Source organism: Variovorax sp. 01N429, assembly GCF_056399425.1.
In genome coordinates this window covers 227663-282976 of sequence record NZ_JBFTRG010000004.1, presented here as the reverse complement: position 1 = coordinate 282976, position 55314 = coordinate 227663, and the positions used below count along the sequence as shown (strand labels likewise).

Annotated in this window: 56 protein-coding genes and 1 pseudogene (2 of these 57 only partly in view); 29 read left to right on the top strand and 28 right to left on the bottom strand. The window is 66.2% G+C overall.

Going from position 1 to position 55314, the window contains the following annotated elements; all coding sequences use genetic code 11:
• Positions 1–463: the 5' portion of a sensor histidine kinase gene (locus AC1DSF_RS09620; protein ID WP_478182745.1), read on the bottom strand. 311 nt of this gene lie to the left of the window's left edge; only the first 463 of its 774 coding nucleotides appear in the window; it begins with the start codon at positions 461–463; its stop codon lies off the left edge, out of view.
• A 560-nt stretch (positions 464–1023) separates the two neighbouring features.
• Here AC1DSF_RS09620 and AC1DSF_RS09615 point away from each other — a divergent pair.
• The 25 genes from AC1DSF_RS09615 (at position 1024) to AC1DSF_RS09495 (ending at position 25631) form a co-directional block, all read left to right on the top strand.
• Positions 1024–3894 carry an ATP-binding protein gene (locus tag AC1DSF_RS09615; RefSeq protein ID WP_478182744.1) on the top strand — a complete coding sequence of 957 codons (2871 nt, stop codon included), beginning with the start codon at positions 1024–1026 and terminating at the stop codon, positions 3892–3894.
• Positions 3895–4060: 166 nt separating this feature from the next.
• Positions 4061–5104, top strand: coding sequence for a LysR family transcriptional regulator (locus tag AC1DSF_RS09610; RefSeq protein ID WP_478143799.1), 1044 nt, complete (start codon positions 4061–4063; stop codon positions 5102–5104).
• A 119-nt stretch (positions 5105–5223) separates the two neighbouring features.
• Positions 5224–6192 carry an alpha/beta fold hydrolase gene (locus AC1DSF_RS09605; RefSeq protein ID WP_478124515.1) on the top strand — a complete coding sequence of 323 codons (969 nt, stop codon included), beginning with the start codon at positions 5224–5226 and terminating at the stop codon, positions 6190–6192.
• 32 nt (positions 6193–6224) lie between these two features.
• Positions 6225–7100: a hypothetical protein gene (locus AC1DSF_RS09600; protein WP_478143798.1), complete on the top strand. Its 876-nt coding sequence runs from the start codon at positions 6225–6227 to the stop codon at positions 7098–7100.
• Positions 7101–7110: 10 nt separating this feature from the next.
• The gene (locus tag AC1DSF_RS09595) at positions 7111–7326 is read left to right on the top strand and encodes a dienelactone hydrolase family protein (protein WP_478143797.1); all 216 of its coding nucleotides are present in this window, start codon (positions 7111–7113) and stop codon (positions 7324–7326) included.
• Positions 7327–7415: 89 nt separating this feature from the next.
• The gene (locus AC1DSF_RS09590) at positions 7416–8039 is read left to right on the top strand and encodes a glutathione S-transferase family protein (protein ID WP_478124512.1); all 624 of its coding nucleotides are present in this window, start codon (positions 7416–7418) and stop codon (positions 8037–8039) included.
• 174 nt (positions 8040–8213) lie between these two features.
• On the top strand, positions 8214–9263 hold the full coding sequence (locus AC1DSF_RS09585) for a glutathione S-transferase family protein (RefSeq protein ID WP_478182743.1): 1050 nt from the start codon (positions 8214–8216) through the stop codon (positions 9261–9263).
• Between the two features lie 111 nt (positions 9264–9374).
• Positions 9375–10781, top strand: a complete 1407-nt coding sequence (locus AC1DSF_RS09580; protein ID WP_478182742.1) for an amidase — start codon at positions 9375–9377, stop codon at positions 10779–10781.
• On the top strand, positions 10778–11665 hold the full coding sequence (locus tag AC1DSF_RS09575) for a tryptophan 2,3-dioxygenase (RefSeq protein ID WP_478182741.1): 888 nt from the start codon (positions 10778–10780) through the stop codon (positions 11663–11665). Before AC1DSF_RS09580 ends, AC1DSF_RS09575 begins: the two co-directional genes overlap by 4 nt.
• Before the next feature lie 168 nt (positions 11666–11833).
• Positions 11834–12514 (top strand): nitroreductase, encoded by a 681-nt coding sequence (locus tag AC1DSF_RS09570; RefSeq protein ID WP_478182807.1) that lies wholly within the window; start codon positions 11834–11836, stop codon positions 12512–12514.
• 30 nt (positions 12515–12544) lie between these two features.
• Entirely contained in the window at positions 12545–13495 is a 951-nt protein-coding gene (locus tag AC1DSF_RS09565) for a ring-cleaving dioxygenase (RefSeq protein WP_478143792.1), read from the top strand.
• Positions 13496–13546: 51 nt separating this feature from the next.
• The gene (gene wrbA / locus AC1DSF_RS09560) at positions 13547–14176 is read left to right on the top strand and encodes an NAD(P)H:quinone oxidoreductase (RefSeq protein ID WP_478143791.1); all 630 of its coding nucleotides are present in this window, start codon (positions 13547–13549) and stop codon (positions 14174–14176) included.
• A 99-nt stretch (positions 14177–14275) separates the two neighbouring features.
• Positions 14276–15199, top strand: a complete 924-nt coding sequence (locus AC1DSF_RS09555) for a LysR substrate-binding domain-containing protein (protein WP_478182740.1) — start codon at positions 14276–14278, stop codon at positions 15197–15199.
• Positions 15200–15322: 123 nt separating this feature from the next.
• Positions 15323–16447 (top strand): iron-containing alcohol dehydrogenase, encoded by a 1125-nt coding sequence (locus tag AC1DSF_RS09550; RefSeq protein WP_478182739.1) that lies wholly within the window; start codon positions 15323–15325, stop codon positions 16445–16447.
• Positions 16448–16580: 133 nt separating this feature from the next.
• Positions 16581–17816, top strand: coding sequence for a hypothetical protein (locus tag AC1DSF_RS09545; RefSeq protein WP_478124504.1), 1236 nt, complete (start codon positions 16581–16583; stop codon positions 17814–17816).
• 3 nt (positions 17817–17819) lie between these two features.
• Positions 17820–18773 (top strand): Ig-like domain-containing protein, encoded by a 954-nt coding sequence (locus AC1DSF_RS09540; protein WP_478182738.1) that lies wholly within the window; start codon positions 17820–17822, stop codon positions 18771–18773.
• A complete protein-coding gene (locus tag AC1DSF_RS09535; RefSeq protein ID WP_478182737.1) occupies positions 18770–19402 on the top strand; it encodes a glutathione S-transferase family protein in 633 nt (210 codons plus the stop codon). Before AC1DSF_RS09540 ends, AC1DSF_RS09535 begins: the two co-directional genes overlap by 4 nt.
• The gene (locus AC1DSF_RS09530; RefSeq protein WP_478124501.1) at positions 19399–19758 is read left to right on the top strand and encodes a hypothetical protein; all 360 of its coding nucleotides are present in this window, start codon (positions 19399–19401) and stop codon (positions 19756–19758) included. The genes AC1DSF_RS09535 and AC1DSF_RS09530 overlap by 4 nt, the downstream gene beginning before the upstream one ends.
• An 80-nt stretch (positions 19759–19838) precedes the next feature.
• The gene (locus tag AC1DSF_RS09525) at positions 19839–21074 is read left to right on the top strand and encodes a bifunctional alpha/beta hydrolase/OsmC family protein (RefSeq protein ID WP_478182736.1); all 1236 of its coding nucleotides are present in this window, start codon (positions 19839–19841) and stop codon (positions 21072–21074) included.
• 73 nt (positions 21075–21147) lie between these two features.
• Positions 21148–21567, top strand: a complete 420-nt coding sequence (locus tag AC1DSF_RS09520) for a cupin domain-containing protein (protein WP_478182735.1) — start codon at positions 21148–21150, stop codon at positions 21565–21567.
• A 223-nt stretch (positions 21568–21790) separates the two neighbouring features.
• Positions 21791–22714 carry a glutathione S-transferase family protein gene (locus tag AC1DSF_RS09515; RefSeq protein ID WP_478124498.1) on the top strand — a complete coding sequence of 308 codons (924 nt, stop codon included), beginning with the start codon at positions 21791–21793 and terminating at the stop codon, positions 22712–22714.
• Positions 22711–23346, top strand: coding sequence for a peroxiredoxin-like family protein (locus AC1DSF_RS09510; protein WP_478124497.1), 636 nt, complete (start codon positions 22711–22713; stop codon positions 23344–23346). The genes AC1DSF_RS09515 and AC1DSF_RS09510 overlap by 4 nt, the downstream gene beginning before the upstream one ends.
• 322 nt (positions 23347–23668) lie before the next feature.
• Positions 23669–24148, top strand: a complete 480-nt coding sequence (locus AC1DSF_RS09505) for a carboxymuconolactone decarboxylase family protein (RefSeq protein WP_478124496.1) — start codon at positions 23669–23671, stop codon at positions 24146–24148.
• Between the two features lie 64 nt (positions 24149–24212).
• Positions 24213–24968 (top strand): SDR family oxidoreductase, encoded by a 756-nt coding sequence (locus AC1DSF_RS09500; RefSeq protein ID WP_478124495.1) that lies wholly within the window; start codon positions 24213–24215, stop codon positions 24966–24968.
• Between the two features lie 117 nt (positions 24969–25085).
• Positions 25086–25631, top strand: a complete 546-nt coding sequence (locus AC1DSF_RS09495) for an Ohr family peroxiredoxin (RefSeq protein WP_478124494.1) — start codon at positions 25086–25088, stop codon at positions 25629–25631.
• 110 nt (positions 25632–25741) lie between these two features.
• On the opposite strand, the gene AC1DSF_RS09490 is transcribed toward AC1DSF_RS09495, so the two are convergent.
• Positions 25742–26629, bottom strand: a complete 888-nt coding sequence (locus tag AC1DSF_RS09490) for a LysR family transcriptional regulator (protein ID WP_478124493.1) — start codon at positions 26627–26629, stop codon at positions 25742–25744.
• Between the two features lie 104 nt (positions 26630–26733).
• Here AC1DSF_RS09490 and AC1DSF_RS09485 point away from each other — a divergent pair, with 104 nt between their 5' ends.
• The gene (locus AC1DSF_RS09485; protein WP_478124492.1) at positions 26734–27483 is read left to right on the top strand and encodes an SDR family NAD(P)-dependent oxidoreductase; all 750 of its coding nucleotides are present in this window, start codon (positions 26734–26736) and stop codon (positions 27481–27483) included.
• An 18-nt stretch (positions 27484–27501) separates the two neighbouring features.
• On the opposite strand, the gene AC1DSF_RS09480 is transcribed toward AC1DSF_RS09485, so the two are convergent.
• Complete coding sequence (locus AC1DSF_RS09480) at positions 27502–28503, bottom strand: acyltransferase family protein (protein WP_478124491.1); 1002 nt, start codon at positions 28501–28503, stop codon at positions 27502–27504.
• 9 nt (positions 28504–28512) lie between these two features.
• On the bottom strand, positions 28513–30396 hold the full coding sequence (locus AC1DSF_RS09475; RefSeq protein ID WP_478182734.1) for a CocE/NonD family hydrolase: 1884 nt from the start codon (positions 30394–30396) through the stop codon (positions 28513–28515).
• Between the two features lie 51 nt (positions 30397–30447).
• On the opposite strand from AC1DSF_RS09475, the pseudogene AC1DSF_RS09470 reads away from it, so the two are divergent.
• Positions 30448–30705: pseudogene (locus AC1DSF_RS09470) on the top strand (helix-turn-helix domain-containing protein); the annotation flags it as partial.
• Between the two features lie 147 nt (positions 30706–30852).
• Here the strand turns inward: AC1DSF_RS09470 and AC1DSF_RS09465 are convergent.
• The 21 genes from AC1DSF_RS09465 to AC1DSF_RS09365 form a co-directional block, all read right to left on the bottom strand.
• Entirely contained in the window at positions 30853–31044 is a 192-nt protein-coding gene (locus AC1DSF_RS09465) for a 2-hydroxymuconate tautomerase (RefSeq protein ID WP_478182733.1), read from the bottom strand.
• 41 nt (positions 31045–31085) lie between these two features.
• Positions 31086–31874, bottom strand: coding sequence for a 2-oxo-3-hexenedioate decarboxylase (gene dmpH, locus AC1DSF_RS09460; protein WP_478124488.1), 789 nt, complete (start codon positions 31872–31874; stop codon positions 31086–31088).
• Positions 31871–32935, bottom strand: coding sequence for a 4-hydroxy-2-oxovalerate aldolase (gene dmpG, locus AC1DSF_RS09455; protein WP_478182732.1), 1065 nt, complete (start codon positions 32933–32935; stop codon positions 31871–31873). Before dmpG ends, dmpH begins: the two co-directional genes overlap by 4 nt.
• A gap of 10 nt (positions 32936–32945) precedes the next feature.
• A complete protein-coding gene (locus tag AC1DSF_RS09450) occupies positions 32946–33875 on the bottom strand; it encodes an acetaldehyde dehydrogenase (acetylating) (RefSeq protein WP_478182731.1) in 930 nt (309 codons plus the stop codon).
• Positions 33876–33888: 13 nt separating this feature from the next.
• Positions 33889–34671, bottom strand: coding sequence for a 2-oxopent-4-enoate hydratase (dmpE, locus tag AC1DSF_RS09445; RefSeq protein ID WP_478182730.1), 783 nt, complete (start codon positions 34669–34671; stop codon positions 33889–33891).
• Positions 34672–34710: 39 nt separating this feature from the next.
• Positions 34711–35541, bottom strand: coding sequence for an alpha/beta fold hydrolase (locus tag AC1DSF_RS09440; RefSeq protein WP_478182806.1), 831 nt, complete (start codon positions 35539–35541; stop codon positions 34711–34713).
• Between the two features lie 4 nt (positions 35542–35545).
• The gene (locus tag AC1DSF_RS09435) at positions 35546–37000 is read right to left on the bottom strand and encodes a 2-hydroxymuconic semialdehyde dehydrogenase (RefSeq protein WP_478124484.1); all 1455 of its coding nucleotides are present in this window, start codon (positions 36998–37000) and stop codon (positions 35546–35548) included.
• 13 nt (positions 37001–37013) lie between these two features.
• A complete protein-coding gene (locus tag AC1DSF_RS09430; RefSeq protein ID WP_478182729.1) occupies positions 37014–37946 on the bottom strand; it encodes a catechol 2,3-dioxygenase in 933 nt (310 codons plus the stop codon).
• A gap of 30 nt (positions 37947–37976) precedes the next feature.
• Positions 37977–38327 (bottom strand): 2Fe-2S iron-sulfur cluster binding domain-containing protein, encoded by a 351-nt coding sequence (locus AC1DSF_RS09425; RefSeq protein WP_478182728.1) that lies wholly within the window; start codon positions 38325–38327, stop codon positions 37977–37979.
• Between the two features lie 13 nt (positions 38328–38340).
• Positions 38341–39399 (bottom strand): 2Fe-2S iron-sulfur cluster-binding protein, encoded by a 1059-nt coding sequence (locus AC1DSF_RS09420; protein ID WP_478182727.1) that lies wholly within the window; start codon positions 39397–39399, stop codon positions 38341–38343.
• Positions 39400–39417: 18 nt separating this feature from the next.
• Positions 39418–39780 (bottom strand): phenol hydroxylase subunit P4, encoded by a 363-nt coding sequence (locus tag AC1DSF_RS09415; protein WP_478124480.1) that lies wholly within the window; start codon positions 39778–39780, stop codon positions 39418–39420.
• Positions 39781–39877: 97 nt separating this feature from the next.
• A complete protein-coding gene (locus AC1DSF_RS09410) occupies positions 39878–41458 on the bottom strand; it encodes an aromatic/alkene/methane monooxygenase hydroxylase/oxygenase subunit alpha (protein ID WP_478124479.1) in 1581 nt (526 codons plus the stop codon).
• Between the two features lie 47 nt (positions 41459–41505).
• On the bottom strand, positions 41506–41802 hold the full coding sequence (locus tag AC1DSF_RS09405) for an MmoB/DmpM family protein (RefSeq protein WP_478124478.1): 297 nt from the start codon (positions 41800–41802) through the stop codon (positions 41506–41508).
• Positions 41803–41836: 34 nt separating this feature from the next.
• Positions 41837–42841: an aromatic/alkene monooxygenase hydroxylase subunit beta gene (locus AC1DSF_RS09400; protein ID WP_478124477.1), complete on the bottom strand. Its 1005-nt coding sequence runs from the start codon at positions 42839–42841 to the stop codon at positions 41837–41839.
• A gap of 42 nt (positions 42842–42883) precedes the next feature.
• Entirely contained in the window at positions 42884–43153 is a 270-nt protein-coding gene (locus AC1DSF_RS09395) for a phenol hydroxylase subunit (RefSeq protein WP_478124476.1), read from the bottom strand.
• A 224-nt stretch (positions 43154–43377) separates the two neighbouring features.
• Positions 43378–45087: a sigma 54-interacting transcriptional regulator gene (locus tag AC1DSF_RS09390; protein ID WP_478124475.1), complete on the bottom strand. Its 1710-nt coding sequence runs from the start codon at positions 45085–45087 to the stop codon at positions 43378–43380.
• 163 nt (positions 45088–45250) lie between these two features.
• Positions 45251–46153 carry a formate dehydrogenase accessory sulfurtransferase FdhD gene (gene fdhD, locus AC1DSF_RS09385; protein WP_478124474.1) on the bottom strand — a complete coding sequence of 301 codons (903 nt, stop codon included), beginning with the start codon at positions 46151–46153 and terminating at the stop codon, positions 45251–45253.
• 37 nt (positions 46154–46190) lie between these two features.
• Positions 46191–47147 carry a LysR substrate-binding domain-containing protein gene (locus tag AC1DSF_RS09380; protein ID WP_478124473.1) on the bottom strand — a complete coding sequence of 319 codons (957 nt, stop codon included), beginning with the start codon at positions 47145–47147 and terminating at the stop codon, positions 46191–46193.
• Positions 47148–47231: 84 nt separating this feature from the next.
• Entirely contained in the window at positions 47232–47789 is a 558-nt protein-coding gene (locus AC1DSF_RS09375) for a hypothetical protein (protein WP_478124472.1), read from the bottom strand.
• A gap of 30 nt (positions 47790–47819) precedes the next feature.
• A complete protein-coding gene (locus AC1DSF_RS09370) occupies positions 47820–48536 on the bottom strand; it encodes a Vgb family protein (protein WP_478124471.1) in 717 nt (238 codons plus the stop codon).
• Positions 48537–48581: 45 nt separating this feature from the next.
• Positions 48582–49802 (bottom strand): helix-turn-helix domain-containing protein, encoded by a 1221-nt coding sequence (locus AC1DSF_RS09365; protein WP_478124470.1) that lies wholly within the window; start codon positions 49800–49802, stop codon positions 48582–48584.
• Between the two features lie 63 nt (positions 49803–49865).
• Here AC1DSF_RS09365 and AC1DSF_RS09360 point away from each other — a divergent pair, with 63 nt between their 5' ends.
• Entirely contained in the window at positions 49866–50753 is an 888-nt protein-coding gene (locus AC1DSF_RS09360; RefSeq protein ID WP_478182726.1) for an ion transporter, read from the top strand.
• A gap of 112 nt (positions 50754–50865) precedes the next feature.
• The gene (locus AC1DSF_RS09355; protein ID WP_478143762.1) at positions 50866–51768 is read left to right on the top strand and encodes an aspartyl/asparaginyl beta-hydroxylase domain-containing protein; all 903 of its coding nucleotides are present in this window, start codon (positions 50866–50868) and stop codon (positions 51766–51768) included.
• On the opposite strand, the gene AC1DSF_RS09350 is transcribed toward AC1DSF_RS09355, so the two are convergent.
• The 3 genes in view from AC1DSF_RS09350 to AC1DSF_RS09340 are tightly spaced (at most 13 nt apart) and all read right to left on the bottom strand, a layout consistent with a single transcriptional unit that may run on beyond the window.
• Positions 51758–52396, bottom strand: a complete 639-nt coding sequence (locus tag AC1DSF_RS09350) for a UdgX family uracil-DNA binding protein (protein WP_478124467.1) — start codon at positions 52394–52396, stop codon at positions 51758–51760. The two genes, AC1DSF_RS09355 and AC1DSF_RS09350, sit on opposite strands and share 11 nt — an antisense overlap.
• On the bottom strand, positions 52393–54618 hold the full coding sequence (locus tag AC1DSF_RS09345; RefSeq protein WP_478124466.1) for a molybdopterin cofactor-binding domain-containing protein: 2226 nt from the start codon (positions 54616–54618) through the stop codon (positions 52393–52395). The genes AC1DSF_RS09350 and AC1DSF_RS09345 overlap by 4 nt, the downstream gene beginning before the upstream one ends.
• A gap of 13 nt (positions 54619–54631) precedes the next feature.
• Positions 54632–55314: the 3' portion of an FAD binding domain-containing protein gene (locus AC1DSF_RS09340; RefSeq protein WP_478124465.1), read on the bottom strand. The gene runs 295 nt beyond the window's last position; only the last 683 of its 978 coding nucleotides appear in the window; its start codon lies beyond the right edge, outside the window; it ends in the stop codon at positions 54632–54634.

The window sequence follows — 55314 nt, the reverse complement described above, 5'->3', positions numbered from 1 at the left end:
GCAGGTTGCCCACGACCTGCTCCAGCCGCACCGGGTCGGCATGGCAGATCAACGGATCGGCCGTCTGCATCTGTGCGCGCAAGCGCCCCGACGACCAGCGCGCACCGAAGGCGGCGACGAGGTCCAGCGCGAGTGCGCCGAAGTCGACCTCCGCGCGGCGCAGCGCCAGCTTGCCGGTTCGCAGGCGCGAGAAATCGAGCAGGTCATCGATGAGCCGCGTCTGGCTTTCGATGGCGCGCTGCATCGCCCTGGCGATGCACTGCAGTTGCGAGGGCTCCGCGGATGCGGGCAGGCGCTGCAGCAGGCTGGCGTTCATCTGAATAACGTTCAGGGGCTGCCTGAGTTCGTGCGAGATGACGGCCAGTGCCCGGTCTCGGGTCGTGCAGCGCAAGTTCGTTGCGGCTCGAACGTCGTGCGGGGTCTGAAGGGCGGATTGCGCGCCCCCGGTGTGATAAAGGTTCACGAGAAATCCGTGCTTCTTGATGCGGCCGCCCCGGATTCATCGCGGCAGGGGGCCTCGGTGATGAACGATGTTGTTCTCTGTTTTTCGCGATGACACCGATCGTAGGCAGCCGCATCTCCTCGCAGAAGGGCGCTGCGGTGGCGCACCGTGTTGCCGGCGGAACACCAATCGACCAGAGCCGGCCGCGGCACATCGTTCGTGATCTCAGGACGCTTCGTTCACCCGAACCGGATTCCTGAACCGCCCCTCATCGCATCCAATCGCTCGACAACGCCGACGGCGGTGATTGCTGCCCATGCAAGGCGCACATCGCCCCCGTCACAAAACCCCAGGCCTGGCCGTCTTGCATCTTGAAGGAGCGTGTCCCCGGCCGCCAGGCAGGCAGTTCCTCCCCCGTCGTGGGTCTGAATGGCTGCGGCCTTCATCTTCTTGACTGGATCATCGAATGAAAAAATCTGCGCTCGAGGCATTTCCCATCGCGGGCTGGCGGGTCGCCGCCGTCCGACGCCGCACGGGCCTGCCCGCAGCGCAGGCATTGCGAGGGCTCGCGAGTGGGTGACATGTACGACATCGCGGCGCGCCCCACGCCAGGGGAGGCGCATGACGGCGCGGCGCAGGGGCCGGGCGAAGTGCGCTGGCGCTTTGGCGCATTCATCCTCTGGGAGTCCCAGCGCCGGCTGGAAAGACTCGGGCATAGCGTGCGCCTGGGCTCGCGCTCGTTCGAGCTGCTGCTGCAACTGCTCAGACGTGTGGGCGAAGTCGTGCGCAAGGACGAGCTGCTCGCCACCGTCTGGGCCGGGGTGGTGGTCGAGGAGTCCAGTGTGCGGGTCCACATCTCCGCGCTTCGCAAGGCTTTGGGTGAGCCTCAAGACGGGGACAACTGCAAGGAATGGATTTCGAACATTCCCCTGCGTGGTTATCGGTTCAATGGCACGGTTTTTCGCGAACAGGTTGGCATGCCGACCGAGGATCGGCAGCGGGCGGCGGCCCTGCCCGCGCTGTCTTTCGCGAAGCTGCCTGAGCGCCTCACCCGGCTGGTGGGCCGCGACGCCGACATGGAGCGCGTGCTAGCGGCACTCGCCACGCGCCGGCTGGTCACCCTCGTCGGCACCGGCGGCATCGGGAAGACCCGTGTCGCGATCCATGCGGCCGAATGCCATGCAGAACGCACGGCCATGCAGCTGGCTTTCATCGACCTTTCGTCACTGGTCTCGCAGGCCCATCTGGCGAGCACGGTGGCCCGCGCGCTCGACGCACCGGCGGACACCCCCGACACGACGCGGGCCATCCTGCAGCGCCTGGAGGACCGCGACGTGCTCCTGCTGATCGACAACTGCGAGCACGTGCTCGACGCGCTGGCGCTTCTTGTCACCGAACTGCTCGGCGCCCTTCCCGGCTTGCGCATCCTCGCAACCAGCCGGGAGGCGATTCGCATCGAGGGAGAACACGTCGAGCGACTGTCGCCGCTCGCGGTGCCCGGCGCGCAGTGTGCCGACCTGGCCGAAGCCATGGAGTCGCCCGCGGTCGAACTGCTGGTCGAGCGTGCGAAGGCCGTGGGTGCCCGCGCGTTCGAGGATTCCGACGGCCCGTTGCTCACCGCAGTCGCCCGACAGGTCGATGGCATCCCGCTGGCCATCGAACTGGTGGCGGCACGCCTGGGCGTCCAGCCGATCGGCGACCTTGCCTTCCGGCTGAATGACCACATGCGGCTGTACTCCGCCGGCAGTCGAGCCGTTCTGCCCCGGCACAGCACGCTCGCGGCCGCGCTGGATTGGAGCATCGCACTGCTCGACGACGCGGAACTGCGACTCTTTCGGCGGCTCTCGGTCTTCCGGGGGCGCTTCGATGTCGAGTCGGCGCTGAGCGTCACCCGGGCGGACATGGATTCCGAAGTGGCGTTCGATGCATTGATCTCGCTGGCGAACAAATCGCTGGTGTCGTTCGACAACAGCGACGGCATCGCGCCCTACCGGCTGCTCGACACGACGCGCAGCTACGCCGCCGTACTTCTCGCGCAGACCGATGAAGGCCCGGCGTTGCGGCGGCGCCATGCGCTCTTCATGCGCGAGCTGATGAGCGCCGCGACGTCTGATTCGGGCGAACTCACCGTACAGGCCTGGAACGCACGCTATGCGCACCGGCTGGACGACGTGCGCAGTGCGCTGGACGCCTGCCTGGCGCAGCAGGACGACTGGGAAACCGGCGCCGCGCTCACCATCGCTTCAGCGCCCTTGTGGTTTCACGTCTCGCAGGTGGAGGAGTATCGCGACCGGGTCATCGCCGCGCTCGCATGCCTCGTGCAACCGCCGGGTGCGGGCACAGAGACAGAGGCATGGCTGCAGATCGCCCTGGGCAATGCGCTGTGGCACACCCGCGGACCGGTCCCCGAAATGAGCGCCGCCTACGATCGGGCGCTTGCTGTGGCCATGTTGGTCCGGTCGGTCGTGCTGGAGCTCCAGGCCCGCTGGGGTATCTGCGTGCTGCATGCGATTCGCGGCGAATACTCGGCCGCGCTACACCACTCGCAGGTGCTGTTCGAATTCGCGCAATCGACCCCCGATCCCGCCGCGCTCAACCTGGCACATCGCATGACCGCGTTGGCGAGTCACTTCTGCGGCAACTTTTCTGCGGCCAGCGCCGGCGCCCAGGCGGCGATCGTTGTGGGCGGCACCGTGCGCCAGACACCCGTCAATCTGTTCCAGGTCGATGCCGCCGTCGCATCGAACGCCTTTCTGGCCCGTACGCTCTGGCTCCAGGGCGATGCGGCGAAGGCCATGGCCACCGCCACCCACGCGGTGGCTCTTGCCGAGGCCGGGGGCAATGCGCTGTCGCTGTGCTTCGCGCTGTTCGGCACATGCCCGGTCGCCCTTTGGTCGGGCGAGCTGGAACTGGCGCGCAAATGGGTGCGCATGCTGCTGGACGAGGCCCAGCGCAGAGGTTTGGTGTACTGGCACCAGTGGGCGCATTGCTATGCACTGGGCCTGCAGGCGCTCACCACGCACGACCCCCACCGGCATATACGCCAGGTCGCGCAGCAACTCGACGAGTTTGACGCGCCACGCAGGGAAATGCTCGTGACCTTCTGCGCCGACTGGATCGACGACGAGACGATCGCGCGCGCCGGCGCCGGACACGGCCAATGGAGCGCGGCCGAGACCTGGCGCGCTGCGGGCCGGCGCTGCGAGCAGCGCGGCCTCGACGATGAAGCTGAGGCGTTCTACCTGCGTGCCGTCGATACCGCCAGGCAGCAAGGCGCGCTGGGATGGGAATTTCGTGCGGCGATCAGCACCGCCCGGCTGTGGGATCGCCGAGCCAAGAGGAAGGACGCCCTTGACCTTCTGGACCTGATCTGCGCGCGCGCGGCGCCTCGCGTCGAGCACCCGGGCCTTGCGCAAGCCCGCGCACTGCGCCGCGCACTCTCCCGCACCTGAGAGGCTCCGCGCCGCATCGGGCTCACGGGGACAGTGCCGGAACGCCGGGCATAACAAGGATTGACAGGGCTTAACTGGCCCCGGCACGGCTTTGCGCGCAGAGTGACCTCTTCGCTTTCATGGGGGATCCAGGACATCTGATCCCTCGAACCGAGAAGCCGTACTCATGACAACCTCTGCCCTTCCTTCGCCCTCTTCCATCCCCCTCTCGCCACGCGCGGACCCGCTGGCCTCCAGCTTCGCCACCAGCTATGCCGGGGTGGTTGCCTTCATTGCCGTTGTCACGGAAGGCAGCTTCGCACGGGCCGCCGATCGCCTGGGCATCGGCCGGTCCGCCGTGAGCCGCAGCGTCCAGAAGCTGGAAGACCAGTTGAACGTCCGGCTCTTCCTGCGCACCACGCGAAGCACCACGCTCACGCGCGAAGGCGACCTCTTCTACGCCAATTGCCACACCGGCGTCGACCGGATCGTCCAGGCAGTGGAAGAGATGCGAGACCTGCGGCAAGGCCCACCCCGCGGGCACCTGCGCATCAACGCCGCAGTCGGCTTCGGCCGCCGGGTCGTCGCACCGCTGCTGGGCGAATTTCGCGCGACCTACCCGGCGGTCACCATCGACCTGTTGCTCAACGACAAGCCGACCGATTTCACCTCCGACCGGGTGGACATCGCGTTTCGCAACGGCCGCATGGAAGATGCCCAGATCATCGCCAAGCAGATCATCCCCATGCAGCTGCTGCTGTGCGCCTCCCCCGCCTACCAGGTGGCCCACGGACTGCCCGACAGTGTGGAAGCGCTGGCCCAGCATGAGTGCATCAACTTTCGCTTTTCGTCCGGCCGCATCTTCGAGTGGGAGTTCAAGATCGGGGGCCAGCCACGCAAACTCGTGCCGCAGGCCAAGCTCACCTACAACGACGCGGACCTGGTGCTGCAGGCCGTGCTCGACGGCCACGGCATCGCCCAACTGCCGGGCTACCTGGCCTGCGAGGCGCTCAAGACCGGTGCGCTTGTCCCGTGCCTGACTCAGTACGCGCCCGACGACAGCGGCCACTACATCTGCTATCTGAGCCGCCAACATCTGCCTTCGCGCATGCGCGTGTTCATCGACTTCATGACTTCGAAGATCCGAGCCGCCGACCTGGACTGCCTCACCGACCTCAGCCCGAAGCTGCAGGCCGATGCCGGGATTGGTGCCGTCGCGACAACAGCGTGAGTCCCTGCGCAGGCCTACCCCCTCGCCCTCGGCGAACCTAGCATTTCAATCGTTCCACGGCCTCTTTCGCAGCGCTCGCGCACCGTGGTCCGACGTTTCAAATTCAACCGCAGGAAACCATGAAGACCACACAAAATCCTTCGCGCCGACACCTGATTGCGACCGGCGCTGCCGTCGCCACTGGCACCCTCGCGTTCGGCATGCAAGAAGCAGCCGGCGCAGCAAACCGCAACCGAGCGCCCCAGTCTCAAAGCCCCTCGAGAACCAGCAACACCATCACCACGCCCGACGGCACGCAGATCTACTACAAGGACTGGGGCGACGGCCCCGTCGTCACCTTCTCCCACGGCTGGCCGCTCAACGCCGACGCATGGGACGGACAGATGCTCTTCCTGGCGCGCAACGGCTTTCGCGTCATCGCGCATGACCGGCGCGGGCATGGCCGCTCGAGCCAGTCTTCGTCGGGCAATGACATGAACGGCTATGCCGACGACCTCGCGATTCTGTTCGAGGCGCTCGACCTGAAGAAGGCCACGATGGTCGGCCACTCCACCGGCGGCGGCGAGGTGGCGCGCTACATCGGACGCCATGGCAGCAAGCGCGTGGCCAAGGCCGTGCTCATCGGGGCGGTGCCGCCGGTGATGCTGAAGTCCGCAGCGAACCCCGAAGGCCTCCCGATCGAGGTGTTCGACGGCCTTCGCGCCGGGGTCGCCGGCGATCGCTCGCAGTTCTACAAGGAGTTCGCCCTCCCGTTCTTCGGTGCCAACCGACCGGGCGCGAAGGTGTCGCAAGGCATCCTGGACCAGTTCTGGATCTGGAGCATGCAATGCGGCCAGAAGAATTCCTACGAGTGCATCAAGGCCTTCTCCGAAACCGACTTCACCGAAGACCTGAAGAAGATCGATGTGCCCACCCTGATCATGCACGGCGAGGACGACCAGATCGTGCCCATCCACGACTCGGCAAAGAAGTCCGTCCAGCTCGTCAAAGGCGCCAAGGCGATCTACTACCCCGGCGCGCCGCACGGGCTCACCGCCACGATGCAAGACAAGATCAATGCAGACCTGCTTGCCTTCCTCAAGAGCTGAACCACGCACACGACCGACCTCGAACTTGCACCATGCTGAATCTTTTGCTGCAAACCACAATCGAAGGAGACCCGGACGACTGGAACATCGCGCGCTTCAGTCGCCTGGGTTCGTTTCTCTCGCAGCTGCAGGACGACAACGGTCGGCCCGCCTTCCAAGTGACCGCGCGCGACCGTTCGTCACGCACCGTTCCCGACCCCGTACTCTCTACCCTGGATGAATCAGACTTCGACCAGCTCTGGCTCTTTGCCGTGGATACCGGCGACGGCCTGACACCGGAAGATTGTGCGAGCATCAGCCGATTCCGCCGTCGCGGCGGCGGCCTCATGGTCACGCGCGACCACATGGACCTGGGCAGTTCGATCTGCAACCTCAATGGCGTCGGCGCCGCGCACCACTTCCACAGCCGCAACTGCGAGCCCGATACGAATCGCCAATGCGTCGACAACCCGTTCTCGGGCGCCATCTCGTGGCCCAACTACCACTCGGGCGCAAACGGCGACTACCAGCGCATCCGGTCGGTCGGCAGCATTCACCCGGTGATGCGCGACAGGCGCTCGGCCACGGGTGTGATCCAGTACCTTCCCGCGCATCCGCATGAAGGCACGGTCGGTGTACCGCCCGGTGATTCGAGCTGCCGCGTGGTCATGGAAGGGCAGAGCTCGCTGTCCGGCAGGCGCTTCAACATCGCGGTCGCGTTCGAGCACTCCGAGCACGGTGGTCGGGCCATCGCGCAGTCGACCTTTCATCATTTCGCCGACTACAACTGGGACCCTTCGGCCGGTTGTCCTTCCTTCGTGGCGGAACCGGCCGGCGATGGAATCATCCGCTTCTCCGAAGCGCTTCGCTCGACGAAGCAATACGTGCGCAACGTCGCCTTCTGGCTCAGCGCCGACCAGCCCGCTTGAGGAGAAAACCATGCACGCGCCCTTTCGGATCGCCACCACCGGCGGCAGCTTCACCGCGTACGTCGCCCGCCCGCAGAAACTTCCCGCGCCAGCCATCGTCGTCATCCACGAAGTCTTTGGCGTCAACGCCGACATGCGCCAGACCTGTGATGAACTCGCGGCGCAAGGTTACCTGGCCAACGGCAGGACCGCGGATTTCCTGGCGCTTCATCTGCAGCCGCACTGAAACGCCTGACGCACCCGTAGCAACAACGACTTTCTCCAGCGAAAATCGCCGCACGGCCTGTCGCGGGCCATCACTTGATGGAGTCAACCATGCTGCGTCTCTACGACAGCCGTCTGTCGGGCAACTCCTGGAAGATCCGCATCCTGCTGAGCCAGCTGGGCCTGGCGTACGAGCGCGTCACGCTGGACCTGCAGAAGGGCGAGGCGCGCGAACCCGCGTTTGGCCGGATCAGCCGGTTCTCACGCGTGCCGGTCCTGGTACTCGACGACGGGCGCCCGATCGTCGAATCGGGCGCGATCCTGCTGCATCTTGCCCAAGGAACGCCCTACCTTCCCGACGACCCGTACCTGCGAGCGGAGGTCATGAGCTGGCTCTTCTTCGAGCAGGCCGACCTCCAGAAAGCCATTGCCATCCCGCGCGTGCTTCACCTGCAAGGCCTTGCCCAGGAAAGGCAGCAGGACATCGAGCGGCTCCATGTCGACGGGTACGCAGGCCTCGAAAAACTCGACCAGTGTCTGCGCGGGCACACATGGCTCGTGGGCACGCACTACACCGTCGCCGACCTCGCACTTTCCGGCTACGTGTCACTGGCCGAGCAGGGCGGCTACGACATGGCCCGCTTTGCCGGCATCCGTGACTGGCTGGTACGCGTGCATGGCCAGCGCGGCTGGGTGCCCCTGATTCCCGAAGCCGGCCAGGCAGCCGGACGCTGAATCGCGCCTTCGATCGTTCGACATTCCGGGACCGTGCGTACAAGGTCCGACGCCTTCTCAATCACCCACCGCTTCCCTACGATTTGCCTGCGTTCATCCACCGCCGGATCGAACGAAAAGCTGCTCATTGATTGTTGGTTGGTGTGCCTGCCGCGCAGGCAGATGAGGAATGTGATGACGAGTCGTGCCTTGCTGATCGAAATGGCCGCCGCCGTGCGCGCCGCCGTTGCGGACCCTTCCCGCATCACCACCGTGGGCGGTGGCTCGGAACCCCGGTTCGAGCTCTTCCATGCGGCAAGCTCACTGTGCTCCCAGAAAGTGCGCACGGTGCTGCACGAGAAGGCGTTGCCGTATCGCTCCAACGACATGCGCATCCTGAGCACCATGGATAGCGGCGGCTTGGTTCCGGCTGAACACTACAGCCCCGCCTACATCCGCCTGCGCCTGGTCGCCGCGCGTGAATTGAACCGCGAGTACGTCAGCGGCTACAGCGGACGGACCTCGGTCGACTCGGAAGGCTTCGATCCCTGTGTTGTGCCATTGCTGGTCGACTACGACACCGGCCGCGTGATTGCCGATTCGCAACGCATCTGCATCTATCTCGACGGCGTCTCACGCACCCCGGTCCAGCTCGTTCCCGATGCACCCGATGCACGTGCGCAAGTCCTGCGACAGGTCGGCATCGTCGACCGGATCGCCAACGGCGCCCTGCTCTACGGTTTTCATCCGGATGCGGATCTGCGGCCCGACGCACTCAAGGCTTCGATGCAGACGGTCTATGACTACAAGGTCATGGCGCTGGAGCGATTGATCGCCGACAACGCGGGCGAGCCCGAGCTGGTGGCGGCTTACCGCGCCAAGATCGTGAAAGAAAGCGGCGGCAAAAAGGTATCCCGCGATCCAGTCTTCCAACGCACGGCGCGCCAGCAGACGACGCAGCTGCTCATCGACCTGGAGCGCGACCTGGCCGCTGAGTCATTCGCTTTCCTCGATGGCCACGCCTTCTCCCTGGCCGACGTGTTCTGGGGTGTCAATCTCGTGCGGCTGAACTACCTCGGCCTGGCGTGGATGTGGGATGCGTTGCCCCATGTCGCGCGCTATGTCGATGCGCTGGCCAAGCGGCCTTCCTTGTGCAAGGAGTCGATCCAGGCCTCGATCGATTCGATGCCGCACTCCCGCTGCATGGATGCCCTGGCTGACTGCCGGGTCGACGCCACGGCCTGACGTCTCCCTGCGCAGCCAAGCCGCTGCTATTTCCATCCTCGTTCCCCTCACCCGACATGTCGTGGTGGCGGGTGCGCTCGTCCCACGCCTTCTTGAACACGGAGATAAACCTTGATCGCCGATCGCCCGACGTCCCCCGTGATCCCTCGCGCACCCGGTGCGCGCTCTGCGCTCGAGGCACTGGCCGGGCGGCGCATCACAGCTGTGGCGCTGGTCGAGCAGGCACTCGAGGCCGCACAGACCAGCAAGCGCGACCTGCGCGCGTTCGCAGCCATCGACCGGGACGGCGCGCTGGCCGCCGCGGCCGAAAGTGACAGGCGCTATGCGCAAGGCCGGCAGCGGCCACTGGAAGGACTGCCCATCGGGATCAAGGACCTGATCGACACCCAGGGCGTCGAAACGAGCTATGGCTCTGCGGCTTACATGGGGCACGTTCCGACCGCGGACGCCGACATCGTGCGCACGCTGACCGAGCGCGGCGCCATTCCCATCGGCAAGACGGCCACGCACGAATTCGCATGGGGCGTCACCACCGCCAGCGCCGCCTTCGGCGACGCCTTGAATCCGTGGGACCGCACACGCATTCCCGGCGGTTCCAGCGGCGGCGCCGCGGCGGCCATCGCCTGCGGCGCCGTGGCGGCCGGCCTCGGCACGGACACCGGCGGGTCGGTGCGCATCCCGGCCGCGCTGTGCGCGGTCGTGGGGTTCAAGCCGACTTACGGCGCGCTGTCCACGCGCGGCATCTTTCCACTGGCGCCGACGCTGGACCATCCCGGCTTCCTTGGCGCGACGGTCGACGACCTCGCGATGCTGGCGGCTGCCTTCGCCATCGACATGCCGCAGCACGCCGTCCCGGCCTCCGTGCGCCTGGGCGTGGTGCGCGAGATCGCACCCGTGCCGTTGGGCTCGGACGTCGCGGACGCGTTCGACGCCGCCGTGGCGAGCCTCGGCCAGGTCTTTGCGTGCACGGCGCTCGATGCGCCCGGGTTGTTCGACGGCGTGTTCGAGGCCTTTGCGCACATCGTCCTCACCGAAGGCGGGGTCGAGCACTTCCGGCGCAACGACGTCGATCGCATCGCAGCCCACTACGGCCGCGAAACCATCGAACGGCTCGAGCGCGCCAGGACCCTCACGCTGGGCGACTATGCGCGCGCGCAGCAGACGCGGCGCAACTTCACCGCCCGGCTGCATCGCGCGATGTCGGTGCTCGACTGTCTCGTGCTGCCGACCTGCCCCTGCATCGCACCGCGAGTGGGCCAGCCATCGATCGACATCGGCCCATGGTCCGGCACGGTGCGCGAGGCGCTGATGACCTACACGGCGCCTTTCAACCTCGCAGGATTCCCCGCCCTCTCGATCCCCCTTGCCGTACGCGACGGCCGGCTGCCCGTCGGGTTGCAGATCGTGGCGAAGCCGGGCCACGACGGCGCCCTGCTGCAGATCGCACAGCAGATCGAACGCCTGTTGCACGCCGGCGCATCGATGACGTATCCCCCCACCACCAGGAGCACACCATGAGCGACACCCCCACCCCTCAGACCATCGATCGTCCTGCGGCCGGCCAGACACCCTACAGCGCATGGATGCAGACCGACACCTTGCACTCGCTGCAGCGCACGGTCAGCGACCATCCGGGCGAGCACGCCTGGATCGTGCATGTGCAGGTGTCGGAGCTCTACTGGATGCTCATCATCAAGGAGATCCAGTCGGCCCAGGCCTTCCTGCGGGCCGACGATCTGCCGCAGGCCTGGCGCACGTTGCAGCGCGTCGTTGCGCACCACGCGCCGCTGGACGCCATCTGGCGCTCGATCGACTGGATGACGCCGAATGACCTGCTCGCCATCCTTTCGCGCGCGGTCGCCACGCACGGCAAGGACACGGCGCTCCAAGGGTGGACCTACCGGCAGATGGTCTATCTGCTGGGCATCAAGCAGGCCGAGCACCTGCAGCATTTCGAGCCGCAACCCCATCGCTGGGAACAGCTCAACAAGGCGCTGGGCGAACCCAGCCTGTATGACGACGTGCTCGCGTTCCTCCAGCGTCGTGGACTGAACGTGCCGGCCGAGGTGCTCGCACGCGACCTGCGCGCGCCTTACAAGCCCAGTCGCGACGTCGAACAGGCCTGGCGCCAGGTCTACGCCGACCCGCACGCGAACATCGAGCTCCAGCAGCTCGGCGAGACCCTGGCCGACATTGCCGAAGGCTTCTGCAACTGGAAATTCCGCCACCTGATGGCGACGCGGCGAACCTTCGGTGCGCGGCCGGCGTACTTCGGCACCGAAGGCGTCGCGTGGCTCGCTCCCACGATGGACGAGATTCCGTTCCCCGAACTCTGGTCGGCGCGCACCTTCATCGGTGATCCGCCACCCGTGTGCCCTCACATGGCCCGGCAGGGGAAATGAACACCCTGATCGTTCGCGATTGTCGGACCGTGCGTGCAAGAAGCAACGTCTTCTCAGGCGCCAGCCGTCTGCCTACGATTTCCCCAGCCTTCACGAGATCGCGTGAATTCAACAACAACACCGCAAGAGACAACCATGTCAGCCAACCTACTGATGGAGATTCTGGAAATGAATTCGGCACCTTTCATCGATAACCTCATCCGGGATCGGCGCAGCAAGCGTGGCTTTCTCGACCGGCCCGTTCCCATCGACACAGTGAAGGACATCCTGTCGGCCGCGAGCCACGCACCCAGTTCGAGCAACACGCAACCGTGGCGCTGCTATGTCGTGACCGGAGAAACCCGCGACCGTGTCACCCGGGCCGCCGTGGCGGAGTTCCGTGCCAACCATGCCACGCTGGCCCCGGAGTACCCCTTCTTCCCCCAGCCGCTGCACGAACCTTACGGCACCCGCTTCAACACCTTCCGCGGCCAGCTCGGCGACGCACAGGGCGTGCATCGCAGCGACAAGACCGGGCGCCTGCGCGACGTGGAGCGCCAGTTCCTGTTCTTCGATGCGCCGGTCGGGATCATCTTCACGATGGATCGGCGTCTGGAATGGGCCAGCTTCCTGTGCTACGGCTGCTTCCTGCAGAACATCATGCTGGCCGCCAGAGGTCGGGGCCTGGACACCTGCCCGCAGCAGATCTGGTCATTGCAACACCACGTCTTGCGGCAAGAGCTGGGCATTCCGCAGAACGAGATGGTGATCGCCGGCATGTCGCTGGGCTGGGCCAACAACGGCATGCCGGAGAACCGCATGACCCTGCACAAAACACCGGTCGAGCAATTCGCCTCGTTCACCCACTAGCCACCAACCGCATTCACACAAGGTACACACATGTCGATCATCAAAGGCTTTCATCACCTGACCGCGTGCGTCAGCGGCGCACAGGAAGACGTGGATTTCTACGTGAAGCTACTGGGCCAGAGCCTGGTCAAGAAAACGGTGCTGCTGGACGGCGACGAACCGGTCTACCACCTCTATTACGGCAACGCACAGGGCGACGCCGGCACGCTGGTCACTTCGTTCCCCTTCAAGCAGAAGGGCGTGAAGGGGCGCCGCGGCTCGGGCCAGATCAAGGTCATCAACTACTCGGTGCCGGCAGGCTCGCTGGATTTCTGGCGCGACCGCTTCAGCGCCCATGGCGTGACCTTCGACAAGAACGTCGTCGAGCGCTTCGGCGAGCAGCGCCAACGCTTTCAGCATCCCTGCGGCATCGAGTTCGATCTTGTGGCCTCCAACAAGGACGCACGCCCGCCCTGCATCGCGGACGACATTCCGGCCGAGGTCGCGATCCGCGGCGTGCACAGCATCACGCTGTCGCTGCGCGAGGTCGATGAATCCATCATCTTCATGAAGGAAGCGCTGGACTTCCACTACGCCGGCCAAGCCGGCCCGCACCATCGCTTCGAGACCGCCGACGGCAAGCCCGGCACCATCGTCGAGTTCGTGCACGAACCCGACCGACTGCAAGGCTCGTCGATCTACGGCGAGGGCACGATCCATCACGTGGCCTTCGCGGTGGACAACGTCGAGCAACAGATGCAGATCAAGGAGAAGCTGATGTCGATGGGTCATATCGACACCTCCGAATCGGTCAACCGGAACTACTTCCGCTCGATGTATTTCAAGATGCCCGGCGGCGTGATGTTCGAGGCGGCGACCACCGACATCGGCTTTGCCATCGACGAAGAGCCCGGCCACTTCGGGGCGGAGTTCCAGCTGCCGCCATGGCTGCGCGAGCGCAAGGACGAGCTGCTTGCACGCCTGGAGCCCATCGCCGTCTGACGACGTGCAAGGCACCTTCTTTTTTCCCTAGCTTCCCATACAGGTCAACCCATGTCCAAACCCAAGGTTCTCATCGCTTTCTATTCCCGCAACAGTTCCACCGAGCTTCTGGCCAAGGCCCTCGCGCAAGGCGCCATGGCCGAGGGCGCGGAAGTGCGCCTTCGCCGCGCGCGGGAATTCGTTGCACCCGAGGTCATGCGCCAGGTGCCCGAATGGTCCGAGCGGGCCAGCGAGATGAACGCCAAGTACGAAGCCCCGACCGAGGCCGACGCCGAATGGGCCGATGCCATCGTCTTCGGCACACCGACGCGCTTCGGCTCCATTGCCGCCGAACTCAAGGCCTACATCGACTCGCTCGGCGGTCTCTGGTTCCAGGGCAAGCTGAACGGCAAGGCCGGCTCGGTGTTCGGCTCGACCTCTTCCAGGCACGGAGGCAACGAGTCGACGCTGCTGTCGCTGTACGGCCCCATGGCGCACCTGGGCCTGATCATCGTGCCGCTGGGCTATGCCGATCCGGCGATGTTCGCGGCAGGCACGCCCTATGGCGCGACCCACGTCTCCATCCGCGACTCGGTCATGCCCGGCGCCGAAGACCTCGCCGTCGCGACCTACCAGGGCCGGCGTGTTGCTTCGGTGGCGCGGTCGTTGCGTGTGGTGCAGCCGGTGGCCGAAGCCGCCTGAGACAGGCAATAGCGGACAGGCAGCGGCGGCGCTATCCTCGACGGCAGCGCTGTCGCTGCACATGCGGCGCGATTTGCCTGCGCTCTCACCAGGATTGCGATGCTGGATCTGAAGGATGTCTTCTATTTCGTCCAAGTCGTCGACCGCGGAGGGTTCACGGCCGCTGGGTCAGCCCTTCGCCTGCCGAAGTCGACACTGAGCCATCGCGTCCAGGAACTCGAAGGCTACCTGGGCGTGCGCCTGCTCAACCGGACGTCGCGCCAGTTCGGTATGACCGACATCGGCAAGGAGTTCTACCAGTATGCGGTCGCGATGCTGCACAGTTCCGACGTGGCCGAAGAGGCGGTGCGCCAGCGCCTGGCCGAACCCAGCGGTGTGATCCGGCTGACCACCGCCGTGGAGATTGCGCAGTTTGCGCTGCGCGAGATTCTTCCCGTTTTCCTGAACCGGTACCCGAAGGTGCGCATCGTCGAGATCGCGACCGACCGGTACGTAGACATCGTGGGCGAAGGCTTCGACCTTGCGATACGCGGGCACACGGCGCCGCTGCAGAACTCCACGCTGGTGCAGCGCGCGCTGGCCGAGGTGCCCTGGTATCTGTTCGCAAGCCCCGGGTACCTCGCGCAAAACGGCGTGCCCGAGAGCCCCGCGGACCTTGCCCAGCACGCGAGCATCGCGATGGCGCGCAACGGGCCGCTGCAATGGCAACTGAATGGGCCGAACAACGAAGAGCTCGTGATGCCCATCGACCCACGCTTTCAAAGCAACAACATGGTCGCGCTCAAAGAGGCGGCCTGCGCCAACCTGGGCATCGCGGCGCTGCCGGGCTACATCTGCAGGTCGGAATTGCGCGATGGGGTCCTGCAGCAGTTGCTGCCCGACTGGTCAGCGGCGGATGCGCGCATCTCGGCGCTGATTCCGTTTCGCACCGGGCTGCTTCCCGCGGTGCGTTCACTGGTCGATTTCCTCGCCGTCGAGATGCCGGTCGTCACGGCCTTCGACCACCCGCGCAGCTTCGAGTGAAGTGCCAGCGCGGCACGGTCGCGTCGTCCACGAACATGGACGCTGCGTCTGGCAAAGAGCGGCTTGTGAGCGATCGGTGAAGGACCTATCTTTTCGGCCCTGACTTCCACAAGGCCGATCGAGATGAATCATTTGAATTGCTTGCCGCAAGACGGCATTTTCTGGGGCCATCACATCCTGCAAGGCGCGGTGGCGCGGCTCGGCGAGCACGGCATCCATCGCCCGATGGCGTTCACCGTCGAACCATTGACGAAGCTCTACCAGGAGTGCGTGCGCCCCAACCTGAAGCAGTCCGTAGGCAGCTTCATGGAACTGCCGGCGCACGTGCCCGACGTGGCGGTGCAAGCCGGCCTCGACGCCTGCCTGCACGCCGGCGCCGAATCGATCGTGGCGCTGGGCGGCGGCTCGGTGCTCGATGCGGCCAAGGCCGTGTCCTACCTGCACCATGAAAAGACGGGACGCTACCTGCCCATCGCGGCGCTGCCGACGACGCTCTCGGGCTCCGAGTTCTCTCACTACTTCGGCATCACCGAGACCGACGGCCCCGAGAAATTCAAGCGCAGCTATGCGGTGCGCGAGACGGTGCCTAAGGCGGTCGTGATCGACCCCGTGCTCGTGTTCGACACGCCGCGCGCGCTGCTGCTGTCATCCGCCATCAAGGGCATGGATCATGCGGTGGAAGGCATGCGCAAGGTGACGAAGGAGCACCCCCACGCGATCATGGCGGCAAGCGGACTGGAGCGGTTCCTGAAGGTGCTGCAGAAGTGGCCGCAGGCCATGACGACGCGCGAGGCGCTGGACAAGGGGCTGGTGACCCCCGACGACCTGCTGCAGCTGCAGCTGGCGGCCTGGCAGTGCTACTTCTCGCCCGCCTCGGTCATCTACGGCCTGAGCCATCGCATCGGCCACATCCTGGGCGGCACCTTCGGCCTGCCGCACAGTGCGACGTCCTGCATCACGCTGGCACCGGTGATTCGCGCCTGCGCGGATTTCTACGGCGACAAGCTCGGCATCTTCATCAATGCCGGCGCTTCGCGCGATGTGGATGCCGCCGCTCACTTGGCCGACAGCATCTCGCAAGTGGTGAGGTCGCTCGGCTTGCCCGATCGCATCGGCGCCTTCGATCTCGACCGGGCCAAACTCCCCGAGGTCGCGCGGCTGCTGAAGAAGAACTACCCCAATGAAGTCGCCGACCTGGGCAACAACGCGAGCGTCAAGCTCGACGCGCTGCTCGATAGCCTCTGGTAAGTCCTTGGTGAGCGCCTGGCCGCAAACGCATTGGTGCCTTGCAGACAACGCCGTGCTCCCTCTCGCATACCTACCGCCGAGGGCCGGCCGTTCCTAGGATCGATGGGTCCATCCAACCTTCAAGGAGCTCCCCATGCGTCTGCGCACCATCGTCACCGCCCTCGCCTGCTGCCTCGGTGCCTCTCTCAACGCCGTCGCGGCGGATGTGAAGTCCATCTCCCGCCTTGCCGCGGGCCCCGGCAATATCCTGTTCATCGCCGACTGGAAAGCCGCCCGCGTCCACGCGATCTCGCTACCTGCGGCACAGCAGCGGCCGGCAGGCACGGCGTTCAACATCCTTGACCTGGAGAGCCTGCTCTCCGCCCAGGTCGGCGGCGCCAAGGTCACTGTCGAGGACATGGTCGTGCGGCCTGGCACCGCGCAGGTGTACGTGGCTGTGAGCTACGGCGCCGCGAAGACGCCAGCGCTCATCATGGTCACCAGCGACAAGAAGGCGCGCCGCGTCGACTTGAAGGCGGCGGCCTCTACGTCGGTCGCACTGCGCGACGCGCCCACCTCGGACTACAGCTTCTGGAAGGAAACGCCGGAGCGCAGCTTCACGGTCACCGACATGAAGTGGCGCGAAGGCGAACTCTTCGTTGCCGGCCTCTCCAACCAGGACTTCGCCTCGACGCTGCGCCGGGTGAAGTACCCCTTCGACACGAAGCAGTCGATCACCTCGGTGGAGATCTACCACGCGGGCCACAACCTGATCGAGACGCGCGCGCCGATCCGCGCGATGAGCTTCGCGAGCTGGGGCGGCAAGCCCTACCTGGTGGCCGCCTACACCTGCACGCCGCTGGTGACGATCCCACTGGATGACCTGAAGGATGGCGCGCATATCCGCGGCAAGACCGTCGCCGAACTCGGCTACGGCAACACGCCGGCTGACATGATTGCCTATTCGCGCACCGAGCAAGGCAAGACCGAAGACTTCCTGCTGCTGGCGAACTTCGACCGCGTGTCGAACGTCATTCCCGTGTCGCAGCTGGAGGCGACGGGTTCGCGTCCTGGCATCGAGAAGCAGGTGCCTTTCGGGCAGCTCGCGGGTGTCGAAGTCATGCAGGCCCCGCTGGCCGGCACACTGCGGCTGGACAATCTCGACGAGAAATCGTTCGTCGTCGTGCGTCGCCGGCTCGAGAAGGACGCGCTGCAGCTCGTTTCCATCGGCAAGGAACTGAGCTTCCGGCTGACCGACCACGTCTCGGAGTACGCCTTCGCAGAGTACAGCTTCAAGGGCGACAACTTCCAGCTGCAGAACATCAAACCCCGGCAGGACATCCTGCTGAAGGACGAAGGCTTCCCGGACCTGATCAAGGCATCGGAGTAAGCCGTGCGTCTTCGCCGACTATGCGGTGCCGTGGCGCTCGTCGTGATGCTGGGCGCGTCGCACGCCGGACCTGCCGCGCCATCCCCCGCAGCTGCGCAAATGGTGCGCGTCCAGCCGTCCGCTGGCCAGGTGCCGGCCAACCTGCTGCGCCTGTCCATCGAGTTCGCGACACCGATCGAAGGCCCGGTGCTGCCGAGGCTCGCACTGCTGCGCCCCGACGGAAAGCCGCTCACGCAACCGTTTCTCGAGCAGGAACTCTGGTCGCCCAGCGGCCGAGTCCTGACCGTGCTGATGCATCCAGGCCGCGTCAAGACCGGCTTGAAAGCGCGTGATGTGCTGGGGTCGATCCTGCTCGAGGGAGACGATGTGACCTTGACGCTTGACGGCCATCCCATCCATCACTGGCGCGTCGGCTCCCCGGACACGAGCGGTCCCGCCGTGGCGGCATGGCGCCTGTCGTCCGTGCGCGCCGCATCGAAGCAAGCGCTCGTCGTGACGCTGGACGACGCCATCGATGGCCGGCAAGCCGACTACATCGCGATCGCAGACCCACACGGCCGGCGCGTGAGTGGCCAAGCCCTGCTGAAAGACGGCGAGCGCACCTGGTCGTTTACGCCACACACCGCATGGCGCGCCGGCGAATACCGACTGATCGTCCGCGGGACCCTCGAAGACCCGGCCGGCAATCGCCTTGGCGGACGCTTCGAAACGCCCGCAGACGCGCCGGAGACTGTACCCGCCGATGCCGCACTTGCATTCACCGTGGACTCGACCTCGTCATTGGCCAACGCCACGATTGGTGCGCCGGCGACAACACAGTGCAGCCCCACACAGGCCTACCGCCACTGTGCACGCCTGCCTAGCATCGAATCGTTCGCCAGCCTCTCCTTCACGACGCGAGGCCGACTGCCCCGCCGAAAGCGAAGGACTCACTTCAACCCAACGGATACATCATGAAGCTCTATCACATGCCCGGCGCATGCTCCCTCGCCGACCTGATCGTCCTCCAGTGGATCGGCGCAGACCACGAGCCGGTGCGCATGAGCCTGGAAAGCATCAAGTCGCCCGACTACCTTGCCATCAACGCGGGCGGCACGGTGCCGCTGCTGGTACATGGCGACCTTTCGCTCACCGAGAACGTCGCCATCCTCGGCTACCTGGCAGACCTGTACCCCGAAGCGCGCCTGCTCGGCGACGGCTCACCGCGCGCCCGCGCCGAGGTCATGCGCTGGCTGGGCTTTCTCAACTCGGATGTGCACAAGGCGTTCAAGCCGATCTTCGTGCCGCAGCGTTTCCTGAAGGACGCGGCGATGGCGCCCGCGCTGGCCGATAACGCGCGCGGCCACGTGCGCGACTATCTCGCGCGACTCGATGACCAACTCGAAGGGCGCGACTGGCTCACCGGCGAACGCTCCATTGCCGACCCGTACCTTTTCGTGCTCTCGCGCTGGTCGGCGGTCAAAAAGGTCGACATGCAGGGCCTGGACAACCTCGCACGCTTCGTCCGGATGATGGACGGCGACGCCGGCGTGCAAGCCGCGCTGGACGCAGAGCGCGATATGGCGCAGCAAGCCGGAACGCCATGAGACTTTCGCTGGCGGCTTCCCCCGAAGCCTCCGAGCCGCGTTGCGCCACCTCGGGCGCGCTCGCCCACTGGTACGCCGAACAGCCCGCCGTGCGGCGGCTGTGGGCCGTCCAGGCGACCGACGAGCCCATGCTGCGCGTCATCGTCATGCTGGAACCCTCGCTGGACGGCGACGAGATCAGCCCCGCCTGGATGGCTCACGGTAGCCGTTGGGCACGCGATCTGCGGGAACGGCTGGCCGGCGCCGTGCAACTGGAACGAATCGACGGGCCGCTGCCCGACGAATTCGAGATCGACGGCGAAGGTGCTGTGCTTGCGGCGCTGTGCTGGCGCGACTCGACCGCGCCCGACGCCTGAGCCCCCTTGGCCCAAGGCGCAGCGCGCATCGGACGCATCCCCATCCGAACGCATCTGCTCCAGACACAGGAACTCGCCCCGTGCCCACACGCCCCTTCGAAGTGACCAATGCCCAGGGACACCGCCTCTCAGGCAGCCTCGAAATGCCCGAGGGCATTCAGCGGGGTTGGGCGCTTTTCGCGCACTGCTTCACCTGCGGCAAGAACAACCTCGCGGCCGTGCGCATCGCTCGCGCGCTGGCCAGCGTGGGTATCGGTGTGCTGCGCTTCGACTTCACCGGGCTGGGCGACAGCGAGGGCAACTTCGCCGACGCGAGCTTTTCGCTGAACGTGCAGGACCTCGTGTCTGCCGCCGACGCCATGGAGGCCGCCGGCATGCCGGCGCGCCTGCTCATCGGTCACAGCCTGGGCGGCTCCGCCGTGCTCGCCGCGGCAGGCCGCATCGCGGGCGCGCGAGCGGTTGCGACCATTGCCGCGCCGTTCGACGTAGCCCAGGTGCTGCACCTGCTGGATCCGGCGGGTCTTGCGCGCCTGGAGACCGAGGGCCATGCGCTGGTCCAGGTGGTCGGACGGCCCATGGCGGTGGGCAAGGCCTTCGTGGACGACTTGCGCGCACACGACCCGGGTGCGCGCATCGCGGCACTTCACCGGCCGCTGCTGCTGCTGCACGCGCCGCAGGACCGGACGGTCGACATCGAGAACGCCACGCGCATCTTTCTGGCGGCAAGGCATCCGAAGAGTTTCGTCTCGCTCGATGATGCGGACCATCTGTTGTCCAAGCGCGAAGACGCCGAACAGGTCGCGCGCCTCATCGCGACCTGGGCGACCCCCTACCTGCCCGAGCCGCCCGCCGGGCACCCCATCGCGGCGGATGCCGAGGCCGAAGAAACGGGGTTGGGCAAATTCCAGCTCGCGCTGCGCTCGGGCGGCTCGCGCTGGCTCGCCGACGAACCCGCAACGGTGGGAGGGCTCGGTTCGGGACCGACACCCTACAACCTCCTGTCATCCGCGCTCGCCGCCTGCACGACCATGACGCTGCGCCACTACGCCGACAGCAAGGGCTGGCAGGTCGCGCGCATCCGCACCGCGGTGAGTCACCGAAAGGACAAGTCGGCCTCCCCGCCCGATGTCTTCAGCCGCCGGGTGTCCATCGAGGGCACCCTCACGCAGGCGCAACGCGAGGAGCTTCTGGAAATGGCGCAGCGATGCCCCGTTCACCGAACGCTCGAAGCGGGTACGCGCTTCGAGCCTGTGGAAGGGGAGCCCCCGGAGCGCAGCGGCCTTTGCGCGATTGGTGCCTTGCAGACAACACCGTGATCCATCGCGCAGGCCTACCGCACCCGGAAACCCGATCCTACGATTCATCCATCGCACCAACAAAGGCAAGACCATGATCAAGATCGCAAGAAGCCTCGGGCTCACATTTGTGCTCGCCGCAGGCGCCGCCATGGCACAGCACGCCACCGCGCACGGCACGCCCAAAGACGCGAAGGTGACGCCGCTGCTGACCCAGGAGATGAAGGACATCCCCGGCAAGGAGGTGCTGATGATCACGGTGGACTACCCGCCCGGCGCCGTTGACCCCGTGCATCGCCATGACGCCCACAGCTACGTGTACGTGCTCGAGGGCTCGATCGTGATGGGCGTCAAAGGCGGCAAGGAAGTCACGCTCAAGGCCGGAGACACCTTCTACGAAGGCCCCGACGACATCCACACCGTCGGGCGCAACGCGAGCAAGACCAAGCCCGCGAAGTTCGTCGTCATGCTCGTGAAGAACAAGGGTGCCGAGTTCTTCATTCCAGTGAAATAACCCACCGGTTGCATTCCACCCGCCGCAACGAAGATGACGGGTGTCAGATCGCCGAGGCGGCTGTAATGAGGCGTGCACTTTCCACCCGTTCGTGCACGGGACAGACTCACGTCGGCGCGGTGTCCCCGCGTAAATCCGACCAGCAACACGGCGACGCGGCGGGTGGAAGGCATCCCTTGCTTCCTGCAACAGGAAGCCGGCACACGCACACAGGACCCCCGCCATGAAACTCTTCTACATGCCCGGCGCCAGCGCGCTGGCCGATCACATCGTGCTCGAGTGGTCCGGCCAGCCGTACGAAACGGTGCGCATGGACCGCCGCAGCATCAAGACGCCGGAGTACCTGGCACTCAACCCGACAGGCGCAGTGCCGCTGCTTGTGGATGGCGACTTCACGCTGACCGAAAACGTCGCCATCCTTGGCTACCTTGCGGACCTGCATCCGCAACTGCAGCTGGCAGGCGACGGCTCGCCGCGCGCGCGGGCGGAGGTGATGCGCTGGCTCGGTTTCCTGAACTCCGATGTGCACAAGGCGTTCAGGCCGATCTTCTTTCCCGAGCGCTACCTGCCGGACGCCGGCCAGGCGGCGCGACTGGCTGCCACGGCGCGCAGCCACGTGCGCGAGTACCTCGCGCGGCTCGATGCGCAACTCGCCGGGCGCGAATGGCTCACGGGCCAGCGTTCCATTGCCGATGCCTATCACTTCGTGATGCTGCGCTGGGCCATCGGCACAAAGGTCGGCCTGCACGGCTTCGAACACCTGACTGCCTTCGTTCGCCGCATGCATGCCGACGAAGGGGTGCATGCGGCGCTCGTGATGGAGGAAGGTCTGGCGCCGCACACCGAACGTGCGCCCAGTGCGCCTGATCAGCTGATGCGCCTGACCGAACGGATCCGCGACAACCTGGCCACCACGCTGACGGCCGAAGTGGTCGGCGTGGTCGAGTACAGCGAAGGCGACGGCCCCGAGCTCGAAGTGCGCCGTGGTCTCGTGCAGGTGGAGGTCGTCCGGATGGACACGGTCTTCAGCTGGCAGGACGAGAACTACCGCGCACAGGCAGCCATTCCGTTCCAGAACTTCTCGCGTTATGTCAGCAATGGCGCGATCCGGCTCGACCTGTCCTCACTTTTGGGAACCCCGCCATGAGCGCGCAACTTTCCGCCTTTGACCACAACGACGCCGCCGATGCGGTGTTCGACGCCACGGGCATCGCTGCCCGCGCCAAGCGTGCCGGCGACCTGGCGCCTGACGCGACATTGCCGGACGGTGACGGTCGTCCGGTCCGCCTTTCGGAGGTGTGGCGCAAGGGACCGCTCGTGCTGGTCTTCTACCGCGGCGGCTGGTGCGGTTACTGCAGCCTCCAGCTGCGGGCCTGGCATCAGCGCGCAGACGACCTGGCAAGGCTTGGTGCCATGCTCCTGGCGATCTCGCCGCAGACGCCTGATCACTCGATGCGAACGGCCGAGGACAACCAGCTCGCGTTCACCGTGCTCAGCGATTCCGACCTCGAGGCCGCCAATGGCTTCGAGCTGGCCTTCACGCTTCCTCCCGAACTCGTGAGCTTCTACGGTTCGGTGGGCACCGACATCCCCGTCCTCAATGGCAACGGCCTGTGGGTGCTCCCGGTCCCTGCGACCTATGTGATCGACGAAGAAGGCCGCATCCGTTTCGCACACATCGAGGAAGACATCCGAAAGCGCGCGGAGCCGGCCGATGTGCTGCGCGTCATCGAGGACCTCGTACGCAGCCGTGCGCCTTCGGCAGCCGGTGGAGGCTGAGGCCTGCAGCCGTCCCAAATGACGAAGCCCGCCAGGAATTGACGGGCTTCGTCGCTTGGCGGATCGACAGTTCGCTGCTCAGTTGGGCGAAATTCTAGGACGCGGTCTCGCCGCTTTTCACTTTCGACTGGTGCCATTTCGGAAACATGCCGAGTCCCCCGCCGGATTGTTGCGCGAGGGGCAACACCGTGAAGCCTTGTGCGTGGCTACCGGTGGCGACCTGCCAAACCTACGCTACCTCCCTGTCTACGCGATCTTCGCAAACGGATGACTCAGCCGAGTCTGAGTACAGGCATCCGCCACCCATTTCCAGGAGCCAGTCATGACCCAACGTGTCAACTATGTCGAGCAGTCGCCCGAACTCTTCAAGAAGTTCGTCGAGTTCCTCAATGCCATCAAGGAGGGCGCGATCGAAGAGCCGCTTCGCAACCTCGTGTCGATCCGCACATCGCAGCTCAACGGCTGCACCTTCTGTCTGGACATGCACGTCAAGCAGGCCAAGATCCAGGGCGAGCGCGAGCTGCGCCTGTACCACCTGGCCGCATGGCGCGAATCGACGCTGTTCATCCCGCGCGAGCGTGCGGCACTGGCCTGGACCGAAGTGCTGACCAAGCTGCCCGAGCAAGGCGTGCCCGACGAAATCTATGAGCGCGTGCGCACGCAGCTGTCGGAAAAGGAAATCTCCGACCTCACCTTCCTCGTCATGTCGACGAACGCATGGAGCCGCCTGAACATCGCCTTCAAGAGCGTGCCCGGAGCCTCCGACAAGGTCTTCGGCCTGGACAAGGCAAAGCTCTCCTGAGCCCCGCTGGCAGGAACCGTTTCCATCAACCACCCGGCCCCTTGCGGGCTACAAGGAAATCATCATGAAGATCGTTGTCATCGGCGGCTCGGGCCTCATCGGCTCGAAGGTTGTCAGCAAGCTGCGCGACGCCGGCCATGAGGTCGTCGCCGCGTCACCCGCCTCGGGCGTGAACACCATCACCGGCGAAGGCCTGGCCGAGGCCCTGCAAGGCACGCAGGTGGTGCTGGACGTGGCGAACTCGCCCTCGTTCGAGGACAAGGCCGTGCTCGAGTTCTTCGAGACGTCCGGGCGCAACCTGCTGGCCGCGGAAGCCGTGGCCGGCGTGAAGCACCACGTCGCGTTGTCGGTGGTCGGCACCGACCGCCTTTCCGAAAGCGGCTACTTCCGCGGCAAGATCGCGCAGGAAAAGCTGATTCGCGAATCGAAGATTCCGTACACCATCGTCCATTCGACGCAGTTCTTCGAGTTCCTCGGCGGCATCGCGCAGTCGGGCACCGACGGTGACACCGTGCATCTCTCGCCGGCCTTCGTACAACCGATCGCATCGGATGACGTCGCCGCCGCCGTCGCGGACTACACCCTGGGCAGCCCCGTGAACGGCGTGGTCGAAATTGCGGGCCCCGAGCGCGTTCGCTTGTCCGATCTGGTACAGCGTTTTCTCGCCAAGACCAATGATCCGCGCAAGGTCGTCCAGGACGTGCACGCGCGTTACTTCGGCGCGGAGCTGAAGGACGACACGCTGGTGCCGGGCGCCAACCCACGCATCGGCGCGCTCAACTTCGAAGCCTGGTACGCACTGCCCAAGCCCGCACGCTGATGCGAAGTCCGCCCTCGGCCGCCGCCTGACGCGGCCGGGGGCTGCTGCCCCAAGTCTCCCCCCCCCTTCCTTGTGAACCCCAAAGCGTTCCCTCCTTGAATTGAACGGAAGCCTGGAATGCCCACGCAGAAAGACAAAGCCGGCGTCTTCGCAGCGAAAGCGGCGCAACGAGGTCGATTGCAACCGCCTCCCGTCGCGTTGCTCGACAGGTACAAGGGACAGGAGTTCGAACCGATCTATTCGACGGTCGTCACAGTGAGCGGCGGCGAAGCCGAACACGGACGGGCTTCGGGCGTGGCGCGCTCCGACGACGGCAACCTGAACGTGCAGCTTCGCCTTCCCACCGCCCTGGGCGGAGACGGCGACGGCACCAACCCGGAGCAGCTGTTCGCAGCAGCCTACGCCGCGTGCTTCCATGGGGCCTTGAACCTGCTGGCCGCGAAAAGAAGGATTCCGGTCCACGACGCCAACGTGCAGATGTCCGTCGCGTTCGGTCGCGACCCCGTCGACGGGCTCTTCATGCTCACGGCCGACGTCTGGATTCACCTGCCCGACGTCGAGAAAAGCGTGGCCGAGGAACTGGTGCGCAGCACCGAGCGGTTCTGTCCGTACGCCAAGATGGCGCGCAACGGCATCACCACCATCGTGGCACTGGCGACCTAGGAGTCCACCCCCTCTGCGCCCTCAGGCGGGGCACCCATCACCCATCACCCGGGCCGATCCGGCCTACGGCGCCGGCGTGGCGAAAGCTGGGTCTGCAAGGCTGCGCTATTTCAGGACAGACGTTCGAGCTGCGCCGCGAGGAACTCGATGAACAGACGTGCACGCGCCGGCGCCTGGCGCCCGAAGGCATGCAGGGCCGAGATGGTCACACGCGGCAACGGCTGGGACGGCAGCACGGGCACCAATCGACCAGCATCGATGTCGTCCTGCACGAACAGGCGCAGGATCTGCACGATGCCCAGGTCGCCGAGCGCCGCGATGCGCAGAGCGACGCTGTTGTCCGTGTCGAACACGCCGGCGGGGTTCAGCACCGTGCCATCGGCAAAGCGGATCGGAAACGCCTTGCCGCCCAGCATGTAGCGCACGTGCGCGTGGCTGTGCAGAGCCTCGACCGAGTCGGGCGTGCCGCGATTCGCGAGGTATCCGGGCGACGCAACCAGCGCGAGCGGCAGATCAGCGAGGCGCCGCGCGGTGAGGTCGGAGTCCGCCACATCCCCTGCGCGGATGGCGATGTCGTAGCCCTCGCGGATCAGGTCGACATGGCGGTCGGCCAGGCTCATCTCCAGCTTCAGCTCAGGGTGCCTGGGCAGGAACTTGCCGACGACGGGTTCCAGCAAGATGCGACCCAGGTCGCCGGGGGCGGTGATGCGCAACACGCCCCGCGCTATGCCCGTTGGCTGCATCACGTCGCTCGCCTCGTCGAGCGCGCGCAGCAGCGGCGCGATGCGTTCGTAGTACGCGGCGCCTTCCTGCGTGAGCGACAGCAACCGCGTCGAGCGCTGGAAGAGCCGCACGCCGAAGCGTTGCTCCAGCCGCGCCACGCCCTTGGAAACTGCCGACGGTGAGGTGCCCAGCATCCGCGCGGCCGCACTGAACGATCCGGCCTCGACAGCAGTGGCAAAGGCCATCAATCCGGGCGCGTGGTCGAGAACATTCATTGAAGACTCCGAGGCACAAGTGTTTCCATTTTTTCCCACTACTGGAGTTCACGGGGACGCCCTAGATTGAAGGCTTCTCTCTTCATTGAACAAGGAAAAGCATCATGCAAAAACTCTCGGGCAAAGTGGCCGTGATCACCGGCGGCAACAGCGGCATCGGCTTGGCCTGCGCCCAGGCGTTCGCCGCTGAAGGCGCCCGTGTCGTCATCGTGGGTCGCCGCCAGGACGCCGTGGACACGGCGTTGGCGAGCCTCGGTCCAGAGGCGATGGGCTTCGTCGGCGACGTGGCGGATTTGGGAATGCACGACCGTCTGCTCGCTCCGGTGATGGCACGCTTTGGCGGCATCGACATCTACGTGGCCAATGCGGGCACGGCCATTCTCGAGCCATCATCTGCCGTCACCGTGGACAACTACGACGTACAGTTCGCCACCAACGCGCGCGCCGTGTTCTTCGGCGTGACCAAGGCGCTGCCACTCATGCGCGATGGCGGCTCGATCATTCTCACGAGCTCGATCGCCGCCAGCAAGGTCATGGACAACCACGCGGTCTACGCAGGCAGCAAAGCCGCCATCGAGGCCTTCGCACGCAGTTGGGCGCTCGAACTCAAGGAGCGCCGCATCCGCGTCAATGTGCTCAGCCCCGGACCGGTCGACACGCCGATCCTGGGGAAGCTGGGCATCACGGAATCCGCGCGGCCCGAGTTCGACAAGGCCATGTCGGCCGCGATCCCGCTGGGACGCCTGGGCAAACCGGACGAGCTGGCGCAGGCAGCGCTTTTCCTGGCGAGCGACGACAGCGTGTTCGTCACGGGCGTCAACCTGAAGGTCGACGGCGGGATGGCGCTGACCTGAAAGGCCAATGCACGGCGCTCACGCGGTGCTGCGGACCTGCGGCCAGGCCTTCTGACGCCATCGCTTCAGGGGCATGTCCACCAAATGCAGGCAGATCGCCGCCATCGTGAACGAGAACGCAAGTGTCACGCTCAGCGTGATCCAAAGCGGCTGCCTATCGCGCAGCAGCAGCACCAATGGGAAATGCCAAAGATAGATGCCATAGGACAGCCGGCCGATGTAGACCATGGGCCGCGACGCGAGCAACGCCGCGCTCCCATGCGCTGCGGCGTAGCAGATCAGCACGAATGCCGACAACTCCGCCAATGTGATGCGCAGCGTGACCGCTTCGGTCTGGTGGCTCGTGGGCAGCGAAGGCAAGGTCGTGAGAACCAGCAGTGCCATGCAGGCCACTGCGAGCAGGCGCCTCGACACCTTGACAGGGGACAGCGCCGCAATGGCCCCGAGCAGGATTGCGCTCATTCGCGTGTCGAAGCGGAAATACGCCTGCGACCAGGTCCAGTTCATGGCCACGGTATAGCGCCATGCGGTCACGGCCAGGAATGCCGATACGAGCCAGCCGACGGGGTGGCGCGTTCGCAGAAGCAGCGGCAGCACCAGGGGCCATAGCAGGTAGAACTTCTCCTCCACGCCCAGGGACCAGGTGTGGCCGATGGTGTAGGCCACCTCCCAGAAGGCCAGCGCATAGTCGTAGACATAGAGTGCGGCGAGCACGGCGGACAGCCAGCGATTCTCTGCCGGCCAGAGGATGGGGGCCAGCCCCACGTAGACCGCGACCACGAGCAGCAGCGTCGGGTACAGCCGCAACGCCCGGCGCGCGTAGAAGCGGCCGATCTCGATGCCGCCATGGCGGTGCTCGGCTGTCAGCAGCGAAGTGATGAGGTAGCCGGACAGAACGAAGAAGATGTCCAGCCCGACGAACCCGCCATGCGCACCGGGGACCTGGCAGTGGAACAGGACCACCGCGAGGATGGACAACGCGCGAACACCGTCGAGCGCCGGGTTGTAGGGCATGGACATCCGTGCGGCTCAGCGCGTGGCCAGCGGGTCCGCACGGCACGGCTGCAGGATCGTCGCACCGCACGCCGGAAAGCTTGCCGGTCCCTTGACGTCCTTCAGCACGCCGAGCCGCACCAGGGAGTCGTACCTGGCGTTGTGCAGCACATGGAGGCGCTGCTTCTGCGTGAAGGTGTCGAACACCAGGCCACCGGTTTGGGCCGGCGTGTCGATCCAGATCCGCAGCCGCGAGCCGCTGCGAAAGTAGTGGCCCATCTTGTTGATCTCGACACGCGCAAGCACCGGCCGGCCCGGCAGCAGCGGCATGGGCTGCTCCGGTCGTTCAAGCCGGATGGGCAGCAACGGCGTCGAGCGCGAGGTGTCCAAGGCGCGGTTCGACAAGCGCAACCAGCCCCGCTGGACATAGGTTTCCTGCCCGTCGGGCCGCAGTTCGGTGACGGTGACCTGCAAGTCGGCGTCGCCGGCGCTGGCCGTGACCCAGAGGTCGGCACTGCCCGGCCCGTAGACCATCATGTCCTCACCCAACGGCGGCGAGGTGTAGGCCACGCCCGTGGTCTCCCAGTCTCCTGGCAAGGGACCCCAGAAGCTCCTTCCCGCGATGTCGTTGACGACCACACCGGTACCGGGATAGTCGAAGCCATCAGCGGCTCCGGAGCCGGGCGCATCGGCGAGCGTATGGCCCGCACCCAGGTGGAACGCCTTGACGACCAGGTCGTCGCTGCGGATCGGCCCCCTTTGCACCACCCAGCGCGGCTTGGGAGAGACGCGCCGCTCCAGCGCATTGGCGCTCGCGCTTGCTTCGGCAGTTTCCATCCAGACGGTGGTGCGTGGCGTGTCGCGCTCGAATCCGTTGTTCTCGCCTTTGACGAAGCGGTCGAGAAAGCGCACCGCCATCGCCTGGAAATCCGCGGCCAAGTACATGTCGTGCCGACCGTTCGTCTGCACGGACCACAGCTTGGACGGATCGAGTCGGGCCTGGTAGTAACCGCTGCGCGGTGTGATGGCCTGGTCCTGGAACGCTTCGAGCGACAGCACGGGAACCTGCACACGGTCTGCATGCGGCGCCAGGTCGAAGCTCTTCATGTGATCGTCCCGAAGGGGATGCGACAGGAACAGGTGCATCACGGAGCTCGCGTCCTCTGCCGCGAGGTTCTTCCGGATCTGCGCCAGGCAGGCGGCATCGCCCTCTTCGGTTGCGGTCTGCGCAACCACCTTTTCCCAGTAGGCGCGCATGGAGCCGCGCAAGGGCGTGATGAAACCTGGCGCCGGCACACCGCCGGGCATCAGGGCGTCACGGAAGTCCGTCAGCACCATGCCGGGCACGATGGCCCGAAGATGCAGCGGCCGGTGCTGCGCCGTCGCCAGTTGGGACGAACCTCCGTACGACCAGTTCACCATGCCGACCTTGGTGTCGGACCACGGTTGCGACGCCGCGAATTCGACGGCTTCGGCACCATGTCTTCCGAGTTGCGGCCGCGTGTACTCGAGCGGGCCTGTGGAGCATCCGCTGCCCGCGGCGTTGACGCCCATCACCGCATAGCCGGCCTCGACGAGCCGCTTGTCGAGCTCGACCGACATTGATGTCTTGTACTGAAGATAGGGCGTTCCGCCGATCGAGCCGGCGTCGTAGCCGTTGATGCTCAGGATGACGGGGAACTTGCCCGAGGCCTTCGGCAAGAGCACGCTGTAGCGCAGCCTGACGCCGTCGGTCGTCGTGAAATAGCCAGTGAGGCGCTTGGCCCAGAACGGTGCGGCCGGTCCCTGCGCGGGGAAATCGAAAGGCCGCGCCGCCGGCAGGCCCGTGTCGGGATCCAGCGGGACATCCTGCCCATGTGCTGCGAGCGACGTGACGAACGCCGTGGTGAGCGTAATGGCGGCAACGATGAACTTCTTCATGGTTCGTGTACTCGGGGGCTTGCTGGATCGGCGGCGTGGCGATGTTAGGGCATTGCTGCGTCACCGACAGTCCTTCGCACGACAAACGTTGGCGGTCGCTCCGGCTACGCGAAGTACCGCCGCGAATTCAACCGGATCTTCTGGAAGCGATGGTCACCGACGTGGCGCTTCAACGACGCGACCTCTGCCCGCCGCGGCATGCTCGACCGCCTGAGCCGCGGACCGGCCTCGGTGTCCGAGCCGGCCGCAACGCTGGGCATGGCGCTGCCTTCGGCCCTCAAGCACCTCGCCGTGCTTGTTGAAGGCGGGTTCGTCGCTGAAGAGCGTGCGCAGATGTGCGGACCGCATCGGAAAGGACGACCCGCGGCGAGACCTTCTGATTCGTGCACGCGGCAAGCGCCGTGGATTTCTCACTGCCCATTCCACACCTTTCCGACGCGCCGCGGCGCGAACCGCTCAGCGCCCCAGGTCTTTGGCGGACACGCCGCCGATGCCCCAGTTTTCCTTGGGCATGTCGTGCAGCCACACGCGCACGTTCTCTTTCGGCGCGTCGACGGCCTCGATGATGGCGCTGGTCACTTTCTCGATCAACGCGCGCTTCTGCTCCTCGGTGCGACCTTCGATGAGATAGATCTGTGCAAAGGGCATTCGTCTACTCCAGTGGTATGTGCTTCGGTGATTGATGCAGATCAAACGAATCGCAAGCCCACGCTGCCCATCCCCTGCACCTTCAGCGTGACGGCATCGCCGGCCTGCACGGCTACGGCCTCGGTGATGCCGCCCGACAGGATCAGCGTGCCCGCCGGAATCTCCTCGCCGCGCGCGCCCAGATGGTTGGCCAGCATCGCAATGGCCGCGGCCGGGTGCCCGAGCACCGCGGCGCCCGCGCCGAAGGCCACGGGCTGGCCGTTCTTCTCGAGCACGATGCCGACGGTACGCAGGTCGACCTCGCTCGCGGACACGGCACGACCGCCCACCACGAAGCGCGAGGCCGAGGTGTTGTCGGCCACCACGCTCTTGAGGTCGAACTTGAAGTCGCGGTAGCGGCTGTCGATCACCTCGATGCCTGGCAGCACAAAGTCTGTGGCCGCGAGCACAGAACCGATGTGACAGCCCGGGCCGCTGAGCGCGCGCTTGGTGACGAACGCGATCTCGGGCTCGACCTTGGGATGGATGAGCTCACTCACCTTGCACTCACCGCCTTCGGGCACGGCGTAGTTGTCGGCCATGAAGCCGAAGACCGGTGTGGTCACGCCCATCTGCTTCATCTTTGCGTGCGAGGTGAGCCCGGCCTTCAGTCCAATGATGCGATGGCCGCGTGCGAGCTTTCGGCGGCGGATCTCGTTCTGGATGGCGTAGGCGTCGTCCCAATCCATCTCGGGATACTCGTCGGTGATCTTGGGCGTGTCGCGCGCCTCCAGCTCACAGGTCTCCAGGTGCTCGGCGAGCGCGGCGATGGTGTTCTTGTCGAGCTTCATGCCGCCACTCCTTCCTGTTGTTGCACGGCCTGGCGTGCGCGAGCCAGCGTGATGGCCGTGTCTTCGATCATGTCTTCCTGCCCGCCGACCATGCCGCGCCGCCCCAGTTCCACCAATATCTCGCGCGCGGGCACGCCGTACTTCTTCTCGGCGCGCTTGGCGAACAGCAGGAAGCTCGAGTACACGCCCGCGTAGCCCAGCGTGAGCGAGTCGCGGTCGACGCGGATCATGTGGTCCATGATCGGCACGACGCGGTCTTCGGCCACGTCCTGGATGCGGAACACATCGATACCGGTCTCGATGCCCATGCGGTCGCACACCGCCACGAACACTTCCATCGGCGTGTTGCCCGCGCCCGCGCCCAGACCCGCGGCGGCGGCGTCGATGCGATTGGCACCGGCCGCAACGGCCGCGACCGAGTTGGCCACGCCCATCGCGAGGTTGTGATGGCCATGAAAGCCCAGCTCGGTGTCGGCCTTGAGCGCCGCGCGCACCGCGCCGATGCGCGCCGTGACATCGTCCGGCAGCATGTAGCCCGCCGAGTCGGTCACGTAGATGCAGTTGGCGCCGTAGCCTTCCATGAGCAGCGCTTGGCGCACCAGCGTCTCGGGCGAGGCCATGTGGGCCATCATGAGAAAGCCGACCGTGTCCATGTCGAGCTGGCGCGCCATGGTGATGTGCTGCTCGGACACGTCGGCCTCGGTGCAGTGCGTGGCCACGCGCACGGTGTGCACGCCCAGGCCGTGCGCCATGCGCAGGTGGTCCACGGTGCCGATGCCGGGAATCAACAGGGCCGACACCTTGGCCTGCTTCATCAGCGGGATCACGGCACCCAGGTACTCCTCGTCGGAATGCGCGGGAAAGCCGTAGTTGACGGAGCTGCCGCCCAGGCCGTCGCCATGCGTCACTTCGATCAGCGGCACGCCCGCTTCGTCAAGCCCGCTGGCGATGTGCTTCATCTGTTCGAGCGTCATCAGGTGGCGCTTGGGGTGCATGCCGTCGCGCAGCGTCATGTCGTGCAGGGTCAGGCGGCGGCCCTGGAGGGTGTTCGTGGTGGTCATGAGTGTGCTCCTAGGCCACGGCGGGCTCGGGTTGCGGGAGGCTGGCGAGCATCGCTTCGGCGAACATTTCGGCCGTGCGCGCCGCCGCAGCGGTCATGATGTCGAGATTGCCGGCGTACTTGGGCAGGTAGTCGCCCAGGCCTTCCACCTCCAGGTAGATCGACACGCGGTTGCCGTCGAACACGGGTCCGTTCACGAGCTTGTAGCCCGGCACGTACTTGCGCACCTCGGCCATCATCTCGTGCACCGAGGCCGTGATGCGCGCCTCGTCGGGCGGGCCTTCGGTCAGGCAGTGCACCGTGTCGCGCATGATCAGCGGCGGCTCGGCCGGGTTGACGATGATGATTGCCTTGCCCTTGGCCGCACCGCCCACGCGCTCGACCGCACCGGCCGTGGTGCGCGTGAACTCGTCGATGTTCCTGCGCGTGCCAGGACCGACCGAGCGGCTGGACACAGTGGCCACGATCTCGCCGTAGGCCACGGGCTGCACGCGCGACACCGCCGCCACCATCGGGATCGTGGCCTGTCCGCCGCAGGTGACCATGTTGACGTTGGCCGGACGCGCGCCGCCCGCCATCAGAAGGCTCTTCAGGTTGACCGGCGGCACGCAGAACGGGCCGATGGCCGCGGGCGTGAGGTCGATCATGAGCACGCCCAGGGCATTGAGCTTGGCGCTGTTCTCGGCATGCACGTATGCGCTGGTGGCGTCGAAAGCGATCTGCACGCCGTCGGCCTTCACATGCGGTAGCAGGCCGTCCACGCCCTCGGCCGTGGTCTTCAGACCTATCTCGCGGGCACGCTTCAGGCCGTCGGACTCGGGGTCGATGCCCACCATCCACACGGGTTCGAGCACCGGGCTACGCTGCAGCTTGGCGAGCAGGTCGGTGCCGATGTTGCCGGGGCCGATCAGCGCGCACTTGATCTTCGTTGGGTTCGTCATGGGGTTGTCTCCTTCAATGGAAGCGCACCGAGCAGCCGCCCAGGCCGCCGATCGAGACGCGGAAGTTGTCGCCGGCTTGGGCGGGGAACATCGCGGCGAGCGCGCCCGACAGGATCACCTCGCCCGCCTTGAGCCCGATGCCCAGCGCGCCGAGCGTGTTGGCCAGCCACACGACCGCGTTCACCGGCGAGCCGAGCGCGGCGGCGCCCGCGCCGGTGGCGATGATTTCGCCGTTCTTCTCAAGCACCATGCCGCAGGTCGCCAGGTCGATTCGGCGCGGATCGACCGCGTGGTCACCGAGCACGAACACGCCACACGAGGCGTTGTCGGCCACGGTGTCGGCGATCTTGATCTTCCAGTCCCGGATGCGCGAGTCGACGATCTCGAAGCAGGGCATCACGCATTCGGTGGCGGCCAGCACGTCGGCGTTGCCGATGCCGGGGCCCATGAGGTCGCGCTTGAGCAGGAAAGCGATCTCGCCCTCGGCCTTGGGCTGGATGAGCGTGCGGCTGTCGATCGACTCGCCCTCGCCGACGATCATGCCGTCGAGCAGATAGCCGAAGTCGGGCTGGAACACGCCCAGCATGTTCATCACGGCGCGCGAGGTCACGCCGATCTTCTTGCCGACGATGCGCTCGCCGGCTTCCAGGCGGCGCGCGATCATGCGCTGCTGGATGCCGTAGGCGTCCGCGATGGTGATGCCATCGTGCCGGCTCGTGAGCGGGTCCACGACGCTGCGCTCGCGCAGCGCGTCGTAGAGCTCGTCGCCGAGCCGCTGGATGAGGGTGGAGTCCATGGGAAGTCTTTCCTTTGCTCTGTCTCGGGGGTAAATGAATCAATCGGCTTCATGGAGAAAGTCGCCGACCAGGCGGGCGAAGCGCGCGCTGTGCTCGATCTGCGTCCAGTGGCCGCAGCGGCCGAACACATGCAGCTGGCTGTTGGGAATCCACTGGTTCAGCGTGAGCGAGGTGGCCAGCGGAATTACCTGGTCTTCGCGGCCGTGGATCAGCAGCGTCTCATGCGCCAGCGCCCGAATGTCGGGCTCCGGGCTCGCCATGGCATCGACCCAGCGCTGGCGCGGTGCCGGGAACATCGCGCCGAAGGCTTCCTGGAAGCCGGGCCGCATGCTGGCCTCGTAGCGCAGCTGCGCGAGCTCGTCGGTGACGAGCGTGCGGTCGAACGCGAACACGTCCATGATCCGGCGCATGTTCGCGAACGAGGGCATGTAGCCCCAGACGGCATCGAGCCCGGGCGTGATCGCGAAGGGCACGCCCACGCTGCCCATGAGCACCAGCCGGCGCACGCGGTGCGGCGCACGGATGGCGAGCGCCAACGCGAGCGCTCCGCCGAAGGAATTTCCCACCACGTCGGCGCGTTCGATGTCCAGTGCGTCCAGCAGGTCAAGTGCCTGCTGCACCCAGGTGTCCATCGTGTAGGTCGCGCCGGGCACGCGCTGCGTGAAGCCGAAGCCAGCCATATCGGGCGCGATCACACGGCGCGTGCGCGCGAGCACGGGCAGCACCAGGCGCCAGTTGGCCCACGCACTCACGCCCGGGCCCGAGCCATGGATGAAGAGCACCGGCGCGCCCTCGCCCAGGTCGTGCACGTTGGTGTCGAAAGCGCCGGTGCGCACGCTGTTCGCGATTTCGGGGTTGCTCACCGCCAGCTCCTCACAGCTTGATGCAGACGTTGCGCAGCTCGGTGTAGAACTCGAGCGAATGCACTCCGCCCTCGCGCCCGATGCCCGACGACTTGGCGCCACCGAAGGCGGTACGCAGGTCGCGCAGAAACCAGCTGTTGACCCAGCAGATGCCGACCTGCACCTGCTTTGCCACACGGTGCGCGCGGCCCAGGTTCTCGGTCCACACGGTGGTCGCCAGGCCATAGTCGGTGGCGTTGGCCAGCGCGATGGCTTCCTCCTCGGTGTCGAACGGCGCGATGTGGCAGCAGGGGCCGAAGATTTCCTCGCGGATCACCGAAGCCGTCTCGGGCAGGCCGGTCCAGATCGTGGGCTGCACCCAGTGGCCCTCGGCCAGGGCGCCTTGCATCGCCGGCACGCCGCCGCCGGTGACGACGGTGGCGCCCTCCTCCCTGGCCTGGCGGTAGTACGACAGCACCTTCTGCTGGTGCTCACGCGAGATCAGCGGGCCGATGCCCACCCCGGCTTCTTCCGACGGGCCCGGCTTGAGCGCCTCGGCCTTGGCCCTGAGCGCCGCGACGAACCTGTCGAAGATGGGTCGTTGCACGTAGACGCGCTCTGTGCCCAGGCACACCTGGCCGCAGTTCTCGAAGGCCGAGCGGGTGATGCCGGCCACGGCCTTGTCGAAATCCGCGTCGGCGAACACGATGCCGGCGTTCTTGCCGCCCAGTTCGAAGGACACGGGCCGCACTCCCTTGGCAGCGGCGCCCATGATGGCCTCGCCGGTGCGCGTCTCGCCCGTGAAGGTGATGCCGTCCACGCCCGGATGCGTGGTGAGGAACTCGCCGGCCGAGTCAGGCCCGAAGCCGTGCACCACGTTGTAGACGCCCGGTGGAATGCCGACCGCGTTCATCACCTCGCCCAGCAGCGTGGCAGTGGCGGGCGTTTCCTCCGAAGGCTTGACCACCACGGTGTTGCCGCAGGCCAGCGCCGGGCCGACCTTCCAGGTCATGAGCAGCAGAGGCAGGTTCCACGGGCACACGACGCCGATCACGCCCAGCGGCGAGCGCACGGCGTAGTTCAGCGCTTGCCCGCCGTCCGGCGTGGTCATCTCGAAGCTCTCAGTCGGTACGTTCTTCACGATGTCGGCAAACACCTTGAAGTTAGCCGCGCCGCGCGGAATGTCCACGTGCGAGGCCAGCGCGTGCGGCTTGCCGGTGTCAGCCATCTCGGCCGCCAGGAAGTCGTCGAAGCGCCGGTTGATTTCGTCGGCCACGGCGTGCAGCAGCTCGACGCGGCGCGCGACGCTCATGCGACCCCACTCACCGTTGAGCGCCGCGCGTGCGGCGCGCACGGCCGCATCGACCTCGCTGCGACCTGCCTCGTGCACCTTGCCGATGACGCGGTTGTCCACTGGCGCGCGGTTGTCGAAGGTCTTCAAAGTGGCGACGAACTCGCCGCCGATGAAGTTCATGAACTGTTTCATCGCACCGACTCCTTCAGGTCACCACGCTCAGGAAGTTCTCGTTGAGCTTGCGGTCGTGATAGAAGATCGCACGCCCGAGTTCGTCGTCGGTCCACACCAGCGGCGGCTTGTCCGGGTAGAAGATGTAGCCGCCCGAGAACACTTCGTTGCGGTTGCCGCTCGGGTCGAAGAAGTAGATGGTCTCGCCGCGCGTGATGCCGTGACGCGTGGGCCCGATGTCGAGCGACACGCGCCGCTTGGTGATGATGTCCGCCGCCTTGAGCACCTCGCCCCAGTTGTCGAGCAGGAACGAGGCATGGTGGAACTTGTTCTTCTCCGGATGGCGGATGAAGGCGATGTCGTGCGGCTTGGTCGAGCAGGTGAGAAAGGCCGCGATGTACATTCGCTCGGGACCGGCCACCACGCTCTCGGCCAGCTGGAAGCCCAGCACCTCGGTGAACAGCTTCATGGTGCCGTCGAGATCGTCGCCGTATAGCAGGCAGTGGTCGAAGCGCGAAGGCGCCATGCCCTTGAGATCGTCGGGGTAGACCTCGGGGTTCTCGTAGGGCATTCCGTTGCCGACCTTCTCCTTCTCGGCAAAGAGCTCGATGGCATGGCCGGTGGGCACGGTGAAGCGAAAGCGGTGGCCCGTGCGCAGGTGCTCACCGGCTTCGATCCACTGCATGTCGGTGGCCAGGCCGCTGGCCTTCAGGTCGGCGGCGAGCTTGTCGAGCGTGGCGGGCGAATCGACGCGAAATCCCATGAAGTCCATGCCGGCCTCGTCGGCCTCGCGCAGCACGACGCTGTGGTGGTCGTGCTCGTCCCAGGCCTTGAGGTAGATGCGGCCCCGCGCATCGCGCCCGGTTTCGATCAGGCCCAGCACATCGCGGTAGTGCGTGAGGGCAGCCCCGAGGTCGAGCACGCGCAGTTGCACGTGTCCGGGGCGAATGACGCCAGTGAGTGCCATGGAAGTCTCCTTTGGTTGGTGATGGAAAGTTCAGGTGGGGGAACGGGAATCGGATGGCGATGGCATCGACGCCGTCAGGCGCCGCTCGATGCAGCGCGCCAGCTTCTCGACGGCGCGCAGGGCCAGATCGCTCTGCGGGTAGGCGCGGCAGGCCAGCACGTAGCCCTGCTCTTCTTCTTCGACGCTGACGTGGCAACGGCTCATGCGCTCGCGGCGCACGGCGCCGGACTCGATGCGCACCTTGCACACGCCGCAGCCGCCGCCGCGGCAGCCGACGGGAATGCCCTTGCGGCCGAGCTGCTCCATGCCGCCGAGCAGGGTCTGGTCGGCGCGGCAGCTGTAGCGCTCGTGGGTGTTGCCGATGGCGACACGGAAGCTCATGGCCGACTCCACGTCACAGCGCCTTGAACAGCGGGCTGCGGGGCGCCGCGGACGCCGCGTCGGCGGCTGTGAAGAACTTCTCGGTGTAGATGTCGCGCTCGAACAATCGGCCCTGCATCAGCGTGGCGATGCAGGCCTCGGTCATCGGGGGCGGACCGCACAGATAGGCCTTGTGGCCTCGGAAGTCGTTCGCGAAATGGGCCTTGAGCGCTTCATGCGCGAAGCCACGCGCACCAAGCCAGTGGCTGTCGGCCGGCAGGTGCGACAGCACGGGCACGTACGTGAAATTGGGGTGCTGCTCGGCGAGCCGCTCGAACAGCTCGCGAAAGTACAGCTCCTCGGTGCTGCGCGCGCCCTGCACCAGCGTGATCGGCAAGGTGCAGCCTTCGGCGAGCAGGTCCAGCACCATCGACTTCGGGCTCGACAAGCCCGAGCCGCCGGCCACGAAGATCATCGGCAGCCCTGCCGACTTGCGCACGAAGAAGCGGCCGTTGGGCCCGGTGAAGCGAAGGCGCTGGCCCACCTGCAGCTCGTCATGCAGCCAGCCCGTGGCGCGGCCGTGGGGCACGCGGCGGATGTGCAACTCGACAAGCTCATCGTCGGGTGCGTTGGCGATCGAGAAGGCGCGTGCGCCTTCCACGCCCGGCACGTGCAGCATCACGTACTGGCCAGCCTGGAACGGGGCCGGCCGTTCGGTGCGCAGCCACAGGCCGCGGATGGTGGGCGTGAGCATGCGCGCCTCGACCAGCTCGGCGTCGAAGTCTTCCAGCGGCAGGAACCGCGCGTCGGGGTCTTCATCGATCTCGGCCTCGATGACCAGGTCGGCCTGCGCCATCGCGCAGCACGCGAGGATCTTGCCGTCGTCGCGCTCGAAGTCCATGAGCGCGAAGTTGGAGGCGTCACCGTGCTCGCATTCGCCTTCGAGCACCTGCACCTTGCAGGTGCCGCACACGCCGTGGCCGCAAGCGTGGGGCAGCCACACGCCGGCGCGCAGGCAGGCGTCCAGCACGGTCTGTCCGTCGCGCACCGCCACGGCTTGGCCGAGCGGCTCGATCATGATCTGGAAGCTCATGGCAAGGCCCTCCCGTGCTCAGCTGAACGAACCGCCGATGCCCGTGAGCCCGGGCGTGCGAAACCGCAGCGCCGACTTGTGGACCAGGCCGTTGTCGGCCAGCGACTTCGATGCGTCGGGCGTGAAGGGCTTGCCGGAGTCGAGCCACTCGGCGCGCGACCAGTCGATCCGGCCGAAATCAGGGTGGCTGCCGTACACGCCGGGCAGCACGTCGCTGACGAGCGCGCCGAAGGGCATGGCCGCAGGCAGCGGCAGGCACACGGGGGAGCAGAAAAGCAGGTGGTCGTCCCAACCGATGTAGAGCAGGCGGTTGCCGTGGAAGCGGTCTTCGCTGTCCATGACGGTGCCGGTGTAGCCGGGGGCGAGTGCAACAACAGACATGTCGGTCTCCTTTTTTGGGGTGAGCGCCACTCGCGCCGTGCGTGGGGCACAGCGTGAGCGCGGGAACGTTGAAGGGGTGGACGCGGGGCCTGGGTGCTCAAGCCACCTTGGGCTCGGCCGCCGACAGGTCCTGTCCAGTCCAGCGTTCCCAGTTGGCCTTGTCGGGCGAGGTGTTGAACTCGCCGTTGTCGGCGCCGGCGTTGACGTGGTAGTAGTCGAGCACGGCCGCCAGCGGGTTGAAGCCTTCCACCGTCGGGTCGGTGCCCTCGGGGAAGCAGTTGCCCTGGTAGATCTGGTGCACCGGCAGCCAGGCCTGCACGTACTTCTCGGGCTCGCCGTCGAACACGTCCTTGCAGCCGTCGGAGCAGAAGTGGTACTTCATGCCGTGGTAGCTGCTCTCGCGGTAGCAGATCTTGGTGGGGTCGTCGGGCTCGGTGAAGGCCATCGGGATCTGGCAGGTCTGGCACAGCATGGGCAGCGTGTTGTTGAACCAGCGCTTGCCCTGCTTTTCCTGCTCGGCCAGCCATTCGAAGCGCGGGCGGTACAGGCTGTCGAAGGTCTCGGGGTACTTCTCGGCCAGCCAGGCCATCTCGTCGGGCTTGGGCACCCAGACGTTGAAGTTGGCCGCATGGCCGTAGTTGTTGAAGATGGCCCAGGCCTCGTGCGAGATGCGGCTCTTTTCCTTCGAGGCGACCTCATGGTACTTGGGCATGCGGATGCCGTAGCGCGCAAGGTCCTCGAACAGCGCACCGCCGTTCTTCTCGAAATACATCTCCCAGGCCTCGGACCAGCTCATGACGCGCTTGGGCAGCATGTAGTCCATCATCATCGCGACCAGCGTGAGCAGGCGGTAGCCGCGCCAGAACCACTTGTCGACCCACTTCTGCACGATGGGCACGTTGTCCGGATCCTGCTCGAGGATGAACTTCACCACCTCCAGGCCCAGCGTCATGTGGCGCGACTCGTCGCTTTGCGCCGAGAAACCGAAGGTGACGGTGGCCATGTCGCCGTTGTAGGCCGCGCCGCTCATGAAGGGCATGAACAGCAGGTTGGTCAGGACGTACTCGAACGAGAACGAGATGGCGGTGATGAACTCGAACGGCCCCGCGCTCATCGCGTCTTCGAAGTAGCTCTTAGGCACCGACAGGTACCACACGCGGTCGTGCATGTGCTGCGGGTCGTGCAGGCCGTTGAAGTACTTGTTGAAGTGGCTGATGGTGTGGAACTGCGTCTGCGCGTGGCGCAGTTCGTCGATCGACTGCATCTGGCAGGCCACACGCGCGCCCACGCCGCGCAGCGAACGCCCCGCCATCGCGTAGCCGCGGTGCGCAGCGTACTCCAGCGGCGAGACGCCGGTGAGAAACAGCTTGAGCGTGTTCAGGTAGCGCGGATCGCTGATGTTGAACTGACCGTTGTTCTGCTGGAACGCATCGATGATGGCGTAGAGCTTCTTCTCCTTCTCTCCCTGGAATTTCCAGTAGGCGTCCATCGTGAGGCGGAACGGGTCCTCCCACTTGTCCCAGTCGTGGATCCTGATGCCCTCGAACTTGTCGAACGGGAACACGTCGTCCATCGACTGGTACGTGGTCTCCCAGCCGAGGCCGCGCGTCATCATGGCGTAGCGTTCCTTCAGGCCGAGGCGTGGGGTCGTGGGGGTCTTTGCTGCTTGGGTGGTCATGGCGTTGTCCTTGGGATCGTGGTCCAGAGATGGCAGGCGGCGTCCGCTCATGCGCCCCAGTGGAGGGTGAATTCGTCGTCGGTCTCTTCGATGCTTCCGGACAGCGAGATCAGGCTCAGGTGAAGCTCCTGCAGATCCCAGCGGCGGCCGACGAGCGCTTCGACGCTGTCGCGGCGGATCACGAGGCGCCCCGGTGCATCGATCTTCACCATCGCGGGGTACTCGGTGACGGTGGCCTCGGGGTTGTCGGCCACGATGGCTTCGACGATCGAGCGCGCGGCCTCGCCGGTCTGCAGCGCGATGAAGACGGGCGGTCGGGACACTTCGGCGGTGGCGGTGGTCATGGGATGGTCTCCTTGGTTCTCGAGGTGTGATCGTTCAGGCGGCCGCGCCCGTGCGTACCAGCCGGGCCACGCGCGCGTCGAGCGCGGTGTGCAGCGTCTTCAGCACCTCGGCGCCCTGCGCACCCAGGGCCAGCGCGGCCAGCGGCGCCAGCGCCTGCACGGCCTGGTTGCGCCAGCCCGCGTACCACTGCGCGAGCAGCTCGGCGTTGGCGGGCGATTCCTCGGCGGCGGTCTTCAGCGTGGCGTCGACCCAGCGCACGTTCTCGTCGAACCACTCGTTCATGAACTCGGTCAGCATCGCCAGCGCGTTGCCGGTGGCGGCGCTGTGCGCGTTCACGTAGTGACGGTAGATCAACGGGTACAGCAGGCCGTCGAGCACGAGGTTCTGGGCCACGAACACCTCGAACCAGTCCTTGGTGACGAACAGGTTTTCCATGAGGCGGCGCACGCCCTGCCAGGCTGGGTGCGCGAGCCAGGCTTGCTTGCCGGCGTCCAGTGCGCGGCCCGAGTTGCCGTCGATCTGCAGGCCGACGCGCGAGAGGTACTGCGCGATGCCCAGGCGGTCCATGGCCGCGTAGATGAAGGGCTGCGTGATGGCCGTGCCGTAGCCGTAGCCGCAGCAGTAGCTGTGATTCATGTTGGCGCCCCACTCGTAGTGGCGCAGCGGCACCAGCACCTGCTGCAGCGACTCGCGCACGCCCGCATCGGCCTGGGCCAGCAGCTGGCGCTTCTCGGCGAACTCGAACTGGCGGTCGGCGCCTTCCTGCTGGCGTGCGCGCGTCATGGTGTACACGCCGTAGTAGTAGTGGCGCGGGTCTTTGAAGCTGTACCAGTCGGCCATCACGAGGGCCGTGCGGCGCTTGTCGTACAGCGCGTGCTGCGGGTCCCACAGCGGCCGGTAGTGGAAGTTGGCCGTGGGCTGCATGTCCAGCGTGGCCTCCTGGTAGCGCGAAGCCGGCTTGTCGCCGAGCCGCCGCGCCACATGCGAGAAGGTCTGCCGGATCGGCCGGATGTCCGAGGTCTTGATGTCGACTTGCACGGGGTGTCTCCTTGGTTGTCGCGGGAAAGAAATTCGGGGTCGTCAGTGGTCGATGCCGGGCGCGCCGAAGCGCCACTTCATGCGCTCGAAGTCCAGGCGCGCGCCCTCTTCGGTGCTCAGGTGGCGTACCTCGTGGCGCGCGCAGAACTCGCGGAACTGGTCGAACTGCAGCACCAGCTCCACGGCCAGCTCGGGGTCGCCGATGGCGAACTCGAACTCCACGAAGCGGGCGTTGCGCGTGCCGGTGACGCGCACGAAACACGGCTGGCCGGTCATCTGTCCGGCGCTGCCGCTGCGGGAGTCGGACTGCATCGAGGGCATCACTTGTTCAATCCATCAACAGGTGGACGGCACCAGCGCCGCCCGGCCTGATAAGGGCAACGGACGTGCCAGCGTGGCTAAGTGATTGATTTGCATGGGCCCGCTGCGCCTGCGGGCCCGAAGCACCGGGAAGTCCCGGATGCTGGTTTGATCATTTGCTGCAGTGCAGCTTGATCAAATGGTGAAAACCGGAAAACGCGGCCGCCTGCGTCCGCTCAAGACGTCGGCAGGCCTTCCTTCTTGAGCCGGTAGGCCAGCTGCGGGCGCGTGATGCCCAAGATGCGCGCGGCCTGCGACAGGTTGCCCTTGGCACGCTGCATCGCGGTCTGCATGAGGCGCTGCTCGAGCGAGGCAATGTCGATGTTCTGCTCGAGCACGCGCTGGCACAGCGCATCGAGCTCGCTCGCGTCGGCACCTGAAGCAGCGGCCCCCGTCGCGACCTTGCCGCTGGCGTCGAGCTGATTGCCGGGCATCACGCCCGACGGTTGCATCCACAGGTGGCAGGCCTCGATGTCGCCGTGATCGGGCGCCAGCAGCACCGCGCGCTCGACCACGTTCTCGAGTTCGCGGATGTTGCCGGGCCAGGCATGCTTTTGCACGTCGAGCGCGGCCTTGTCGGTGAGGCCGCGCAGCTTCTTGCCGTACAGCGCGCTGTACTTCTCGACGAAGCGCGCCACGAGCGCCGGAATGTCGGCGGTACGCTCGCGCAGCGGCGGAATCTGGATCGGGAAGGTGTTGAGCCGGTAGAACAGGTCGGTGCGGAACTTGCCCGCCTGCATGGCCTGCTGCAGGTTGACGTTGGTGGCCGCCACGATGCGCACGTCGACCGTGGTCGGCTGCTCGGCGCCCAGGCGCTCGACCTCGCCGGTCTGTAGCACGCGCAGCAGCTTGACCTGCGCGGCCAGCGGCAGGTCACCCACCTCGTCCAGGAACAGGGTGCCGCCGTGGGCGCGCTCGAAGCGCCCGGCGCGCGCGTGGTGGGCGCCGGTGTAGGCGCCCTTCTCCACGCCGAACAGCTCGGCCTCGATCAGGTCGGCAGGAATCGCCGCGCAGTTGACGGCAATGAAGGGTTGCTTGCCGCGGGGCCCATTGTCATGCAGCCAGCGGGCGAACACCTCCTTGCCGACGCCGGTCTCGCCGAGCAGCAACACGGTGATTGCGCTGTCGACCGCGCTGCGCATGAGGTCGAAAGCGGCACGGAAGCCCGGCGACACACCGACCAGCTTCTGGTCGTACTCGCGGCGCGGCTGCAAGCGGCGCAGGTGCTGCAGGCCGAGGTTGAAGTCGATGAGTTTCTCGGCCACATGGTGCTGGCGGAAGTACTCGAGGTAGTGTTCGTCGTTCCACTCCTCGGCCGGATGGCCGACGATGCGGCAACGGCTGTCGCCCATGCTGGTGCATTCGACTTCCTTGAACACCACGAGCCGCCCCATGAAGGCGGTGGTGTAGCCTGAGGCGTAGCCGATCTGCGACCAGCACTGCGGGTCTTCCCCGTAGCCGAAGTCGGCCACGTGGGCCTCGCATTCCCAGGAGTTCTCCCAGAGGAATTCGCCATAGAAGTGCTTGGTGGCCACATCCAGGTCGAGCTGCACCTTCTGCACCGAGACGATGCCCTCGATGGAATGCAGGCGCGGCCCGAGCATGAACGCGTCTTCGGCGCGCATGCCGGCGCGGCGCTCGCGCACGGCCACCTCGCCGTCACGCAGGCCCGAAGCAAAGCCCATGCGCACCAGCAGGCCGCGCGCGCGCTCGATGCCCAGCGAGTCGAGCAGTTCGCGACGCAGTTCAGCGAAGGCCCGGGCATGCATGAGCAGCATGCGCTGCTCGTCCAGCCAGATATGGCCCGAGCCGGCGCTGAAGCGCAGGAGAGAAAGAAGTTCTCCCACCGTGTCCCCTTTACTTGTCTGGAATCGTTCCTGCCGCATTCTCCCGCAAGGACGCAACGTCAAGGTCGGGACAGTCCCGGACGCCAGATCGAAAGCCGTCTAGGTAGGGTCGCGACCGGCTTACGTGCGCCACGAGCTGCACGACATCGAGCCCAAAGTCGTCGATCAGGCGCGCGGCAAACGGACAGCTCGTTCGTCTGCCCTAACGAGCAATGCCCGGACCTCCGAAGCCGTCCGGGCGGTCTCCATCGGCGAGACCGAATTCCAGTCGATCGGCGTGGCAATAGACGACAAGGTCCTGCTTCCGCGCGAAGCCGACCAGGGTCATGCCCATGCGCTGCGCAGTCGCAACGGCGAATGAGGTCGGCGCGGAGACGGCGGCCAGAAGCGAAACCCCCGCCAGCGCCGCCTTCTGCACCATCTCGAAACTGGCACGACTTGTGACCGCGATGAATCCGCTAGAGGCGTCGACTTGGTTCGCAGCCAGCGCACCAATCAGTTTGTCGAGCGCGTTGTGCCGCCCGACATCCTCGCGCAGCCATCGCACCTGGCCATCGGCCGAACACCAGGCCGCCGCATGAACAGCGCCCGTCACATGCTGCAGATCCTGCAACTCGCCCAGCTTCGACATCGCCCGGCTCACTGCCTCGCGCCGCCATGGCAGGCCGACGGGCGACAGCACACGAAGGTTGTGCGTGACATGCGCGAGGCTCTCGGTGCCGCAAAGGCCGCAGCCGGTGCGGCCCGTCAACGATCTCCGGCGCTCTTTCAAGCGCGCGAAGGGTCCGCTCGCCACCTGCAGGTGGAGCGTGATGCCCATTTCAGAACGTTCCTCGTCGACGGCGAAGAGTTCGCGCGGTGCGCCGAGAATGCCTTCGCTGAGCGAGAACCCCAAGGCGAAGTCCTCCAGATCGAGTGGCGTGGCGAGCATCACCGCGTGCGAGATGCCGTTGTATTCGAGCGCCACCGGCACTTCATCAGCGACCCAATCCTGCGCCGTGAACTCGCGCCCGGCGCGCACGCCCCGCACAGGCACGCAGACAGCACCTTGGCAGACGACAGGCGCGTCTTTCGCGGGTTGGGCTGAGTTGGGCTCGTCAGTCATGCGCATGCTCACCGTGACGCATGCACCATCCTAACGCTCAAGCGGATTCGCGGCTGCCGAGCGATCCTGCGTGCAGCGCCACCTCGCCAAGCCAGATCGGCTCGGCGGCAAAAGACAGGGCGGCCTGCAGCGTGCGTGAGGGCCGGTTGGTCTCATGCACCATGAATGCGATCGGCACCTCGACGTGCGGGTCCTTCAGCGGCAGCGCTTCGAGGTCGTCATAGCCTTGCACCGCATCGACCAGTGCGCCCGGCATCACGCTGCACACGCGTCCGGCCCGAACGCTCAGGGCCAACGCGAGAATCGAATTCGTCTCGATGACAGGCTTGGGCCGCGCGCCGAACTGCGCGAACGCGCGGTCCACGATGGTGCGGTTGTGCATCTCCGAACTCAGCAAGCACAGCGGCAGCTTGGCAGCCTCGGCCCAAGTGGTCGCAGGCCCCATCCGCAGACCCTCGCCTTTCAGGCTCTCGCATTTGCGCAGCAGAAAATAATGCTCCACATACTGCGGCAGGACCCGTATCGTCGAATGGTTGTTGCCGATGCGCTCTGTGTAGCCCAGCCCGAGGTCCAGTGCCATGCTTTCAAGGCCCGTTTCGAGCTCGACGGAACTCATCGAGCGCAGCGTCGGCACGATGCCCGCATGGCGGTCCTGCAGCATGGCGACGAACCTCGCCGCGATCGGCATTGCAGTCGGTACTGCGCCGATCAACAGATTGCCCGTGGGATCACCCGCTCCGCTGTGCAGATCCTGCTGCAGCATTTCATATTCCCGCAGGATCGTGCGGCCGGTGGCGAGGATCCGCTCGCCCTCGACGGTGAACCCGGCAAAGCTGCGGCCCCGCTTCACGATCGAAGTGCCGAAGTTCTCTTCGAGCGCCCTGATGGCATTGGAAAGGGCCGGTTGCGTCACGCTGCAAGCGAGCGCAGCGCGACCGAAGTGACGATGATCGTCGAGGGCAACCAGATACTTGAGCGAGACGAAAAGGTTCATGCGGCAGGATTCGTGCGGATCTTCTTTGGATCCTGAATCTACTTGCGAACGGGCCCTGCGCCATCCGCAACTGCCCGGACCGCGTCAAGCTTTGCGCCTTGTCCGTGCGGCATCGAGTCCCCGGCACACGCCTGCGGCGATCAGGCCGGTGACGGCAAGCATGGCAGCCGTGTGAACACCGATCGCCGCGAGAGCCAGCATGAGCGAGTCAGAGGCGGTGATTCTGTGCGTGGCCGCATCTCCGATGCAGATCGGGATCAGCGCCGGCACCAGCATCAGGCCTGCCCCATGGGCGGTGGCCATCATGAATGACCAGAGCGCCAGACCGGCGTGCCCCGCGGGCGCCCGCGCCATTCTCGGCATGCGGCCCGACAGGTGGACGATCGTCCCAACGACGAGCAGTCCGCCCAGCCACACTTGCAGCACCGTGCGATCCATTGACAGGCCCCATGCGACCGCACCAGCGACCAGCGCGATCGACATGAGGTGCCCGATGGCGATTGGCACCAGCGCCCGCAGAGCCTGCGCCCTGTTGCGGGAACGCACGCCCCACGCCGCTGCAAACATCCAGCCGGTCGCGGGGTTGAGCCCGTGGAGCGCGCCGACGCCCGCGACGACCAGCCAAGGCCAGAGGCTTTCCATGGCGCATGCGCGATGTCTGCGCGCACCCGCTCAGGAGCTCGCAGGACAGCACGATCCCGGCTTGTCCGCATCGGGCTGCTCGGCTTTCGGGCGCCGCACGGCGCGGACTTTTCCACTCGAACCGCCGCCGCAATAGAAGAGATCGGCACCATCCGATTCGAGCCCGCTGACGCCGACGCCGGCCGGCATTTCCAGCCTTTCGAGCACGGCGCCGTCGGCCGGGTCGATCCGGCGGATCTCGCTCTCGTCCCCTTCCCAGGTGCCGTGCCACAGCTCGCCGTCGACCCAGGTCACGCCGGTCACGAAGCGGTTGCATTCGATGGTGCGCTGGACCTTGCCCGTCTCGGGATCGATCTGGTGAATCTTGCGATCGCGGTATGCGCCGACCCAGAGGCTGCCTTCGGCCCAGGTCAGCCCCGAGTCGTACCCCTGGCCTGGCGCGGGGATCGACGACACGATCTTGCCGGTGGCCGGATCGATCTTGTCGATGCGCTTTTCGGCGATCTGATAGAGGTATGTGCCGTCGAACGCGGTGCCGGCGTCACAGGCGTGGTCGAGCGTCTGCGTGGTTTGGCCGCTTTCCGGGTCGAAGGCAACCAGCCGGGCGCCCGTGGCGGCCCAGACGCGGTGGCCGTCGTGCGTCACGCCCGCGACCGTGCTCGCGCCGTCGAAGGGGCCGTATTCGCGCACGATCTCGGCCGCGCGCGACTTGGCGCGGGGTCTGCTCCTGATTGTCTGTCCGCTCATATCGAGTTCCTCGTGATGCGCCGGGTTTGGCGCGACAGGGCAACTCTATTCAATCGGCAGCGCAGCGGGGAGTAACAAGATCGTCGTGAAACTCGCGAGCGGCGGCGACAGCCAGCGACGAGCCCGCGCCTGGCCGATCGAACGCACCCTTTCGGCGGCCTCGAGCTCGGCAAGCGCACGCTGAACGGTGCGTTGACTGGCGCCCAGGGCCAGCGCCAGGGCCGAAGTCGACCAGGCCGCGCCATCGGACAGCAATGCAACCACCGACGCCTGATCGCCATCGATGGGCGGCGCCAGCACGACTACAGGGCGCTCACCTCGCGGCCTGAGCACGAAGCCCCGGGCGGTGGCCTCGATGTGCGCCAGTTCCGTGACAAGCGCCCGCAAGCGCCCGATTTCGACCCGCAGCCGGGCCCGGTGGGTCTCGTTGGGGTGGCGGGTGCGAAAAGCGCTGGCGATCAAGGCTTCCCGGTCGACGTCGCCGGGCCATGCCGCAGCGAGCGCACGCGCCAGGGTGAACAGCACAGGCCGGCGTGCCAGCGGCCGCCATGCGTCGCCGACCTGCAGGCCGCGACGGCAGGCGTCGACGACCAATGCGTCCGATGCCAGGAGCGCCGCGACTTCATCGAGCCGCAGCATCTGCTCGCCTTCCGCCGAAAGCCGCCGGGCGGCGGGCCGGTCGAGCGCGGCCTGCGCCTCTTCCACCTCGGCCAGAAGCGCCGGCACGCGCGCCTGAGTGGCCAGGGCATGCGCACGGGCAAGGGCTTCTCGCGCAGGGCCGACGCGCAGCGAACGCAGGGCCAGTTCGGCCGCCGTCAGCTCTGCCACTGCCGCCAGCGACGGCGCGAAGCCTTTCGCGTCGATGCTTTCCAGCGCGGCAGCGGCTTCATCGAGCCGTCCGAGCAGCAGCAGCCGGCGCGCCGCGATCAGTCTGGCCTGCAATGCGTTGGTGCGATCGGCGTGCGCATCGAGGGTGGCCGCCGCAGCTGCCAGAGAACGCGTCGAGCCACCGAAATCGCGCATCGCCAGCGCCACTTCGGCTTCAGCGACCACGCAACGTGCACGCGCCAGCACTTCGTGGCTGCCGAAGGCGCGGGCGGCGCGGCGCAACAGCTCGCGAGCGCGTGGATGCTCGCCGAGCTGCGCCATGGCGATGCCGCGCAAGGCGAGCGCCGGCGGATCGTCGCGCAGCGCAATGCGCTTGAGCGCACCGAGTGCATCTCCGGCTGCAAGGGCGCGCCCCGAGGCGGCGATCAAGGAGTCCATGTAGGAAGAAAAAAGAGCGGCGCGCGGATTATGCAGACGAGCGAATGGCATACGATCCCGCGCATGTCGACAGAACCCCTCCCGCGCCCTCCCGAAACGAAGTTCGGCAGGCCGGACCACGGCTGGCGACTGGCCACCTACACCATCATCTTCGAAGCCGATACGCGGGCGGGACGTCGCTTCGACCTGGCGCTGATCGCGGTGATCCTGGCGAGTGTCGCCGTAGTCATGCTCGACAGCGTCGCTTCGATCCACGACAAGTACGAGAGCTTGCTCGACGCGCTCGAGTGGGCCTTCACGATCGCGCTGACGATCGAATACGTGGCGCGCCTGCTTTGCGTGCGTCGCCCGCTGCGCTATGCGCGAAGCGCGTTCGGCATCATCGACCTGCTGGCGCTCCTGCCCACCTATGTGGCCATCTTGGTGCCCGGCGCGAACGCGCTCATCGACGTCCGCCTGCTGCGGCTGCTGCGGATCTTCCGGATCCTCAAGCTCACCGAGTACGTGGCCGAGTTCGGCGCACTGGGGCGCGCGCTCGCCTTGTCGAGGCGAAAGATCCTCGTCTTCATGGCGTTCGTCATGCTGGTGGTCGTCATCATGGGCACGCTCATGTACATCGTCGAAGGGCCGGAGCATGGGTTCACCAGCATTCCGACGGGGGTGTACTGGGCCATCACCACCTTGACCACGGTCGGCTTCGGCGACATCGCGCCGCACACGGACGTCGGGCGGTTCATCGCATCGATGATGATGCTGCTCGGATGGGGCACGCTGGCCGTGCCGACCGGCATCGTGAGCGCCGAACTCACCTCGCAGCGCATGCACCGCGAGCCCACCACGCGCACCTGCCACGAGTGCCTGAGCGAAGGGCATGCACCCGAGGCCAGGTTTTGCAGCGACTGCGGCGCCCCACTGCCGCCCTGGCAGCGTCAGTCGGGGGCAGGTGGCTGAGGGCACAGCACCCGCGCGTCAGAACATTCCTACGCCATCCGGCGCGCGAAGAGACTATCTTGCGCAACCAGAACAGGAGATTGCTCTTACTGCCCACAGCCGGTACGTCACGATGTTCAAAGCGCTTGTCGTGTGCTTATTCCTGGCGTCGATCATTTACGTGCATTTGCGCGGAAGCGAGCGCCACCGGTTCCGCAAGCAGTTGTTCGACCATTCCGCATTCCTGGCGCCGCTGAACGTGATGCTCTACATGCTGTCGCGGGTGCCGACCAAGCCCTACATCAGCGTGGATGAGTTCGAGGGACTGCGCGAACTCGAAAAGCACTGGGAGACGATCCGCGACGAAGCCGAGGCCCTTGCCGCATTACGCCGCATCAAGGCTTCGGAGAAGAACGATGACGCGGGCTTCAACTCGTTCTTCAAGCATGGCTGGAAGCGCTTCTATCTCAAGTGGTATGAAGAAGCGCCGCCCTCCGCCGCGCTCTATTGCCCCCGCACCGTCGAACTGCTGCAGCGCGTGCCTTGCATCAAGGGCGCGCTGTTTGCCGAACTCCCTCCGGGCTCCGAACTGAAGCGCCATCGCGATCCGTATGCCGGGTCGCTGCGGTATCACCTGGGGCTGTCGACGCCTAACGACGATCGCTGCCGGATATGGGTCGACGGGGAACCCTATAGCTGGCGCGATGGCGCGGGCGTGGTGTTCGACGAGACCTTCATCCACTGGGTGCGCAACGACACCGACCGCTCCCGGCTGATCCTGCTGTGCGACGTGGAGCGGCCTTTGCGCTTTCGCTGGGCAGAGGCGCTGAATCGCGCGTTCGCGCGCCACGTGATGACGGCCGCGGCGTCGCCCAACGATTCGGGCGACCGCACCGGGCTGATCAGCAAGCTCTTCTACGTCTCGCTCGTGACGGGACGCCTTCGCCGCCGGTTCAAGTCGTGGAACCCGATGGTCTACACCTTCACGCGCTATGGCTTGATGGTGCTCGTGGCTGCGGTCCTGATCAGGTGGTGACCTTCGGCGCGATCAGGCTCGAAGCCATCGAAAGATCCTTCAGCCAGGCCGCCCAGGCTTCTTCGCGCTGCGACGGATCGCCGCGCAGCAGCGCCGACGGATGCAGCGTGACGAGCACGCGGCGCCCTGCCGGGTCGGCTTGCCAGCTACCGCGCTCCCGCAAGACCGCAACCGGGCGCTGCAGAAGCGCGCGCGCTGCCGTGCCGCCCAGCGCAAGAAAGGCTTTGGGTCGCACCAGCTCGATCTCATCCTCCAGCCAATGCCGGCAAGCATCGATCTCGCGCTGGGCTGGCGTCTTGTGCATCCGGCGCTTGCCGCGCAGCTCGTACTTGAAGTGCTTGACGGCGTTGGTGACGTAGAGCTTTTCGCGGCGCCATCCGAGTTCGGCAGCGGCGCGGTCGAAGAGCTTCCCGGCCGGCCCGATGAAGGGCCTTCCCGCCAGGTCTTCCTTGTCGCCCGGCACTTCGCCCACGACCATCAGAACGGCCCGCAGCGGCCCCTCGCCGACCACGGATTGCGTCGCCAGCGCGCCCAGAGGGCACTCGCGACAGGCGTTGGTCGCCTCGCGCAGCGCCTCGATGCCGCGCGGACTGTGCGCCACAGCATCGGATGCGGACGCACGCGTCATGATCTTTCGAGACCGGCCAGCACTTTGTCGAGCGTCAGCGGGTAGTCGCGAATGCGAACGCCGCAAGCGTTGTAGACGGCATTGGCGACCGCCGCGCCCGCCCCGCAGATGCCCAGTTCGCCCACGCCCTTGATCTTGAGCGGGTTGGCCTTGTCGTCGACTTCGGGCAGGAAATAAGCCTCGACGCGCGGAATGTCGGCATGGGTCGGGACGTGGTATTCGGCCAGGTCGTGATTGACGAAGAACCCGTAGCGCGGGTCGAGGGCGGCCTCTTCATGCAGCGCATTGCCCACGCCCCAGATCATGGCGCCGATGGCCTGGCTGGTCGCGGTCTTCTGATTCAGGATGCGGCCAGCGGCAAAGACGCCGAGCATCCTGCGCAGACGAATCTCTCCGGTGTCCATGTCGACCGAGACTTCGGCGAAGTGCGCGCCATAAGCCTGCTGCGAATACTTCTTCGTCATGTCGCCGGGCTTGATTTCTCCGTCTGCCTGCAATCCCAGCGTGCCGGCGACGGCACCGATCGGCTCCGAGCGTCCCGCTGCGATCACTTTGCCGTTCTCGAAGCGCGCCTCCGTGGCGGCGACGTTCATGCGACGCGCCAGTTTCTGTCGCAGGTTCATGCAGGCGTCGTAGAGCCCCGATCCGGCGCTCGCGGCGCCGAAGGAGCCGCCCGAGCCGGGCGTTTCCGGAAAATCGCTGTCGCCAAGCTGCATGCGCACCATGCGCACGGGCAGGCCCATCATTTCGGCGGCAATCTGCGACAGCACGGTGTAGCTGCCGGTACCGATGTCGGTCATCGCCATGCGCACGGTCAGCTGGCCGTCCTTGTCCAGATAGAGCGTGCATTTGGAGTCCCGCAAGAAGTTGCCGCGTGTGGACGCCGACATGCCGATGCCGATCCATGAGCGGCCCTCTCGCCGCGAGGCCGGAACGGCTTTGCGCTGACTCCAGCCGAAGCGCCCGGCCCCTTCCTGCATGCAGCGCACGAGTTGCCGCGTCGAATACGGTACGTTCTTTTCCGGGTCCATCTTCGGCTCATTGCGGATGCGCAATTCGATCGGGTCCATGCGCAATGCCTCGGCCAGCTCATCCATGGCACCTTCGAGAGCGAGCATGCCCACGGCTTCGCCCGGCGCGCGGGTTGAATCGGAAACGGGCAAGTCGAGCTTGGCCGAGCGGTGTGCACTCATGCGATTGGGCGCCGCGTAGAGCGACCGGGTCTGCGCGCTCGCGCTCTCGTAGAAGTTGTCGAAGCGCGCACTGTGCGACCAAGTCTCATGCCCGATCGCGATGAGTTGCCCTTGGGGGGTAGCCCCGAGCCGCACGCGCTGGATGGTCTGGCTGCGGTGTGTGGCGAGGTGAAACATCTGCTGGCGCGTCATCGCCGTCTTGACGGGACGATCGAGCTGCCGGGCGGCCATGGCCGACAGCATGACGTCGCCATAGACAGGGAGCTTGCCGCCGAAGCCGCCCCCGATGTAGCGGCTCACAACGCGCACCTTGTCGGGCGGGATCTGCAGCGTGGCCGCGACCGCCTTCTTCGCGCTGACAAGAAGCTGCGCCGAGCAATGCACGGTCAGGTTGCCGTCTGTCCAGTAGGCAAGCGTCGCGTGCGGCTCCATCTGCGCGTGGATGTAGTGCGGTGTGGTGTAGGTGGCGTCGATCTTGACGGGAGCGTCCGCGAAACCGAGAGCGAAGTCGCCGACCGCGCTGTCGGCCTTCTTCTCGGCGGTGTCGGCGGGTTTCAGTGCCTTGTTCTTGTCGAGCAAGAAGTCGCCCCGGCTGGTGTCGTAGCGGACGCGGACCAGACCGGCCGCAGCGCGCGCCTGCTCGAAGCTTTCCGCAACGACGAAGGCGACGGGCTCGCCGTAGTAGCGAAGCCGATCGCTCGCGAGCTGGGGCGATGACCTGCCATAGCGGTCCTGAGCTTCCACAGGACCCCAGGGTGCCTGTGCAGGCGCATTGCGGTGCGTGTAGACGAGCAGCACGCCGGGTGCGCGCTCAGCGGCCGATGTGTCGATGTCGGCCACACGGCCGAAAGCCAAGGACTCGACGATATAGCCGTAGGCCGCGCGCTTGCCCCCGTCTTGCACCTCATAGGCATACGGTGCCGTGCCCGTCACCTTGAGCCTGCCGTCGACGCGGTCGATCGGCTTGCCAATCAATCCCTCGCGGTTGTCGTCGATCGGATTGGTAGCGGAAGGTGCGGTCATCTCCACGATCTGCTCTCCTTCAGGCGCTGGCTTCGGCGGCGACCGCGGCCAATGTGCGACGCGCCAGCGGAATCTTGAAATCGTTGTGCCCGAAGCCGCGCGCGCCTTGCAGCATCTGGTCGGCGGCACGGTTCCAGCTCGCCTCGTTCGCGTTGGCGCCGGTCAGCGATGCTTCCGCCGACTCGACACGCCAGGGCTTGTGCGCCAACCCGCCCATGGCGAAGCGAGCCGTCCGGACCCGTCCGCCGTTCGCATCCACAATGGCGGCCACTGAAACCAGCGCAAAAGCATAGGACGCGCGATCGCGCACTTTTCGGTAGACGTGATGCCCGCCAACGGGCGCCGGCAGTGTCACGGCGATGATCATTTCGCCGGGCGCGAGGTTCGTATCCCGTTGCGGCTCATTGCCGGGCAGCCGATGAAAGTCGGCAATCGGAATGACCCGCCGGCCGCCGCTGGAAGAGATCGTCTCCACCTTGGCATCGAGCACCCGCATCGCAACGGCCATGTCCGACGGGTGCGTCGCGATGCATTGCTCGCTGGTGCCGAGCACCGCATTCATGCGGTTGTAGCCGCCGATGGCCGAGCAGCCCGATCCGGCCAGCCGCTTGTTGCAAGGCTTGGAGGTGTCATAGAAGTAGTTGCAACGCGTGCGCTGCAGCAGGTTGCCGCCGGTCGTCGCCTTGTTGCGCAACTGCCCCG

What these genes read in the sequence shown, in the direction of transcription:
- AC1DSF_RS09615 (WP_478182744.1), top strand. Translation starts at nt 1,024, where the DNA reads ATGTACGACATCGCGGCGCGCCCCACGCCAGGGGAGGCGCATGACGGC.
- AC1DSF_RS09610 (WP_478143799.1), top strand. Translation starts at nt 4,061, where the DNA reads ATGACAACCTCTGCCCTTCCTTCGCCCTCTTCCATCCCCCTCTCGCCA.
- AC1DSF_RS09605 (WP_478124515.1), top strand. Translation starts at nt 5,224, where the DNA reads ATGAAGACCACACAAAATCCTTCGCGCCGACACCTGATTGCGACCGGC.
- AC1DSF_RS09600 (WP_478143798.1), top strand. Translation starts at nt 6,225, where the DNA reads ATGCTGAATCTTTTGCTGCAAACCACAATCGAAGGAGACCCGGACGAC.
- AC1DSF_RS09595 (WP_478143797.1), top strand. Translation starts at nt 7,111, where the DNA reads ATGCACGCGCCCTTTCGGATCGCCACCACCGGCGGCAGCTTCACCGCG.
- AC1DSF_RS09590 (WP_478124512.1), top strand. Translation starts at nt 7,416, where the DNA reads ATGCTGCGTCTCTACGACAGCCGTCTGTCGGGCAACTCCTGGAAGATC.
- AC1DSF_RS09585 (WP_478182743.1), top strand. Translation starts at nt 8,214, where the DNA reads ATGACGAGTCGTGCCTTGCTGATCGAAATGGCCGCCGCCGTGCGCGCC.
- AC1DSF_RS09575 (WP_478182741.1), top strand. Translation starts at nt 10,778, where the DNA reads ATGAGCGACACCCCCACCCCTCAGACCATCGATCGTCCTGCGGCCGGC.
- AC1DSF_RS09570 (WP_478182807.1), top strand. Translation starts at nt 11,834, where the DNA reads ATGAATTCGGCACCTTTCATCGATAACCTCATCCGGGATCGGCGCAGC.
- AC1DSF_RS09565 (WP_478143792.1), top strand. Translation starts at nt 12,545, where the DNA reads ATGTCGATCATCAAAGGCTTTCATCACCTGACCGCGTGCGTCAGCGGC.
- wrbA (WP_478143791.1), top strand. Translation starts at nt 13,547, where the DNA reads ATGTCCAAACCCAAGGTTCTCATCGCTTTCTATTCCCGCAACAGTTCC.
- AC1DSF_RS09555 (WP_478182740.1), top strand. Translation starts at nt 14,276, where the DNA reads ATGCTGGATCTGAAGGATGTCTTCTATTTCGTCCAAGTCGTCGACCGC.
- AC1DSF_RS09550 (WP_478182739.1), top strand. Translation starts at nt 15,323, where the DNA reads ATGAATCATTTGAATTGCTTGCCGCAAGACGGCATTTTCTGGGGCCAT.
- AC1DSF_RS09545 (WP_478124504.1), top strand. Translation starts at nt 16,581, where the DNA reads ATGCGTCTGCGCACCATCGTCACCGCCCTCGCCTGCTGCCTCGGTGCC.
- AC1DSF_RS09535 (WP_478182737.1), top strand. Translation starts at nt 18,770, where the DNA reads ATGAAGCTCTATCACATGCCCGGCGCATGCTCCCTCGCCGACCTGATC.
- AC1DSF_RS09530 (WP_478124501.1), top strand. Translation starts at nt 19,399, where the DNA reads ATGAGACTTTCGCTGGCGGCTTCCCCCGAAGCCTCCGAGCCGCGTTGC.
- AC1DSF_RS09520 (WP_478182735.1), top strand. Translation starts at nt 21,148, where the DNA reads ATGATCAAGATCGCAAGAAGCCTCGGGCTCACATTTGTGCTCGCCGCA.
- AC1DSF_RS09515 (WP_478124498.1), top strand. Translation starts at nt 21,791, where the DNA reads ATGAAACTCTTCTACATGCCCGGCGCCAGCGCGCTGGCCGATCACATC.
- AC1DSF_RS09510 (WP_478124497.1), top strand. Translation starts at nt 22,711, where the DNA reads ATGAGCGCGCAACTTTCCGCCTTTGACCACAACGACGCCGCCGATGCG.
- AC1DSF_RS09505 (WP_478124496.1), top strand. Translation starts at nt 23,669, where the DNA reads ATGACCCAACGTGTCAACTATGTCGAGCAGTCGCCCGAACTCTTCAAG.
- AC1DSF_RS09500 (WP_478124495.1), top strand. Translation starts at nt 24,213, where the DNA reads ATGAAGATCGTTGTCATCGGCGGCTCGGGCCTCATCGGCTCGAAGGTT.
- AC1DSF_RS09495 (WP_478124494.1), top strand. Translation starts at nt 25,086, where the DNA reads ATGCCCACGCAGAAAGACAAAGCCGGCGTCTTCGCAGCGAAAGCGGCG.
- AC1DSF_RS09490 (WP_478124493.1), bottom strand. Translation starts at nt 26,629, where the DNA reads ATGAATGTTCTCGACCACGCGCCCGGATTGATGGCCTTTGCCACTGCT.
- AC1DSF_RS09485 (WP_478124492.1), top strand. Translation starts at nt 26,734, where the DNA reads ATGCAAAAACTCTCGGGCAAAGTGGCCGTGATCACCGGCGGCAACAGC.
- AC1DSF_RS09480 (WP_478124491.1), bottom strand. Translation starts at nt 28,503, where the DNA reads ATGTCCATGCCCTACAACCCGGCGCTCGACGGTGTTCGCGCGTTGTCC.
- AC1DSF_RS09475 (WP_478182734.1), bottom strand. Translation starts at nt 30,396, where the DNA reads ATGAAGAAGTTCATCGTTGCCGCCATTACGCTCACCACGGCGTTCGTC.
- AC1DSF_RS09465 (WP_478182733.1), bottom strand. Translation starts at nt 31,044, where the DNA reads ATGCCCTTTGCACAGATCTATCTCATCGAAGGTCGCACCGAGGAGCAG.
- dmpH (WP_478124488.1), bottom strand. Translation starts at nt 31,874, where the DNA reads ATGAAGCTCGACAAGAACACCATCGCCGCGCTCGCCGAGCACCTGGAG.
- dmpG (WP_478182732.1), bottom strand. Translation starts at nt 32,935, where the DNA reads ATGACCACCACGAACACCCTCCAGGGCCGCCGCCTGACCCTGCACGAC.
- AC1DSF_RS09450 (WP_478182731.1), bottom strand. Translation starts at nt 33,875, where the DNA reads ATGACGAACCCAACGAAGATCAAGTGCGCGCTGATCGGCCCCGGCAAC.
- dmpE (WP_478182730.1), bottom strand. Translation starts at nt 34,671, where the DNA reads ATGGACTCCACCCTCATCCAGCGGCTCGGCGACGAGCTCTACGACGCG.
- AC1DSF_RS09435 (WP_478124484.1), bottom strand. Translation starts at nt 37,000, where the DNA reads ATGAAACAGTTCATGAACTTCATCGGCGGCGAGTTCGTCGCCACTTTG.
- AC1DSF_RS09430 (WP_478182729.1), bottom strand. Translation starts at nt 37,946, where the DNA reads ATGGCACTCACTGGCGTCATTCGCCCCGGACACGTGCAACTGCGCGTG.
- AC1DSF_RS09425 (WP_478182728.1), bottom strand. Translation starts at nt 38,327, where the DNA reads ATGAGCTTCCGTGTCGCCATCGGCAACACCCACGAGCGCTACAGCTGC.
- AC1DSF_RS09420 (WP_478182727.1), bottom strand. Translation starts at nt 39,399, where the DNA reads ATGAGCTTCCAGATCATGATCGAGCCGCTCGGCCAAGCCGTGGCGGTG.
- AC1DSF_RS09415 (WP_478124480.1), bottom strand. Translation starts at nt 39,780, where the DNA reads ATGTCTGTTGTTGCACTCGCCCCCGGCTACACCGGCACCGTCATGGAC.
- AC1DSF_RS09410 (WP_478124479.1), bottom strand. Translation starts at nt 41,458, where the DNA reads ATGACCACCCAAGCAGCAAAGACCCCCACGACCCCACGCCTCGGCCTG.
- AC1DSF_RS09405 (WP_478124478.1), bottom strand. Translation starts at nt 41,802, where the DNA reads ATGACCACCGCCACCGCCGAAGTGTCCCGACCGCCCGTCTTCATCGCG.
- AC1DSF_RS09395 (WP_478124476.1), bottom strand. Translation starts at nt 43,153, where the DNA reads ATGCAGTCCGACTCCCGCAGCGGCAGCGCCGGACAGATGACCGGCCAG.
- AC1DSF_RS09390 (WP_478124475.1), bottom strand. Translation starts at nt 45,087, where the DNA reads ATGCGGCAGGAACGATTCCAGACAAGTAAAGGGGACACGGTGGGAGAA.
- fdhD (WP_478124474.1), bottom strand. Translation starts at nt 46,153, where the DNA reads ATGACTGACGAGCCCAACTCAGCCCAACCCGCGAAAGACGCGCCTGTC.
- AC1DSF_RS09380 (WP_478124473.1), bottom strand. Translation starts at nt 47,147, where the DNA reads ATGAACCTTTTCGTCTCGCTCAAGTATCTGGTTGCCCTCGACGATCAT.
- AC1DSF_RS09375 (WP_478124472.1), bottom strand. Translation starts at nt 47,789, where the DNA reads ATGGAAAGCCTCTGGCCTTGGCTGGTCGTCGCGGGCGTCGGCGCGCTC.
- AC1DSF_RS09370 (WP_478124471.1), bottom strand. Translation starts at nt 48,536, where the DNA reads ATGAGCGGACAGACAATCAGGAGCAGACCCCGCGCCAAGTCGCGCGCG.
- AC1DSF_RS09365 (WP_478124470.1), bottom strand. Translation starts at nt 49,802, where the DNA reads ATGGACTCCTTGATCGCCGCCTCGGGGCGCGCCCTTGCAGCCGGAGAT.
- AC1DSF_RS09360 (WP_478182726.1), top strand. Translation starts at nt 49,866, where the DNA reads ATGTCGACAGAACCCCTCCCGCGCCCTCCCGAAACGAAGTTCGGCAGG.
- AC1DSF_RS09355 (WP_478143762.1), top strand. Translation starts at nt 50,866, where the DNA reads ATGTTCAAAGCGCTTGTCGTGTGCTTATTCCTGGCGTCGATCATTTAC.
- AC1DSF_RS09350 (WP_478124467.1), bottom strand. Translation starts at nt 52,396, where the DNA reads ATGACGCGTGCGTCCGCATCCGATGCTGTGGCGCACAGTCCGCGCGGC.